Here is a 57,227-nt window from a genome sequence, read left to right as displayed (position 1 = left end):
TTGCATTAATCTTACTGCTTGCACTTGCTGCCTGCGGTGGGGCAAAAGAAGAAGAAAAGCCTGCAGACAACGCAACACCTGATGATAAACCTGCAGAAGAAAGCGCAGAAGTTACAATTACTCACGAACTTGGTGAAACGACTCTTGAAAAGAATCCTGAAAAGGTCGTAGTATTCGACTTTGGAACACTGGATACATTGGACGAACTCGGAATTGAAGTAGCAGGTCTTCCACAATCAAACGTACCTGGCTACCTTTCTAAATACGAAGATGATAAGTATGAAAACTTGGGCAGCTTGAAAGAGCCTGATTTTGAAGCAATCAACGCAATGAAGCCGGATGTAATCTTCATCTCCGCACGTCAATCAGACTTGTATGAACAGTTTTCTGAAATCGCACCAACAATCTTCACGGGTGTTGACACCTCAAATTACATGGAGTCTTTCAAAGAGAACATGGGTAAAATTGCTGAAATTTTCGATAAAGAAGATGAAATGAACACGGCGCTGGCAGAAGTTGATGCAAGCATTGAAGACATTAAATCAAAAACTTCTGAAGCAGACGGCAAAGCATTAATTATCCTTGCAACTGAAGGAAAAGTAAGTGCATACGGCCCGAGCTCACGTTTTGGATTAGTACACGATGTATTCGGTTTCCAACCGGCTGATGAAAAAATTGAAGTTTCTACACATGGACAAAACATTACATTTGAATACATCCTGGAAACAAATCCTGATATCCTATTCATCATCGACCGTGATGCAGCAATCGGCAACGGTGCAACGGCTAAAGATTCAGTGGAAAACGATCTTGTAAAGAAAACAAATGCATTCAAAAATGATAAAATGGTGTACCTAAACGGTGAATACTGGTACTTATCCGGCGGCGGACTTCAATCAATCAAAGAAATGATCAAAGAAGTAGAAGCTGGATTATAAGAATTACAGAAAATCCCGTCAGACTCCGGTCTGACGGGATTTTTTCACATTCTGCGGGGTTTGCACAGTATTTATGCATGCTTCCGGCTGCGAGCGCTCATACTTTCTTCACGAGCGCTCTATAATTTCACTAGCCGCTCATATGTATTGCTCAAGCGCTCATACCCGCTGTTCAAGTGATCAATCACCTTGCTCGAGCGCTCATACCCGCTCTCCATACGCTCATACGGGTTGCTCGCGCTCATACACAGTGTTCAAGCGATCAATCACCTCGCTCAAGCGCTCATACCCGCTGTTCAAGCGATCAATCACCTTGCGCAAGCGCTCATACATGCTGCTCAAGCGATCAATCACACCGCCCAACTGCTCATACACATATCCCGCCCAATCCTAAATTCCCGATCTCACAAACTAAATCCGCAGGAAAACAACACTAGTCAAACGCAAAACAAAAGTGGTATAATTACAGCTGTAAAGACACCTAAAGATTGCACAATGGAAAGGTAGAAGACTGGTGAAAAAGAAAGAACTATCACGCAATAAATTGCTTGGCATTGCAGGCACAGGCTGGATGTTCGACGCGATGGATGTTGGTATTCTGTCCTTTGTTATAGCCGCATTGGCAGTAGACTGGCAGCTGACTTCGTCTGAAATGGGCTGGATTGGCAGTATCAATTCAATCGGTATGGCGGTTGGGGCATTCGGTTTCGGGCTGCTTGCAGACCGCATCGGACGAAAGCAAGTATTTATGATCACATTAGTTTTATTTTCAGTCGCAAGCGGATTATCTGCTTTAACGACTTCATTATGGGCATTCCTGATACTCCGTTTTCTGGTAGGCGCAGGTTTAGGCGGAGAACTGCCTGTTGCATCCACACTGGTATCAGAAAGTGTATCCGCAAAAGAACGCGGACGTGTCGTAGTGCTGCTTGAAAGCTTCTGGGCTGCGGGCTGGCTGATTGCGGCATTGATTGCATACTTTGTGATCCCGAGTTTCGGCTGGCGGATTGCTTTGATTATTACTGCGCTTCCGGCGTTTTATGCCATTTATTTACGGCGTAATTTGCCGGATTCCAAGAAGTTTGAAGAACAGGGAAAAACAACACAGTCAACTGGCCAAAAGTTGAAGCAGTTATTGGCTCCAGCATTCAGAAAACGGACTATCATGCTGTGGATTGTATGGTTTGCGGTAGTCTTCTCGTATTACGGCATGTTCTTATGGCTGCCGAGTGTGATGGTGCTGAAAGGTTTCAGTCTGATCAAGAGCTTCGGCTATGTTTTGCTGATGACACTTGCACAGCTGCCGGGCTACTTCAGCGCGGCATGGCTCATTGAGAGAATGGGACGCAAATTCGTCCTCGCCACGTATTTGTTCGGAACGGCGCTCAGTGCGCTTGCTTTCGGAAATGCAGATTCCTTATTTACTTTAATGGTGGCGGGCGCACTGCTGTCATTCTTTAATCTAGGTGCATGGGGAGCGCTGTACGCGTATTCTCCTGAACAGTACCCTACTTCAATTCGTGCAACGGGCTCTGGCACTGCAGCGGCTGTAGGACGTGTAGGAGGCATCTTCGGACCGCTTCTTGTCGGTACGTTGCTAGCGGCAGGCCATGGATTCGGCATGATTTTCGCCATTTTCTGCGGGGCGATCCTAGTTGGCGTATTAGCCGTTATCTTCTTTGGAACCGAAACAAAACAGACTGAATTGACATAATATAAACTAAGCCGTTTCCATTTCATATAAATGGGAGCGGCTTTTTCAATGGCTAATATTTTTGATTCGCAGATGAAACCCTTATAATTATGAATAAGGAGCTGATACGATGTTTCGCATACCTGATGAATTGGCGCGTATTGCGCAAGAACGCAGCGAAGGATTTCCAGTGGAAGGCTTTGTGCGCGGAGAAGGTCCCGAATCACCATCGCTTTTATTGATCGGTGAAGCACCCGGAGAACACGAAGCGATACACGGCATCCCGTTTATAGGACGTGCGGGTGATGAGCTGATGAAATCACTGGCATCGATCGGTCTGACGCGGGAAGATGTGTATATGACGAGTTCATTCCGCAGCAGGCCTTATAAATGGGGGACGAAGAAAGAACGTGACGGCAGTTTGACTGAACGTAAATATAACCGGCCGCCTACTCAAAAAGAGCAGCTGGCTCATGCGCCGGTACTTGATTTTGAAGTGAAAAATCTGCGTCCGAAGCTCATCGTGACACTCGGTAATATCGGCCTTCAGCGATTGCTAGGAAAACACGCGAAAGTCACGGCGCTGCATGGACAAGTAATCACACAGCCCGTCCAATACTTAGCGGCACTGGAAGATACGCAGTACAGCTGGACAGATCATTCCTACACCATCGTGCCGACATTTCATCCGGCTTCCGTTTTTTACCGTCCATCTCTCCGTCCGGAACTGGAGAGCGACTGGCAGCGGATCGGTGAATATCTCCAAGGACTAACAGATAACTCATTTGAATAATATAGAAAAGAGGATACGTTATGAGTGCGCAAATAAAACCTGCAGGGTCTGTTAAAGAATTCATAGGCCTTGTTAAAACATTACACTGGCCTGTTGCAGTAACGGTCATTGCATTCGTGCTCTCCCTCGTTGAAACAGCGGCAGGACTTGCGGTGCCGCTGATCACCAAAGATTTAGTGGACTCTTTTACGAGTGAATTGATGAACTGGAAAACGGGTGTGTTTCTGCTCGTTTTATTCGTCGTGCAGGCAATTGCCGGTGGGTTTTCCTATTATATGCTGGCTTATATCGGTGAATCGGTAGTGGCTGATCTGCGAAATCAGCTATGGCAAAAGGTTCTGCGTTTACCGGTGCCATATTTCGACCAAAATGAAACAGGAGAAACGATGAGCAGGATTACGCAGGACACTACAGTGTTAAAATCGCTGGTCTCGGAGCATTTAGTTTCATTCATCTCCGGCTTGATATCAATTGTCGGGGCGGTCATCATTTTACTTGTGCTCGATTGGAAAATGACTATTATTATGCTGATTAGTGTGCCTGTCAGCATGGCAATTCTATATCCGCTGGGACGGCTGATGCATAAAGTGGCGAAAGCGACACAGGCTGAAATGGCGAAGTTTTCAGGACATCTTGGCCGGGTGCTCGGTGATATACGTTTAGTAAAAGCCTATCGTGCAGAGCCAGCAGAAGGTGAGAAAGGAAAGGCTGCGATCCGGTCATTGTTAGGATATGGCCTAAAAGAAGCGAAAATCCAGGCAGTCATCTCTCCAATCATGATGTTGACGATGATGGGCATCCTAGTAGTAATCCTCGGATACGGCGGCGCACAAGTGGCAAAAGGTGACTTGTCTGCCGGTACGCTCGTTGCGATTATTTTCTTGCTTTTTCAGATCATCATGCCATTTGCGCAGATGGCCCAATTTTTCACTTCATTCCAGAAGGCAGTGGGCGCGACGGAACGGATTCAGGGAATTTTGCACATGAATTCGGAACCCGCAGAAGGCAAGTCTGTTTCAAAAGCTAATGAAACCATCACGTTTTCAGATGTTCATTTTTCTTATGAAGAGGGAAAGGACGTAGTGAAGGGCATTTCTTTCGCCGCTGAAAAAGGCACTGTGACGGCATTTGTCGGACCGAGCGGAGGAGGAAAGACGACGATATTCTCATTGGTTGAACGGTTCTATCAGCCGACTTCAGGAGAAATACGGTTTGGGGATGCATCTATACAAACTATCCCATTATCCGACTGGCGCCGTCGAATCGGCTATGTGTCGCAGGAAAGCCCGTTATTAAGCGGGACGATTCTCGACAATATGGCGTATGGACTGGAGAAAAGACCGCCGCTTGACCAAGTGATCGAGGCGGCAAAAGCAGCCAATGCATATACGTTTATCGAGGAAATGCCTGATGGATTTGAAACGATGGTGGGAGAGCGCGGCATGAAACTGTCAGGAGGTCAGCGGCAGCGCATTGCCATTGCCCGGGCACTGCTGCATAACCCAGAAATTTTACTGCTGGACGAAGCGACGTCAAATCTGGACAGCGGCTCCGAAACACATGTACAAGAAGCACTTCGCCGATTGATGCATGGTCGGACGACACTCATCATTGCCCATCGGCTGGCAACTGTATTGCATGCAGATCAGCTGCTGTTTCTGGAAAACGGACAAATCACCGGAAGGGGCCGTCATGCCGAATTACTGGAAACGCATGAGCTCTATCGTGAGTTTGCGGCCGGACAGGGATTGGCATAAAAAGAGGAAGGAGAAGATAGTATGTATGAACCGATTGATTCATCATTCTTTACTGCTCCTGTAATTGAACTTGCCCGTAATTTAGTGGGGCAATATATCGTACACGAGCAGCCTGAAGGTTTATCAGTGGTCAGGATAGTGGAAACAGAAGCGTATCACGGGCCTGAAGACCGTGCAGCGCATAGTTTTGGAAATCGCAGAACGAAACGGACGGAGATTATGTTTGGAGAGGCGGGCTCGGTATATACATATCAGATGCATACTCATGTGCTGATGAATGTGGTGGGCGCACAGGAAGGGACGCCCCATGCAGTATTACTGCGGGCAGGTGAGCCGATAGAGGGATTGTCACTTATGCAAGCACGCCGGGGCGGACATATTAAGAAAGTGACGGATCTGACGAACGGGCCCGGAAAGCTTTCCAAAGCACTGAACGTAACGATGGCATACTACGGCCACCATTGGACTCAGCGGCCTCTCTACATAGCCGAGGGTTTTCCGCAATCAGAGATAGAAGCGGGACCGCGTGTAGGAATTGGCAATACTGGTGAGGCCGTACATTATCCATGGCGGTTTTATGAGAAAGATAATCCGTACGTCTCAAAGTACAGGAAATAAAATAAATACAGAATTTCTCAGAGAGTGTTGCTAAAGAGAAAAGTAGGGGAATATATGAAAGAAATATTGAAAATGAGCAGCGCCTTTATCGGAATTGTGGTAGGGGCAGGTTTTGCTTCCGGCAATGAAATTATGACGTATTTTACAAGTTTCGGCTACGCAGGAATGATGGGTGCTGTTATTTGTACGGCACTTTTCGCATATTTAGGAATGACATTGACACGCCTCGGCAGTCGTATGCAGACCATATCGCATAAAGATGTCATCTATAAAATAAGCGGACGTTATGCAGGTGTTGTAGTCGATGGAATTATTATCTTTACACTGTTTGGAGTCGGGGTCGTGATGCTTGCGGGTGCAGGCGCCAACTTACACCAGCAGTTCGGCCTGCCTTCTTATATAGGCAGTCTGCTGATGATTGTTCTGGTCTTCATGACAGTTCTGATGAACGTGGACAAAGTTGTCGCGATCATCGGCAGTGTAACACCGTTTTTAATTCTTACGGTAATTATCGTATCGGCTTATAGCATAGCTACGATGGATACGACCTTTGCTGTTCTTAATCCGGTAGCCAATGCTTTGCCAACTACCTTGCCTAACTGGTTAATATCTGCAGTCAATTATGTGTCATTTAACATTGCGCTCGGTGCTTCCATGTCGATTGTCATGGGCGGTGCAGAGAAGAACGAAAAAATTGCAGCATGGGGTGGGTTCATCGGGGGACTGGGGCTTGGTATTTTGATATTACTCAGTCATCTGGCAATTTTCTCACAAGTGGAATACGTATCTGAATCAGAGCTGCCGATGCTTGCGGTCATGAATAATATCTCACCGATTTTCGCGGTCTTTATGGCGGTCATTCTGTACGGCATGATTTTCAATACGGCTGTCAGCATGTTTTATGCATTCGGAGCACGATTTATTCAAAGCGGCACGATGAAGTTTAAACTGTTTGTAGCCTTCTCGTTACTGATTGGCTATGTATTGAGTTTCTTTGGCTTTACAAACTTAGTCAGGACGTTTTATCCGATAGTGGGCTATTTAGGCCTGTTTTTAGTAGCGGCGCTGATCCTTGCTTCATTCCGCATGCCAAAGAAAGTATAAGAACGCGTGGATGTCCGGGAAGCGGCAGTACTTCAAGGGGCATCTTTTTTTATTCATCAATTCTGGCAGAAGGCGGGAAATAAAGAAGAGCCGCCGCGAAAGTCATGACGACTTTTCGCGGCGGCTCTTTTCTTAGTAATTATACAGTTGCTAATTCAAGTGCTACAGCAGGACCGAAGAACTCGAAGTGAATTTTATCTTCCGGTACTCCAATTGCATGAAGCTGTTGAATAACGAACTCCATGAAGCCAGTCGGACCACATACATAGACATCGCTGCCTGCAATGACGTTCTTTTCAAGGAATTCACGTGTGAATACGCCGTCTCCCTCTTCAGAATAAAGAGCTTTGTAAGTAGAGTTTGGCATTTTTGCGTTCAATTGCTCTAATTTATTCGCAAATGCCTGTTGGCTGCGAGTGCGTGCAGAGTGCAGGAATGCCACTTCGCGGTCTGGAGACAAGTCAGCAATTGTTGAATACATAGCTTTCATTGGTGTAATACCAACGCCGCCGCTGATAAGTGTCACAGGACCAGTTCCAGTAGGCTCTAAGTAGAAATCACCTGCTGGTGCGCTGACTTCCAATGTGTCGCCCACTTTAGCCTCATTATGCAAGTAGCAAGACACTACGCCGTTTGGCGATAATGTATCTTCGCGCTTAACCGAAATACGGAATGTCTCGTCATTCGATTTTTGTGACAGACTGTACTGACGGTTTACGATGTTTTTCGCGCCCGGAATTTCCATACGGACAGTAATATATTGTCCAGGTAAGTAGTATGGTAATTTTTCTCCGTCCACCGGTTTTAGATAGAAGGAAGTGATGACATCACTTTCTTTTACTTTGTCTACGATCTCGAATTCTTTGAACAGCTCCCAGCCGCCTTCAGCTTTAGCTGTATTTTCATACATTTCTGCCTCTACTCCGATGAATGCATCTGCGATGACGCCGTAAGCTGCCGCCCATGCATCGATGATTTCAGGAGTCGCTGCATCGCCAAGCACTTCTTTGATTGCTTTTAGCAAGTGTTCACCAACGATTGGATAATGTTCCGGCAAGATTCCAAGTGATACGTGCTTATGTGCGATTTGTACAACAGCCGGAAGGATTGCTCCCAGGTTGTCAATATGCTGTGCTGCCGCATAGACAGTATTTGCTAATGCTGTCTGCTGACGTCCTTGTGATTGGTTCGCGTGATTGAATATATCTAGTAATTCCGGATGCGCTTTAAACATATTTTTGTAAAAAACAGATGTGATGGTTGTCCCGTGTTGCTCCAGTACTGGTACAGTGGATTTAATAATATCGATAGTTTTTTGATCTAACATTGATAGTGCACAACCTTTCCGTATTTGATATTTCTATCATAAATCATTTTCTGTTTAAAAGATACATTTTATATACATGTTTAAAAGAAATTCTGAAATCATGTCACACTTTATTCAAAAACAGTGGAGCAATACAGCTTTTACCTGTGAGGCTAATCAAGGAATTTTCACATGTAAATGCTATAATGAAGAGAGAGCAGAAGGGGTGATATTATGCGATTAACGATGTATACAGATTATTCGCTGCGTGTTCTGATTTATTTAGCTTCCAAGCAGCCTGATGAACTATCTACTATCCAAGAAATCTCGGATGCTTATCAAATCTCGAAAAATCACCTCACCAAAATTGTCCATGAACTGGGGAAACTGCAGCTGATCGAGACGATCCGGGGGCGCGGCGGCGGAATTCGTCTGTGCGTGAAACCCGACAGTATTAATGTAGGCGAACTTGTCCGTAAAACAGAAGATGATTTTCATTTGGTCGAATGCTTTGATCCGGATAAAAACATGTGTATACTATCAAGTGCCTGCCGGCTGAGAGGCGTATTATATGAAGCGCTTCAAGCATACTTTGCTGTGCTCGACCGCTATACGATTGCCGATTTCCTTCAAAATAAGGAAGAGATCCAATCTTTGTTATTTCCACTAGTCAAACCTGAATAGTGTGATAAAATACAGTTAGTAAACTTAGTGAAATAGGAGGAATTGAGAAAATGTCGAAAGTATTAGTTATCGGGCATAAAAATCCGGATACAGACTCCATCGCATCTGCAATTACGTATGCGTATCTCAAACAGCAGATCGGAGTTGACGCAGAAGCGGTGCGTTTAGGGAATATTTCAAAAGAAACGGCATATGCGCTCGAAACATTCGGTTTTGAAGCGCCGCGTCTGATCGAGAAAGCTGCACCGGAAACTTCCCAAGTTATTTTGGTCGACCACAATGAAAAACAGCAGAGTGTTGATGATCTGGAAGATGTACAGGTGCTGGAAGTAATTGATCACCACCGTATAGCGAATTTCCAAACGAATGATCCGCTGTACTATCGTGCGGAGCCTGTAGGCTGTACAGCAACTATCTTAAATAAATTGTTTAAAGAGCACGGAGTTGCAATTCCGAAGAATATTGCAGGATTAATGTTGTCTGCAATTGTATCGGATTCTTTATTATTCAAATCACCAACTTTCACTCCTCAAGACCAGGCTGCGGCTGAAGAACTAGCTGCAATTGCAGAAGTGGATGCAGCCGAGTACGGTCTCGCTATGCTGAAAGCAGGCGCGGATTTAAGTGCAACACCTGTAAAAGAGTTAGCCAGGCTTGACGCGAAAGAATTTGAATTTGGCGATGTGAAAATGGAAATCGCACAAGTGAACGCAGTGGACTTACAAGATATTCTTGGGCGTCAGGATGAGCTGGAAGCTGTATTACATGAAATCATCGAACAAAAAGGACTGGATCTTTTCCTGTTTGTCGTAACTGATATCATTAACAGTGATTCCGTCATCATTGCACTCGGTAAAGAAGCAGAGCGTGCAGGATCTGCATTTAACGTTTCATTCAATAATAACTCTGCGCTGTTAAAAGGCATCGTTTCCCGTAAGAAACAAATTGTGCCTGTACTGACTGAAGCACTTTCATAACGGCTAGACTGTCATAGAAATCGTTGCCGATTTCTGTGACAGTCTTTTTTATCCTAAATCCAGCGGCTGTGTGGCAGGTCCTTCGAGAACAGATCCGTCCGCACGAAAACGTGAGCCGTGGCAAGGGCAGTCCCACGTCTGGTCACCTTTATTCCAGCGGGTACGGCACCCCATATGCGTGCAAATAGGAGAATCGGTACGTGCAATGTGCCCGCCCGTAAACTCTTTTACAGTGCGTCCGGTCAGCAGCAGTGCGCGGCTGAACAATGAACCGAATTCTGTCCTGCCTGGCGAATATAGTTCGCTTGCGGGATTTTTTTTGCCTGTGATAGCATCTGAAATAATCTGTGCACTTGCCAGTGAGTTGGTTAATCCCCACTTCCTGTAGCCTGTACTAATATAAACGTCGGGTGAAGAGGTGGAAATGGCTCCGGCGTACGGCACTAAATCAGGAGTCGACGGATCTTGCGCAGACCATTTATACATGATTTCAGGATGTTCCAGCGTCGTCTTCAAATCATCCGTAATATTGTCGTAATGCACTTGTGTCTCTTTTTCTGCTCCTGCCGGATGGGACTCGGCACAGAGAAGTAAATAGGATTGGTCGTCTATTGTCGCGGTGCGAATGGAACGTTTCGGCTGATCTACCGCGATGTATTGATGATCAAACGGTGTGTCCGTTTTAGCGGCAGCGATATATGACCGTTCCACGTCTAATTTAAGGATTTGCATTCCTTCCAGTGCTTCAATCGGATAATGGGAGCAGATGACAAGCTGACGATAACTGACGGTCTTCGAAGAAGCCAGCTTGACAAAATGACGGTCTGTATCCAGCGCGGCTACTTGTGCATGTTCATACAAACGCGCGCCTTCTTCCGCGGCAAGCTGTGCCAAATGCTGACCGAAGCGAACGGGATGGATTTGTGCTTCATCTTCAATTAATAGCGTATGCGCCGTCTCAAACGGCAAATCTGCTGCACTTCCTGCCAATGAAAACGGAATACCGATTTCTTCATACGCCTTTTTCTCTGCCAGCAGCCTTTCTGTGCCTTCTGGCGTTTGCGAGTACAGTGCGGAATGTGCGGTTTGCAGCTGATCTGCTTTTGCGATGGAACGTGCAAACTGGACAGCCTGTTCGTTTACTTGAAAGTACCGTTTTGCACTCTCCACATCAAACTGCGCAATCAGATCGGCATAGACCAGATCATGCTGGGCAGTTAATTTACCTGTGGAATTCCCTGTTGCACCGTGCAGCAAACTATTCTTCTCGAGCAGCACAACGTCCTTTCCTTGTTTGGCTAAAAAGTAGGCATTGGTAATACCGCTGAGCCCTCCGCCGATAATCAGCACCTCACATGTCAAATCATCTTGCACTGTCGGATAGGCAGACTGCGGATAAGCAGTAGCCAGCCATAACGACTCATTCATTTCGACACCTCATTCTATATTTTCAAATAGGGCAAGCAGTTATATTGTTGCCAAGTTTTCATGATTCTAAAATAGAGAATAGGCAGGCGAGAGGGAAAAATGATAATTGAAGTACAGACGGACCCCATCTGTCCTTTTTGCTGTATTATCAAAAGGCTTTTTAAGCGGCCGGATTTTGGTAAGGAGAGCCATACATCACAGTGATGAAGGTTCCAGTAGCTATAAGTAAAGAGAGCTGCCGTAAACACCCGTCTGTTCGGGGGGTTACGGCAGCTCCAGATTATTTGTTTTATAGTGTGGAAACTTATTTTGGGCAGGCGTGCTGTTGTCTGTTCAATTCTTTTATGTACTTCTAATTTCTGCAGACAGCAACCTTCATAGTAATGTCGATTACATCACCCACCATAACGCCGCCAGCTTCGATTGCGCGGTTCCACAGTAAGCCGAAGTCTTTGCGTTTTATTTCTCCATCAACCAGAAACGTGGCGCCAAACACCGTAACTTCTTGCGGTGTAACGCAGAACAAAGCTCTTTTTGACGTGCCTTTAATCGTCAGGCTGCCCGTCATTCGGTAGCTGCCATCTGGATCGGCATAAATGGAACGGGAAGAAAAAGTCATTTGCGGAAAGGTCTGTGCATCAAAAAAGTCTTCCGAGCATAGATGTAGATCACGGTCTCTGTTCTTGGTCTGAATAGAAGATACGCACACTTGAAATTCAATGCTGCATTTCGTCAGATCTGTAATATTGCCCTGCAACTCTCCCGAAAACTTTTCGAATGTGCCTGAAACCGTGGATACCATCATATGGGGAACTGAAAAGCCGACAGTGGATGCTGCGGAATCTACTTTCCATTTATTCACTTTCCCGCCTCCTTGTGGGCATTTAGTTAGATAAACATTAATTGAAAATCCCTCAAAAGTCAAAATGAAAAACCTTGTCAAAAAGGCAGATTGCAAGCATACTATTAAAGGATAAGATTGTTTCCGTTATATTGGAGACGCGTATAGTGAAAGGACTTGATGTGCATGTCAAAGCATCGCTGGTTTGAAGATCTTCAAGAGAAAATAGAAAACGGCTGGTTGTTGCTTGATGAACCGCTGAACAAATATACGAAAACACGTCTGGGCGGAAAAGCGGATGTGGTCGCAGCCCCCGGCACAATAGAAGAAGTGCAGGCAGTTGTCAGTTATGCCTATGAACAGAAAATACCCATCTTGTTACTGGGGAATGGTTCGAATATGGTCGTACGTGACGGCGGAGTCCGTGGAATTGTTTTGTATATGGCGAATTTTAATCATATTACCATTGAAGGAAATAAAATGACTGCGGAAGCAGGGGCCAATATTATCGATGCATCCATTGAGGCGGCGAAGGCTTGTCTGACAGGGCTGGAGTTTGCCTGCGGCATTCCCGGTTCCATCGGCGGCGCCATGGCTATGAACGCAGGTGCTTACGGCGGAGAGATCAAAGATATTATTCAGCAGGCGACTGTCATGGATCATACAGGGAAGATTTTCGTGCTGTCTAAAGATGAATTGGAGCTTGGCTACCGTAAGAGTATTATCACGGCAAAGGGCTATTTTGTTTTGTCTGCAGAATTCCTGCTCGCTCCGGGTGAGCAGTGGGACATTGATGCGAAAGTGGCTGACCTGACTTTTCAGCGTGAATCGAAGCAGCCGCTTGAATTTCCTTCGGCGGGAAGTGTTTTCAAACGCCCCCCGGGATACTTTGCAGGTAAGCTGATTCAAGACAGCGGCTTACAGGGAAAAGGGTTTGGAGGCGCAGAAGTATCCACTAAGCATGCAGGATTCATCGTCAATAAAAATGGCGCTACGGCAGCAGATTATATTCAGACGATTGAAATGGTCAAAGCAGAAGTGAAGAAGAACTTCGGAATTGATCTCGAAATGGAAGTAAAGATTGTCGGAGAAGAACTGCCTGAATGAAGAAAGACAAAGGAGCGGTCCAAGAAGTTTTGACTTCTGGTGACGGCTCTTTTTTGATAGGAAAAACGGCGGCGGGAAATAGGTGTCAGTGCATATAAATCTGAATCCTCGTGTGCAAAAAAAGAATGTCCCCGAAGTACTGTGACTTCCGGAACATTCTTTTATGTGTCAGTCGTGAACCTTGCATTGAATTTTGCTTGTCTCCAGCACCTGGTCATCTTCTATCTGAACCTGACATATTTTATTGTTCTGCATGAATTTGAAAATCCCATTGTTGAAATCGGTTCCGATCTCTTTAAAGAAGATCCCTTCATATTGTGCCTGTTTGGTTAACGTGAAATTTATTCGGAAACTGTCACCGTCCGGAACCAGATAAGCCCGGACTCCTTTTTCAAATGACCCCTCTGTTTCACTTTTAATCGCCCGGTCTACAGAAACTACATGGAAATCTACAAAAGGAATTTCCCTCAGCAGGACGTTCATGAATGACCCTTTTGTGATTTCTTCCCAGCGGCTCTGCGCGGTTTGGCCGATGACGATTTGTGTAATGCCATACTTATGGGCTACTTCTTTAATTACCTTTGCAGCCGGCCGCTTTTCGTCATCGCGGATAATGAATGCCTCTACATCGAGCTCTTCCGCAAGTTCTTGCCAACGATCCACATATCCCGATTTTTCTGCATCAAAATCATCCAGCGGAGCAGGATCAACTGTCAGAATATAGAGAGGACAGTCCATGATTTCTGCTATTTTGGATCCTCTTTTAATGAGACGTTCACCATTTGGACCGTAATACACACAAACGAGAATGCTCTCGTCCATACGGCTTTTCATTTTGCCCATAATGACTCTTCACCTCTTTGAATTATATATGCTGATGGTGTTTGGTTCACATTTCAGGGGAGCGTCTTCCTTACAATTCCACAAGAGAACCAAATCCAGAACGTGTTTCATGAAACAAGTCTTACAGTATGCCGACCGCGCTTTCTATGCGGTTTACGTTAAAATAGTGTATACTTTCGAGTAGAGATTGCACTCTCTGCTTAGAGTCCCATTATGCATAACGTACAGTGTTCAGTCAAGGGTCTTTGAGCATTCTATTGATACTATAAATCGATTCATTCCGGGAGGTGTCAGGTTGATAACCGTCTTACTCGCCATTTTCATTCCATTTATCGCAGCATGTCTGGTGCCGTTTATCCATAAACTTTTGACTGGAAGGCGGATTGGGTGGTTTGTCATCACCGTTCCGTTGTTCTTGTTTATCATACTGCTCCGTCTTGTGCCTTCGCTTTCAGACGGTGCATCTTATTTGTATACGTTTCCTTGGATACCTTCTGCGGGTGTCTATTTTTCCACGCATTTAGACGGATTAAGTATGATCTTTGCGCTGCTGATTACAGGCATCGGCAGTCTGGTTGTATTGTATTCGATCTACTATCTTTCTGAGCGGGAAGCGATTGGACGCTTTTATACATATTTACTGTTGTTCATGGGAGCTATGCTCGGTGTCGTGTTATCCGATAACCTGATCGTTCTCTATGTGTTCTGGGAGTTAACCAGTATATCTTCTTTCCTGCTCATCGCTTTCTGGTATCACCGTAAACAATCAAGATACGGTGCGAAGAAATCCATGCTGATTACGGTGACCGGCGGCGTGCTCATGCTGGCAGGAATTTTAATGTTATATACCATAACAGGGACGTTCAGCTTGCAGGAATTAATCGCCATGCGGGATATGATCGCAGCGGATTCCTTATTTATCCCGGCCATGCTGCTTGTTCTACTGGGCGCATTTACTAAGTCCGCTCAGTTTCCCTTCCACATTTGGCTGCCTGATGCAATGGAAGCACCAACGCCGGTCAGCGCTTACTTACACTCAGCAACGATGGTGAAAGCAGGTATTTATTTAGTGGCACGTTTTACACCGGTGTTCGCGGGACATGTAACGTGGTTCTATATTGTTTCGTGTGTAGGACTGCTGACGATGCTATGGGGGTCGGTCAATGCAGTTAAACAGACCGATTTGAAAGCGCTGCTCGCATTCTCGACAGTGAGTCAGCTCGGTATGATTATGAGTTTGCTGGGTGTCGGATCACTGGCCTTCTCCTCTGCTGAAAGTGCACAAATTACGTTATTTACTGCAGCTTCGTTCGCCGCGTTATTCCATTTAATTAATCATTCCACGTTTAAAGGGTCATTGTTCATGGTAGTTGGAATTTTAGACCATGAGCTCGGGACACGAAATATTCGAAGGCTGGGCGGTTTGGCCGCCATTATGCCCATTACATTTACAATTGCACTAATCGGCAGTTTTTCGATGGCAGGTCTGCCTCCGTTTAACGGCTTCTTGAGTAAGGAGCTCTTCTTTGAGGCCATGCTGTCGCTAAAAGATGCCAATGTGCTGACAGCGGATACGCTTGTGCTGCTGTTTCCGATTGTGGCATGGATCGGCAGTATTTTTACTTTTATTTATTGCATGATTATTGTTTTCCAGACCTTTTTCGGCGAAGTGCCGCCTCCTATGCCTGGTCAGCGGCCTGCTCGTGAAGCGCCGATTCAGATGCTTATTTCACCGATTGTACTCGGCAGTTTGGTCGTATTGATTTTCATCTTCCCGAATCTGCTGGGCACCTATATTTTAGGGCCTGCGATGAATGCGGTGTATCCGCAATTTGAAGGGATGGCCGGACTGGTTCCTAAAATCCAAATATGGCATGGATGGGGTCTGCCGATTATCATGACAATTGGCGTGATTGCAGCAGGCGCTCTGCTGTACTGCTTCTTGCGTTACTGGAAAGGAATCTATCGTCTGGGTATTTTACAATGGACACTGGACCGCTTTTATAATTCATTGTTAATGAAGATGGAACGGGCAGCGTCTGTTGTGACGAGAACCTATATGACGGGGTCCGTGCGTGATTATGTAGCGTATATTATGCTGTTCTTCATCATGTCCGTAGGGATTGGCCTGTTCGGATTCCAGCAATTTACCTTTGACTTTTCCAATGACGCAGCTGTAGAAATCAATGAGAGTATTATTGTTTTTGTGATGATGTGTTCAAGTATCGCTATATTATTTGCGAAATCCCGGATCACAGCCATTATTCTGAATGGAGTACTGGGTTATTCCATCGCTATTTTATTTGTTGTCTTCCGTGCACCGGATCTGGCGTTAACACAAATTATCGTTGAGACGGTTACGACAGTATTATTTTTATTGTGCTTCTACTATTTGCCGGAATGGAGAACGGAGCACAAGTCATTGTCCATAAGGGTCCGCAACGGGCTGATCGCAGCAGCGTCCGGCACTGCCGTAACGGTCGTGGCATTACTCGTGCAGGGGCACTCGCTGCATCCGACAATTTCAATCTATTATGAAACCGCATCACGTCTTGCCGGCGGATTGAATGTCGTCAATACGATTCTTGGAGATTTCCGTGCGTTTGATACGATGCTTGAGGTCCTGGTGCTGTTTATCGCAGGTCTAGGCGTATATTCGATGGTCAAGCTGCGGCGCAAGAAGGGAGTGGATCACTCTGAAGAAAAATGATGTGATCTTGCAGACGGTGACGAAGATTGTATTCTTCATCATTTTGACGTTTGGGGTGGAGCTGTTTCTATCGGGCCATAATAATCCCGGCGGGGGCTTCATCGGAGGTTTGGTGCTCTCTTCTGCGTTTGTATTGCTGTATTTGGTCTATGACATAGAGACAGTCCATCGCGGGACTCCATTTGATTTTAAGAGGGTTGCTGCGTTAGGGGTTTTGCTGGCAGTCAGTACGGGTGTTTTGTCCGTGCTGTTCGGTGAACCCTTTCTTTCGCAGACCACGTGGCTTGTAGAGTTGCCGGTTTTCGGCGAGACAGAGCTTGGGACGATGACGATTTTTGAAGCAGGTGTTGCGCTGACCGTACTGGGGGTCGTCGTGACAATTATTTTGGGAATCAGTGAGGATGTGGAGTAATGGAAACATTAATTACCCTTCTGGTTGGTGTGCTGGTGGCGGTGGGCGTCTATTTGCTCCTGTCCAAAGAGATGCTGCGTATTATTTTAGGGACAGCGATTTTGTCGCATGCCATCCATCTGCTATTGCTGACGATGGGCGGTTTAAAAAAAGGTGATGTGCCTTTGCTGACAGAGACGGCTGCGGAATATACAGATGCCCTGCCTCAGGCGCTGATTTTGACGGCGATTGTTATCAGTTTTGCAGTGACTGCGTTTTTGCTTGTATTATCTTACCGAGTATATCAAGAGTCTGGCCGGGGACTCGGATTGCGGGGGCAGCAGGATGAATAATTTATTAGTTTTGCCGATGCTCCTGCCTATATTGATGGGTGTAATCTTAGTGTTTTTCCGCCCGTACATCCGGCTTCAGCGAGTGCTCAGTGCATTGACGATGCTTGCTTCTGCCGGTGCAGCTGCGTATTGCTTGCAGCACATCCATTTGCATGGCATCATGCGTCTGGACTTCGGAGACTGGCTGCCGCCGCACGGCATTTTGTTTGTCGGTGATTCATTTGCGATGCTGCTCGTGACTGCCGCATGCGCAGTATCCGCCATTATTTTACTGTATGCATTTGCATCAACGGGAATTGAGACAGAAGCTATGTTCTTTTATCCGTTTTTCTTATTTTTGGTGGCGGGTGTCAATGGTTCATTTCTGACGGGTGATTTATTTAATCTATTCGTTTGTTTTGAAGTGATGCTGCTGGCTTCCTATGTTTTACTGGTGCTTGGAGGACGCAAGACACAGTTGAAGGAAGGGATCACGTACGTATTGATTAATGTGCTGGCTTCCTGGTTCTTCCTGCTTGGAATTGCATATCTGTATGGTGCAATCGGGACGTTGAACATGGCGCACATTGCTGTACGGGTAGCGGAAACAGGCCAAGGTCCATTGCTGACACTGATTGCGGTTATATTCCTGATCGTATTCAGTTTGAAAGCAGGATTATTGCTGTATTTTTGGCTCCCTGGCTCCTATTCGGCACCGCCAGCTGCTGTTGCGGCACTCTTTGGCGCATTGCTGACAAAGGTGGGGATTTACGCTCTGTACCGGATGTTCACGTTAATTTTCACTCATGATCCGCTGCTTTATAAAGCAGTCGGCGTACTTGCCGTTATCACGATGACGGCCGGATGTCTGGGCGCAATTGCGTATTCTGACATACGTCAAATCGTTTCATATAATGTTATTATTTCCGTAGGTTTTGTCCTGACGGGGCTGGCGATTGCAACAAATACTGCGTTCCAGGGGGCCAGTTACTACTTGATTCATGATATGGCCAGTAAAGCACTGCTGTTTTTATTGGCAGGCACCGTGGTGTATTTGACGGGCCGTACAAATTTTCACGAAATCAGCGGTCTGATCCGAAACTATCCGTTAGTCGGCTGGTTGTTTTTCCTGACGATGCTTGCGATTGCTGGCATCCCTCCGCTCAGCGGATTTATTGGAAAAGTATATATTGGATTAGGCGCGATTGAAACGGGTTCTTATATACTGCTGGCCGTGGCTTTTTTATCAAGCATCGGCGTACTATATTCCCTGCTTCGTATATTTCTGAATAGTTTCTGGGGAGAAACGATAATCAGTGAAGATGACCAGCAGCCTTTTCAAAAGGCGCTTGGTTTGCCGCTTGTGTTGCTTGCGGTACTAGTAGTTGGTTTAGGTATAGGTGCAGAACTGCTGTCGCCTTATATCCAGGATGCAGCCGATACATTAGCAGATCCTGAACAGTATATACGCGCCGTGATGGGTGACGATGTAGAGTAGGAGGGGAGACGCCGTGCCGATACAGCTTCTGTTAAATTTATTCATCGCATTCTTATGGATGCTGCTGATGGATGAAGATGAACTGATATTTACAACATTTTTTATGGGATTCTTGGTCGGATTGGGAATCATCTTCTTCATGAGCCGTTTTTTCGGCACCCATTTCTATTTGCGCAGAGTATACGCCGCCTGTAAGCTTCTGCTGATTTTCATTCGGGAACTGATACAGTCGAGTTTTGTAGTCATCTCTCAAATCGTCCGGCCTACGCTGCGCATCAAGCCTGGGATCTTCAAGTATCAGACAATCTTGACGAGTGACGTGGAAGTAACCATGCTGTCCATGCTGCTGACGCTGACACCGGGATCTGTCGTCATGGAAGTATCGCATGAAGGCAATGAATTATATATTCATGCGATGGACGTGGAAGAATCGCGCGCCGGTTTAATCAAGCAGCTGAAAAACTTCGAGAAAGCGATTATGGAGGTGACGCGATGATTGCGGGAATGCTGACCATATCGGTCATACTTTTTGCGCTGACTATTTTAGTGGCGGTGATCCGGATCATTCTTGGGCCGTCTTCGCCTGATCGTGTCGTGGCTCTTGACGTCATCGGAGTGAATCTGATTGCTACGATTGCAGTCGTGTCGGTGATCTTAAATACAAAAGCTTTCTTGGAAGCAATTTTAATACTTGGTATTCTTTCTTTCATAGGGACAATTGCATTTTCTAAATTTATCGAGAGGGGGAAGATCGTTGAGCGTAAGCGGGATCGGTGAATTTATAGGTGCGTTATTGATATTGACGGGAGCCATTGCCAGTATACTGAGCGTCTTTGGGTTGATCAGGCTGCCAGATGTTTATACGCGCTCACATGCTGCGACAAAAAGCTCTACACTGGCGGTGCTGCTGACACTGACCGGTGCGTTCGTGTACTTTCTATCCTCCGAAAACTTTATCAGTGTACGTCTGCTTCTTGGAATTGGTTTTGTCTTTTTAACAGCACCGGTTGCCGGGCATGTGATTATCCGGGCGGCTTACCGTTCGAAAGTCAAACTGGCAGATATCTCCACAGAGGACGTATTATACGATAAGATTCATGGGGAAAATGCGGATAAGACGCAGTGAGAGAATAATCAAACGGCCTTTTGAATGAATTGATTTTTCAAATTATGTTCTATATAATTACCGTAATATACGGCCTATTGAATGGGGTGAAAAAATGGGAAATCAAGATGCTTGTGATATAACGATCGTGCATGAAGATGTAGTCCATAAAATCCGCAAAGAACTTCCGGATGTAACGGAGATGGTACAAATCTTCAAAGCCTTGGCTGATGAAACGCGTTTGCGAATTGCTTATTCACTGACATTGGAGCCGGAAATGTGCGTATGTGATGTGGCTGCGGTCATTCAGTCTTCATCCGCCACTGCCTCCCATCACTTGCGCTATTTGCGTGAACATTCATTAGCCAAATCGGAAAGACGGGGAAAGATGGTATATTATTCATTAGCAGATAAACACGTTGCAGATCTTGTGAAAATTGCATATGAACATGCAATAGAAGCTAGACAAAACACGTCTTGGCACTGAAGTGAGGTGCTTGTATACAGACAGGCACGATGGAGGAATTTTAATGCGTTTACAGGAATGGACGATAGAAGAACAGGATTTACTCATTCAGTTTATGACGACGAACTCGTGGCCTTATCATGATATTAGTCAGCCCGGCCGTGAACTGCTGGAAAAGTCGATTGAAGAGGGAGGTTACGCTTCTGATGACGTAAAGACGTTCTGGATAGAAAACAATGAAAATGAAAAAGTCGGTATTGTAAAAGTATACGATTTGCAGGAGGACGTTCCGCTCTTTGACCTTCGGATTGCTGATCAGTACAGAGGCTACGGATATGGTTCGCGGGCACTGAAGAAGCTTACACAGTATGTATTTGAATTGCCCGAACGAAAAATCCGGATTCAGGGGCATACACGCCACGATAATGCGGCAATGCGCAAAGCGTTTGAACGGGCGGGCTTCGTTAAAGAAGCACATTTGCGTCAGGCCTGGTTTTTCCCGAAAGAAAATACGTATTACGACGCTGTCACATATGGCATGACAAGAGAAGACTATTTAGCAGGAACGACCACCCCTGTGCGCTGGGAAGACCGCGGACAGTATGGAAAAAATATACCCGATTTTAATGAACAGCTGCAAACAGAGCGTTTATTTATTCGTGCACCTGAATTGAAAGATGCCATGGATGTATGGGGAGGGGTATCCCGTTCAACACGGGAATTGCGGCGCTATACGGAATGGGCGCAGAGAGAACTGTCAATTGAAACGACAGAAGAGTATGTGCGGGAATCCGTTGCAGAATTTATCAGCAGAAAAACCTTGAATTTTCATTTGTTTTTAAAAGAATCAGGTGAATTTATAGGCTGTGCCGGTTTCATTGCAATTGACTGGAATATCCGCAAGTTTGAATTGAAATATTGGCTGGACACAACGTTTGAAGGGCAAGGCTATATGACGGAAGCTGTAAAGCAATTATTGGATTTTGCTTTCTCAGAGCTGAAAGCCGAACGAGTGGAGTTCCTCTGTGATGAAAATCACAGCAAAGGTCGCGCGGTTGCAAAGCGGGCCGGTCTTGAACTGGAAGGAATTCTGCGTAAAAATGCTCCTTCTGCAAACCGGAGAAGTCTGCGCAATACATGTGTATACGCAAAAATCACCTGAGTACAAAAGGAGCAGTGTCTGATGTAATCGTTATACCGATCGTCTGCCTGTTATTAATTGAATAACAAAGATAATGCCGGCAATTACTAAAAGGGTATGGATTAATCCGCCGCCGATATTTGCTACTAAACCGATTACCCATAATGCTATTAAAACTAAAATGATTAGCCATAATATACGACCCATAGTAGATCACTCCTTTTCTCTGGTATGTAAGTGTTTTACCCGCGCTTTTAAAACTTAAACTTTTTGTATGTTGCTTTATTTATAGACAGTCAAATAAGGAGGCGATAGTTTGGCTACACCGGGTATGGAAGACTATATTGAACAAATCTATTTACAGTTGGAAGCAAGAGGAGAAGCGCGTGTGTCAGATGTGGCAGAGGCGCTTTCTGTTCTCCCTTCCTCTGTAACTAAAATGGCGCAGCGGCTGGACAAAGAAGGGTATGTTCACTATGAGCGTTACCGGGGGCTTGCGTTAACAGACCGCGGCTTGCGTTTTGGTAAAAAACTGGTCCATCGCCATGAATTACTGGAGCAATTCCTGCGTATAATCGGCGTGGAAGAAGAAAATATCTATGGTGACGTAGAAGGAATTGAACACCACCTCAGCTGGAACGCGATGGATCGTATTACCGATCTCGTGGAGACGTTGGAATCAGATCCCGAATTTGTAAAGAAACTAAAAAACAGAGCACTCTAGAGAGGACTGTCCTATATGACACTATTAAAGCCAGGAACACTTGCAAAACTCGAAATTCTCCGGAAAGAAGGGTCCCGCTTTGTATTAGATGCGGCTGGTGAAGAAATTTATATGAATGAATCCGAAGCACCGGATGCACTGGAACAAGACATGATTGAAGTATTTCTTTACATCAACAGACGGGGCGAATTGACGGCCACTGCACAATTGCCGACTGTCACCGTCGACTCATTCGGATGGGCCAAAGTGATACGTCTGGAACAAAGTGAAGGGGCGTATGTGGATATTGGCGCCTCATTTGAAGTACTGGTCAACCGGGCGGATTTTCCGCAGATTAAGACACTTTGGCCTCAGCCGGGTGATCAATTGTATATGACGCTGCGCACAGACCCGGGGGGCAATTTGTTTGGACGTTTAGTAACGGAAGAACGAATCCAGGAACATTACACGATGGCGGAAGCGGACATGTACAACCAAAATGTCAAAGCGAGAGCATATCGTCTATTGCCTGTCGGCTCATTCCTTTTGACGGAAGACATCCAGCGCATATTCGTTCATGAAACCGAGCGCAGACAGGAACCAAGACTGGGTGAAGAAGTGGACGTACGTATTATTGCAGTTCATGACGATGGAACGATGAATGGTTCTCTGTTGCCAAGAAAGCAGGAGCGTCTGCAGACTGATGGCGAGCAAATCTTGGCATACTTGCAGGAATGCGGCGGTAAAATGCCATTTACGGATAAGTCTTCACCAGAAGAGATCGACGAGATGTTCCAGATGAGCAAAGGGGCCTTTAAACGGGCACTTGGCACGCTGATGAAAGAAAGAAAAATCACACAGGCAGACGGCTGGACGACACTTACCTGATAAAATGTGCGCAACTTTTTGATATACCCCATCGTATCTATATGGAGAACATAGAGGAGGGACTGTATGAAAAAAGGGTTATCGTTCATATTGGCATTCATGCTGCTGGCGGCAGCTGCCGCACCGGCTGCGGTTTCTGCAGATGAAGTAATTAATGAAAAACTAGGGGTGCCAATTGTTGTCTACGGTGCAAACCTGTCCGACAGTGAAAAAGAAAGTGTTAAAGATAGTCTGAAAGTTGCTGCGGAGGCTGAGGTAGAAGAATTATCAGTAGACGGCAATGATTTGATTAAATATATTCCAGGCGGTGACCGGAATGCGCGAATGTACTCTTCTGCTAAAATCACAAGGCAGGAGGAGGGTGAAGGACTGATCATTAATATCGTCACACCTGACAATATCACACAAGTCACATCCGATATGTATGCAACAGCCATGCTGACGGCGGGGATTGAGGACGCTGTCGTGGAAGTGGCGGCTCCCAAAAAGGTAACCGGTCATTCTGCGCTGGTCGGTATCTATAAAGCGTATGAAGTATCGGGGGAAGTTCTGGATACGGAACGCACAGATACAGCTAATGATGAGTTGAGTCTCGCGACGAAGCTGTCAGAAAAAGCAGGGGTAGACAAAGATGAAGTAGCCAAATTGCTGACAGAAATAAAAAAGCAGATTGCTGAACAAAAGCCTGCAACGAAAGAAGACGTGGAACAGATTGTCAGCGATCAGCTGCAAAAATTTAATATCCAGTTAAGCGAGGCGGACCGTCAGTTATTGATTGATTTGATGGATCAAATTTCCAAACTTGATATTGATTTTACTAAACTGAATGAACAACTTACCGATATGGCATCAAAAATTAAAGACAAACTGGGTGATATTGATCCAAGTTTTTGGGATAAGGTGAAAGAATTTTTCAGAAACATGGCAGATTCGATTAAATCTTTGTTTAGCTGAGGGACAATCGTGGTACATTACATGATAGAAGAATGAACTACAAGGGAGAGATATGCATGAGAGAAAACAATGAATTGGATTTGGAACTGGCGGAATTAGGCGGTACGAAATACGCGTATCAGCACAAAGCTGACGGGAAAGTAATTGCTGAAATCGAGTGGTCTGAAGAAAATGGCATTATGACTATGACGCATACCTATGTAGATGATTCGCTCCGCGGTCAGGGCGTAGCTAAAAAACTTCTTGATCAGGCGGCTGAAAATGCACGCGAAAAAGGTTTAAAGATGAAAGCGGTCTGTTCGTATGTAGTAAATGCATTTGACCGAAGTGATGATTACAACGACGTGAAAGCATAAGACCAGGAGAAATTTTCCGGGCATTTCAAGTTTCACATCACTTTTTTGAAACTTTTCTCGTTGCCTGGCGTATAGGTAAAGAGAGATTAATTAGCAGAAGAGGATGATGTGAAATGATTAAACGTACAGCAGAGCGGGTTCTCGCAATTATAGCTATGATTTTCATAGCAATCAGTTTGGCCGGAACCGCCGTAATAGGATTCTTTTGGAACATGGCGAGTACAGATCCGGCCTTTATGGAAGAGTTCCGTGCTGCGATGGTGGATGAAGGTGTATTGAACATGGATGAAGTGGATATGTTCATGTCATTCATGGATTCATTCTCTATCGTCTTCTGGCTGGCTGTTATTGCATTATTTATCGGCCTGGTATTGAGCATCATCGGTCTGGTAAAGATATGGAACAATGCCAATCCAAAGGCAGCAGGTATTCTGTTTATCATTGCGGGCCTGTTTGGCGGAATTCTGTCCTTGCCGTCGATCTTACTGTATATTGCCGGGATTCTTTGTTTTACAAGGAAACCCCCAATGGCACCAGGGTCTTCATCGGATGAGTATGCAAGTACCGAATCAAACTGGATGAACTGACAAGTGCGGACAGGAAAGCTGAAAGACATAAAAAAACTGAAGACTGTCTCCAGTTTGGAGGAGTCTTCAGTTACCGCCCTTTTCTTTATGAAAAGGGTTTTTTTACATATGTGCAGGCTGTGTAATAGGCAAGGCATAGTGAAGGGTTTTTACTGGAATTCCTTCGAATGTCTCTGCAATAGTTTCTACAAGTCCGAATCCTTTTTTCACATAGAATTCTTGAAGTGCCGTTTCATGCTCGTCTACATAAGCATCTACATTTACCGCTTCCTGTAACGTGCTCAGCGCTTCTTCTAACAGTGCTTCTTCATATCCTTTATTCACGTGTGAAGGAAGTATGTGAAGAGCTGTCAATTCACTCTCACCGTCTTCGTCAATCGGCGTGTAGCTTATATAACCTATCGAATCGCCTTGCTCATCGACAGCAAGCAGGACCATTGATCTCTCTAATTGTTTCTTCAGCATTAAATCGGAGTATGTCCGATCGATAAATTCTTTGATCACTTCTTCAGGGATACGCTCTTGAAATGTATGCAGCCAGGAAGTAAGGGCAATTTGCTGAAACTCATAAATATCTTTTTCTGTCATTTTTCGAATCATAGTGATCTCACCTCCAGCTTTCTTTCTACATAGTATAACAAATCGCGTTCTCAAAAACTACTTTGCCATATTAAATGAAATCACTATATATGCATGTACTAAAAAGGCAGATGATAGAGTAACTGATGCTGATGAACGAAAGTAACATACGGTTCAGCAGAAGAGGTGCCAAACAGCAAACTCTGCAGCTGACGTTTGAAAATACTGCGCTTGGGTATAGTAAGCAGTAAGCAGAAGCTCACTACAATTTAATTACGACGGAGGATGGTAAATATGGCTAAAAAATCAAACGGTTTATTAATGGCAACACTGGCAGCAGGTGCTTACGCATATTTCAGTAAAAAAGAAAATCGTGATAAAGCGATGGAAACAATGGGTATGCTGAAAGAAAAAGTCGATACTTTCATGAACAACAATAAGCTAGTTGATCAATCAGCAGAGAAAGTCGGTCACTCTGACCCGACGGATTTTGATGATAATAATATGGTATCTGAAGGGGCGCAGACAAGTGTCCATTATTATAATCAGGAAGTGCAGGATCCTGATAAAAAGTCTTCGGAAAAAGATGGCCTATACAAGAAGAACAAAGACAAATCAGATAACGAGCCGCTTTATAATAAAGACGAATCAACAAAAGAGGCGGAAAAAAATAACAATTCTAACCAATCATAATAATACTAAAAGCGCCTCATATCATGAGGCGCTTTGTTGTATATATATCAGTAAATGGAGTAAAGGTAGATAATCTCGGAAAATAAGGTAAAATAGTATACATAAAGTAATAAGATGTCAGTGGTCATATATACATAGAATGGGTGGGGTGATACTCGTGACTGGCGATAGGACAGAAGCTTCCGCGCGGGATGTAATCAACGGGATTGAAGACGTTGGAGGAACACAGGCGGCTGCCGGTTTTTTTAAGCTGGAAAAAGAGTTGTTGGATCAAATCTTTGATTTGAAGAAAGACGAAGCCTGTCATACACTTTGCTGCATTCACGACATATTGCATATCCATACACCGGGGTTTACATTACAGGTTATTAAATACTACCTAATAGTACTATCTTCTTTTGTCAGCAGAAGGTTGAGAGAAGAGTCTGTGCTGACTGATAAAGATGCCTTTACATTTAATGCTGCTTGTATTGAACTGATTGAGGAGTACTTGCATTCGGATAATATAAAAGAAATCGGCGGTGAACTGATTGGTTTCTATTACTATATCCTTAAAGGCAAAATAAAACCTTCCCTGCCGCATGAGACAGTCAATGATGTGATTTTTTATATCAATGAAAATGTTGAGAGCCAACTGATTGTAGATGAAATTGCCAAGCATTTCAATGTGAGTACAAGTCATCTCTCACGCATATTCCGAGAATGTACGGGTATTACATTAGTCGAATATATTACTATGCGAAAAATTGAGGAAGTGCAGTACCATTTACGTTTTACAGATCAGAAAATCGCAGATATTGCTAAGAGGTTCCATTTTTGCAATCAAAGCTATTTTACACGTGTCTTTAAAAAGTATACAGGGGTGACACCGCGGCGCTTCCGTATGGACATGGACGGAAATTACTTTCATTTTACACTAGAAAAAGATGATTCACTGTAAATTTTCCGCTGTTTGCTGTATAATTTTCTTTAGTTTGAGATAGCGTAGGTGAAATCATTGAAGAAAAGAATAGGGCTCGTTAGTTTATTGGCAATTACTGCTATATTTTTGAGTGGTTGTTCGGCAGTGGAAAATAAAACCGGATTTTTCTACAGTACATTTGTCAGACCGATGGAATGGCTTCTCCACTACCTTGGTGATGCATTCAATGGAAATTACGGTTTTGCGATTATCCTGATTACTGTGGCGATTCGATTGATATTGATGCCATTAATGTTAAAGAACTATAAAGCTCAACAAGAGATGAAAGTGAAAATGGACGCCCTTCGCCCGGAAATGGAAGATATCCAAAAACGGATGAAAGTATCAAAAGATGCTGGAGATAAAGAAGAGCAAATGAAGCTTCAGCAGGAAATGATGGGACTGTATTCCAAGCATGGCGTGAATCCGCTGAACATGGGTTGTCTGCCGCTGGTAATTCAAATGCCAATCATTATGGGTCTGTACTTCGCTATTCTCCATGCGCCGCCCGAAGTCAAAAACCACGAATTCCTATGGTTTAAATTGGGCGAGCCGGATATCATTATGATGTTCGTTGCCGGAGCGGTATACTTCGTCCAGGCCCGCGTTTCACTCTGGACAATGCCGGAACAGCAACAAAAGCAAATGAAGATGTTTATCTACATGTCCCCAATTATGATTATGTTCATTTCCTACACGGTAATGGCAGCACTTCCTTTGTATTGGGCAGTCGGCGGATTGCTGTTAATCTTCCAGACGTATCTTGGACGTAAGTTTTATTTTAAACACGTCGATCCACCAGCCGCAGAAGAAAAGTGAGGAATATGAAAAGCTGGTGCAAACCAGCTTTTTTTTGTTTCCGTCAATGAGGAGGAAAAGCGCATGAAATTGAAATGGATCATGGGGCTGGCAATAGCTGCTTCAGCTGCTGCAGCGCTGTACTTTATCATCCAATTAAACTTGGAATTCGCTATTCTGTCCATGCTGATCATGTTCACATTCACGAATACTGCCCGGACTTTTATGTATAGAAATCAAGGCCTGATGCGAGAAGCAAAATGGATGCTTTGGATGGCGTTATTCTTTGCTGCAGGTTCTCTTGGTACTTTGCTGTACATCATAATGTTTTGATTAAAAGGAAAGACCGTCATGATTCAGCGGTCTTTCCTTTTATTTGTTCCATTGTCTCGTCTTAACATTATAATAAAGCGCAGATCAGTTAAATCCGAGAAGAGACAGACGAAAAAGAAAAATAATGATACACTAGAAAACAGAGTTTGTAATAAACGGCTGAATTGTAAAAAGGAGAACGACAACGTGGTAAGTGATACAGAAAGAAAGCAGGGTATATCATGAGAAGCAAGAAAGAAAAATTGGCTGACAGGAAGCGCAAAAGGAAATATAAATGGATAGATGGAATAGTTGTACTGATTTTTATCCTGCTTGCAGGAATCATAATTTGGCTCGGTACAAATGGCTGGAGTATGAGCAAGGCTATTAACAGTTTGCAAAACGGGCAGGAGCCCCCTGTGGAATTTCAAGAAATCGAATCCGCCTCAGAACGGGGACGCGAAGACGAAGTGGATGATCCGGAAGGCGTATCAGAAGAAGGGGAAAAACCTGAAGAAATACCGCTTCGAAAGATAGAGGATGCACCGATCATCGAGAAATCACAGGAAAAAGCAGAGGAAGCCGCACCAGAGAAGCCATCCAGCGCTATCGATTATATAAAGGGACAGCAATTGCCTAAAGAGCCGAAGTACGTGGACGGTGTATTGCTTGCGAACAAACAATATCCTTTGCCGAGAGACTATGCTCCCGGTGAAAGCGAGGAAGCAAGAGAAGCGTATAATGAAATGGAAGCGGCTGCCGTGACATCTGGCATTAATCTGCATGCGTTCAGTACGTACCGTTCTTATGAGTATCAAGTGACGCTGTACAATCGATACGTAGAAAGAGACGGACAGGAAGCAGCCGACCGTTACAGTGCGCGTCCGGGCTATTCAGAGCATCAGACAGGACTGGCTTTTGATATCGGTGAAGTCAATCATGAAAGGCACTGGGCATCCAATTCATTCGGAGATACTGAAGCCGCTAAATGGCTGGCAGCAAATGCGCATAAGTACGGTTTTATTCTTCGCTATCCTGAAGGCAAGGAAGAGGTTACCGGATATATGCATGAATCTTGGCATTACCGGTATGTCGGCAAAAAAAGGGCCGCACAAATATTCAAACACAATATTACGTTGGAAGAGTACCTCGGTGTACAATAAAAACAGCCGGCAGAGAACATTTGATATGTCCTCTGCCGGCTGTTTTCTTTTACAGAATAGGGGATAGTAACCGGGAAATCGATTCTTTTATTTTAATCAGCCGCTCACGTTCCAAATAATCATTCAATGTCAATTCAGTTGAATTTTGAATATCTTCCTCGAATATCTCTGCCAGTTCATGTGATTTATCACGATCGTAGATAAAGGCATTCACTTCGAAATTCAGGCGGAAACTGCGGACGTCTATATTCGCCGTTCCGACAGATGCCACGCGATCATCTACAACAATTTGCTTGGAGTGAATAAACCCGTTTTCATAAATATATACACGTGCTCCGGCTTTCAATAATAGACCGATGTTGGAATAAGTCGCCCAGTAGACGAACATGTGGTCCGGTTTATTCGGAATCATAATGCTGACATCCACTCCGGATAAACAGGCAATACGCAAAGCGTCAAGCATGCTCGTATCCGGTATAAAATAAGGGGTTTGAATGTAAATATACTCTTTCGCCAGGAAAATCATTTTCAAATAACCGTCTTTAATATCTTCCCACTCAGAATCCGGTCCGCTGGAAACAATCTGCATACCGACATCCCCTTTACGCGGAATCGCGGGGAAGAACCGTTCGTTATACTGGATATTCGTTTTGGGAGATGCCTGATTCCAATCCAAGATGAACCGTGTCTGCAAAGGGTGCACGGCACTTCCTTCTATCCGCAGATGAGTATCGCGCCAATAGCCGAATTTTTTACTGAGACCTAAATATTCATCACCGACGTTAAAGCCCCCGATATAACCGATTCGGCCATCGACAATAACGATCTTCCGGTGATTCCGGTAATTCAGCCGGGGATTGATAAGGGGCAAGACGGCGGGAAAGAATGCCGCCACTTCACCGCCGCTCTCTGTCAGCTCACGGAAATGTTTTATGCGCAAGCCGCGGGAGCCAATATCGTCAAACAACATACGCACCTTTACTCCGGCTTTTGCTTTACGGATCAAAATTTCTTCGATTTGCTTACCTATCCCGTCCAGCCGGAAAATATAATATTGAATATGGATATGATCCCTTGCTTGTTCCAAGTCCTCAAGCAGCGAATCGAACTTTTCCCGTCCGTCTGTATACACTTGCACGTCATTATCCTGCGTCAAGACAGAGTGATTATTGCGCAAATGCAAATAAATCATATCGTAATATTCTTCTGTATCCGTCTTCAAAAACTCGAACGTCTCGTTCTCTATTGCCTCCAGCTGATAATGAATCAGCTTTTCAATACCGATTTTATTCCTGCCTTCCCAGCGGAATAAATGTTTTTGCCGCAGTTGCCGGCCCAGCAACAAATACACAATGAAGCCGAATATTGGAACAAAAAACAATACAAGTAGCCACGCCCACGTACTGGTGGGATCACGGCGTTCCAAAAAAATCAAGGCTATCGCCAAAAATATGTTAATAATTAACGTACTGGTGATGATTAAGCTGATCACTTGCGTCATATGCTGCCTCCCGTACAATATACTATTCCTCTAGTATAGCGGAGTTGCGGAAAAATAACAGATTCAACCAGGCGAACTGAATACCGTGCATCAGTATTAAGCGGCGGAATCAGCAGCAGTTCTTAATGAACGTGTGGAATTACGGAAAATAAATACAAGTGCGATAGACAAAATCGCTAATACGGCGGAGATATAATACATATTGCCTGCCTGCATGGTGAAGATCCAGGTAAACAGCAAAGGCCCGATAATCCGCCCCATATTATCCATGGAATAAGACAGACCGGCTGCGGTACCGTACATTCCGCCCGCTTCTTTCGTCGTAAGTGAAACCAAAACCGTCCGGACAAGCGCATTTCCTGCAGTAAAGACGCTCATCGCAAAACCGGCCCACAATAGATTCATGGAAAAGGGGATCAGTACAAGTCCGATTGCCGTTACGATTTGTGCAGCAATAATCCAAGAAGTTTCGGTGCCGTTTTTTACACGCCGCACCACACCGCCTTGAATAGCGGCATCGACCAGTCCGCTCGCCATGAACAAATAGCCGAGCTGCAAAGGCGTGATATGGATTTTATCAATTTGAAACAACTGGAAAGTAGACTCCACACCCGCCAGCAGAAATGTAATCATAAATGACGTGATGAATAAATAACGGATTCGATACGTCCATAGCACAGATGCACCTTTAGGGATGATGGCGCGCTTATTCGCTTCACTGTGCCGGCTGGGTTCCTTCAAAATGATCAGCGCATAGACTGTCAATAATAACGTCAATGTGCCCGAAGCGATAAATGGCACCTGTAAATGGATGTCTCCGAGTACGCCGCCTATTGCAGGTCCGAAAATAAAGCCGAGACCGATTGACATCCCGAGGAGCCCCATATATTTATTGCGGTTTTCTTCAGTTGTTAAATCCGCAACAAAACCCGTCACTGCTGTATACAGGGCGCCCGAGAAAATTCCGCCTACGATGCGTGATACATACAAAAGCACCAGATGATGCATGAACGCGGCGAAGAGGAAGAAGCTGACACTGAAACCGAGCAAGCCGATCATAATCAGCTTTTTTCTGCCAGTGCGGTCAGACAGCGCGCCCCATAAAGGTGCAGTGAAGAAAGAAGACAGCGCATAAATCGTCAGTAAGCCGCCGACATGCACTTCTGAATAGCCCTCTGCCAAAATGACTTCAGGCAAAATAGGAATGATGATGCCAAATCCTAAATAAACAAAAAATTGAACTGACATCAGTAGTAAGATTGTTTTCTTCATATGTAACCTGCTTTCTGAATGAATAGTTTCATTCATATCGTACGATGAATAGATAATGCATTCAAGTGTCTGTAAAGCAAAAGCCCGCATCCGCGGGCGGAAGCGAGCTTTCCATAATTAATGCAGTTTCACGCGCTGTAAACGTAAAGCGTTCAGGACGACAGAAACCGAGCTGAATGCCATAGCAGCACCTGCTAACCATGGTGCCAGTAAACCTGCGGCTGCGATGGGAATACCGATCGAATTATAGGCCAGTGCCCAGAATAAGTTTTGTTTAATATTCCGGACGGTCAATTCACTCATTTTCACTGTATCAACCACACGCAGCAGGTCACCATGCATCAGTGTCACGTCTGCTGCCTCCATTGCGACGGCCGTACCCGTTCCCATCGCCATTCCGATATCTGCAACAGCAAGGGCAGGTGCATCGTTAATTCCGTCACCAACCATGGCGACGCGTTTTCCTTCGTCTTGCAGTGAGCGGATTACTTCTGCTTTACGATCCGGCAGCACGCCTGCGATCACATGGTCGATGCCGGCAGTATCGGCGATGGCTTGTGCCGTCATTTGCTGGTCACCTGTCAGCATGATCGCGTCCAGGTTCATAGCGCGCAATTCGGAAATCGCCTGTTTGGACGTGTCTTTAATAGTATCTGCGACCGCAATAACTGCCTCATGCACACCATCAACTGCCATAAACATTACCGTTTTCCCTTGTCCTTCCATTTGGTCAACAGAAGCAATCTGCGGGTCAAACGTGACGTCGTACTGAGAAAGCAGTTTCTTCGTTCCGAGTAAAATTACTTTTCCTTCAACTTCTGTTTTAATTCCATAACCGGGAATTGCCTCGAATGCATCGACAGCCGGCAATGAAGAAAGCTGATCGACCCCGTACGCTGTGATGGCTTTTGCGACAGGGTGCTCTGAGTCACTTTCTGACGCGGCGGCAAGTGCCAGCAATGAATCACGGGAATCTTTCGTGCGTACATGGAAATCTGTTAATTCCGGAAGCCCTTTCGTGATGGTGCCGGTTTTATCAAAAACGATTGTATTGATAGAACGCGTCTGCTCCATCGCTTCAGCCGTTTTGAATAATACGCCTTCTTCTGCAGCACGTCCTGACCCAGCCATGATGGAAGTAGGGGTGGCAAGACCGAGTGCGCATGGACAGGCAATAACCAATACCGCAATCATACTGGTGAGAGCTGCGGCAAAATCACCTGGTGAAACTGCGAAATACCATACAAGGAATGTGAGGACTGAAATCCCTACCACGATTGGCACGAATACACCGGAAATTTGGTCAGCCAGCCGTTGAATCGGCGCTTTTGATCCCTGTGCTTCTTCCACAACGCGAATGATAGTAGATAACATCGTATCTTTTCCTACATTCGACGCTTCCACCCGCAATGAACCGTTGGCATTTACAGTAGCAGCAAATACTTCATCTCCGCCTTGTTTGTCGACAGGCAGACTTTCACCGGTCAGCATCGACTCATCCACGGCGGAAGATCCAGACAGAACGATTCCGTCGACAGGGATGGAAGAGCCCGGACGAATGACTAGAATATCCCCATGCACTACTTCGTGAATCGGAATTTCGGCTATTTCTCCCCCGCGTTCCACAACCGCTGTTTGCGGCTGCAGTCTCATCAGTTTTTGAATAGCTTCTGAAGAACGCCCTTTGGCACGCGCTTCAAATAATTTTCCTAATAAAATTAAAGTGATCAAGACCGCGCTTGTTTCAAAATACAGTCCGTGCACTGAACCGATCAGAACCAGATAGACCGAATAGAAATAGGCAGCAGACGTCCCAAGCGCAACGAGCACATCCATATTGGCGCTGCCATTGCGCAATGCGGAGTACGCGCCTTTATAAAACGTTGCCCCAATCCAGAATTGCACGGGTGTTGCCAATACCCATTGGAAATAGGGATTCATAAAGATATTCGGCACATACATCCAGGAAGTGAATGAGAAGTGCGCGAACATCGTCCACAGCAGCGGAAGGGAAAGGATGGCGGAAATGATCAGCTTACGCGTCTTTTCCTGAATTTCTTTTTGGCGGTGGTCGGTCTGATCCGCCGACTCTTCGGTACGGGGAACAGCTTCATAGCCAACCTTTTTGATTTTCTGCAAAATATCTGCCAGCTCTAAGGCGGCGGGATCGTAAACGACATGACCTGTCTCCAGCGCCAAGTTGATTGTGGCGGAATGAATGCCAGGCATGCGCGACAACACCTTTTCAATCCGCGCGGAACAGGCTGCGCATGTCATGCCGCTGATATTCAGGTTCACTTCTTCCATCAATACATCATATCCGAGTTTGCGGATTCGATCTTCTACTTCTGTCAAACCGATTTGGCTCGTATCGAATGTAACTGACGCTTTCTCTGTAGCAAAATTGACATGTGCTGCTGTTACACCTTCAGTTCGCTGAAGGCCTTTTTCAATCCGGTTAGCGCAGGCAGCACACGTCATGCCTGTTATCGTAATATCTCTTTTTTGTTCATTCATGGTGCAAAACACCCCTTTGTTCAGGCTTCGACATCATACCCCTGATCTTCAACAGCTTTTGTCATCTGAGCCACTGTTACAGCAGCATCATCGTACTGTACGGCAACTGTATTTGCTTTTAAATCAACCAATGCACGTTCTACTCCCGGTAATTCAGTCAAAGCTCCTTCGACTGCCTGTACACAGTGATTGCATGTCATGCCTGTAACCTTTAATGTAGTTTCTTTCATTTGTAATTCCTCCTATTTTCTAATTAATTTTGATATGGTTTTGACCAGTTCATCCAGTACTTCTTCATCGCCTTCAGCCAGTCTGTTTTTGACACAGCCTTTTAAATGCCCGTCCAATAAAACATTCGCCACGCTGTTTAATGCGGATTGAGCAGCGGAAAGCTGGGTAATAATATCATCACAGTACACATCCCGTTCTACCATGCTTTTAATGCCGCGGATCTGACCTTCCACGCGGTTCAGCCGATGAATCAAATTCTTTTTGACATCTTCGGGGTGATGACTTTTACGGCAGGAGACTTCCATCTCCTCAATAGAGGGATCGTCAGGAAGTAACGTCAACGGTTTCCACCACCTTTCCTGTAATTTCACTGTAATATACGTATGGGGGGTATGTCAAAGCTTTAGCATTATGTCTAAGAGGTAAAAAACTTGCAAAAAAGGTACAAATGTAACACAAATGAAAGATTAAAAATGCTATCAGAGTGGTATAATAGGGATAACAAGAAATTTTTTGAAAAAACAAGAACTTCATGAGCTATACAAACGTCTATATAACTAAGAAGGTTGAGGTGGAAGAAGTGGCTAAAGAAATGGACTTCAAGAAGATTATTTCCAATTTGGCGAAGCTTGGTGTTTCCGCAAAACTCACAAAATCCAGAAGTGACATGTTGCAGGCACTGACGCCCGCCGTGCAAGCACCGCCAGTACAACCGAATTGAATGTAGTATCATAACGAAAAGCTCACGCCTGAATGAATTCGGGGGTGAGCTTTTTGCTGGTTCAGATTTAGATTTTCTTAACAAACTCCGATTTCAGCTGCATAGCACCAAAACCATCAATTTTACAATCGATATTATGGTCACCGTCGACTAAACGGATACCTTTCACTTTCGTGCCCATTTTTAAAGCGTTTGAGCTTCCTTTAACTTTTAAATCCTTAATCACCGTTACGGAATCGCCGTCCTGCAAAATGTTTCCGTTTACGTCTCTGACCTCAGGCACTCCGGACTGCTCGGATTCCTCCATTGATTCAGCTGTCCACTCATATGCACATTCCGGACAAACGAGAAGGTTTCCATCTTCGTATGTATATTCGGATTGGCATTTTGGACAATTAGGCAAAGTTGACATAAAAAAACCCCCTTTCCTATATAGTCTACACAATTTGTGACTGCGCGGAAAGGGGAAGCGGCGCGCATTTACAGTAAGTCATCATCATCTGCATCGAACAGATACGTTCGCTGATGGAACTTCATACTGAAAATTAGGCCAATCGCCAGCATATTACTGAACAAAGAGCTGCCCCCGTAACTGATGAACGGAAGAGGAATCCCTGTAATTGGCAGCAGCTGGATATTCATGCCGATGTTCTCAAACACATGAAACGTAATCATCGCGATAACGCCTGTACAGACATAGACACTGAACGTGTCATGCAGGGAAAGCGCGACTTTCGTTAAGTGATAAATCAAAATGAAATACAATGTAATGACCACGCAGGCGCCGATAAAGCCGTATTCTTCACCGATGACACTAAAAATAAAATCTGTATGATTTTCTGGAATATAGACAACGCGTTCCATAAACCCTTTGCCTGTCAGTTCCCCCGAACCGATGGCGGTCATTGCTGTAATCAGGTTATACCCTTCATCGGTAGGGTACGAATACGGATCAAGCCAGGAATAAACTCGCTTGAACTGATAAGGTGAAAAACCGAATTTGTCGAGCAGATCCTGTGCGTAGATGGACATCCACAGCAACCCCGCAGCTGAAACTGCCCCCAAAGAAAAGATTGGCACGAGGAGCTTCCATGAAATGCCTGACACGATGACAACGGCAGCAGTAATTGAAATAAATACGAGTGATGTCCCAAGGTCAGGCTGATTCATGATAAAGAATAACGGCACAATCAGCATCAAAGCAATTTTGCCCAGCAGAAGTAAATCCGTTGCGTATGTGCGGTGGAGCGAACGTTCATTATGCGTGCTGACCATTTTGGCCAGACCAAGAATAAAGAAAGTTTTGATGAACTCAGCAGGCTGAATGGTGCCGATCACCGGCAAATGCAGCCAGCGCTTGGCATTATACCGCATTTCTGCAATCTGGCCCGGTCCGCCGGGTGCAAGCATTAAGAATATCAATAGAAGAATGCCGAAACCATAGAAATACCATGCGAACTTTTTATACTGATCAGGTTCAAAATACATGACCATCGCAACGATAAAGGACCCGAGTACATACCATCTGACTTGTTTTAAGACGAAGTTTTGCGTATATTGCTCAGACGTTTGAGCAGATCCAATGACAAAAAAACTAATAATCGCAAAAAGTAAAATGATAAAGGCGAGTGTCCAATCGAATCGTTCACTAAGCCTGTTTGTTTGTTTCAATAGATAACTCACCTTTTCTGGAGCTAGTAATCTCCCACTATAATCACCTATTATATCGCAAAACTTTTTAAGAAGTACACCCATTACTGGACGAGTTTTGAAACAATTGGTTTCTGCCGTAAGTAAAAAGAATGGAGAACGTTGGTTTTTCATTCATGAAATGGCTTCGTTCATGGTAAACTGTATGAATGAAAACTACGGAATGCGAGGAGATTACATGAAAAAACGGTTAGGATTAGTATATGGCGGGAAATCCGCGGAGCATGAAGTATCGCTGTCAACCGCGCGTGCAGTCACACAAGCGCTTGATTTAGATAAATATGAAGTGTTGCCGATCTACATTACGATGCAGGGCGAATGGCTAAAAGGCGAGCCGTTAACCGGACCTGTTGCAGAAATAGAAACATTGCGTCTGAAAAATGAACAGCCGCAGCCGGATCATATCGAAAGCTTTTTACAAGGGGATATGCCTGACGTGATTCTCCCCCTTCTGCATGGAACAAACGGCGAAGACGGAACTGTACAAGGGCTGTTTGAAGTGTTAAATATTCCGTATGCGGGCAATGGCGTCCTTGCTTCATCGGCAGGCATGGACAAAGTAGTGATGAAACAATTATTCGCGCAGGCAGGTTTAGCGCAAGTGGCGTATGTGCACTTCATCCGCAGCGCGTGGAAAGACCATGCAGAGCAGCTGCTGGATCAGGCCGAACAGAAATTATCTTATCCAATGTTCGTCAAACCGGCTAATCTGGGATCGAGCGTCGGTATCAGTAAAGCAGAAGACCGCGCATCTCTTCGGAAGGCTGTCGATTTGGCGTTAAAATTCGACCGCAAAATCATTATCGAACAGGGAATTACTGCCCGTGAAATTGAGATGGCAGTCCTTGGAAATGATCACCCCAAAGTATCAGTTGCAGGTGAAATCCGCCCGGTTGCCGACTTTTATGACTATGAAGCTAAATATCAAGATCAAAGTACAGAGTTATCGATACCTGCAGAAATCCCGGACGCTGTCACAGAGCATATGAAAGATATGGCGATCCGTGCATTTAAAGTGCTCGATTGTGCAGGACTTGTGCGTGCCGACTTTTTCGTCACGGCGGATGACGAGGTATTGATTAATGAAGTAAACACATTGCCTGGCTTTACACCGACGAGTATGTTTCCATTGCTTTGGCAGAAATCCGGTCTGACATATCCCGAACTGATCGATCAGCTGATTGAGCTGGCAGTGGAACGTCACACGGAAAAACAGCAATTACAATATACAATGGACTGAGCGGAGGAAGTAACGTGAAACGAAATCTATCAACGATCCAGCAATGGCTGGAGTCGGAAGGACAGCATATCGCACAGCAGCAAGTGACAGGGGTCTGCATCGATTCCCGGAATGTACAGACAGGAGATCTGTTCATTCCATTTAGAGGAGAACATGTAAATGGCCACCGATTCGTACCAGGCGCAATCGAGCAAGGCGCAGTCGCAGCTCTTTGGCTGAAAGACGAACCAAACCCGCCAGCGGATATTCCTCTGATATTTGTAGACGATGCAGAGCAGGCATTACAGCAAATGGCGCGCAGCTACCGCGCTGAATTGACATGTACGGTCATCGGGGTAACGGGCTCCAACGGCAAAACGTCCACAAAAGATCTTTTGGCAGGCGTCCTGTCACCTTACCGCAATGTGAAGAAAACAGAAGGCAACTTCAACAATGAACTCGGTTTGCCGCTGACCTTGCTGGCGGTCGAAGATGACACGGAAGTAGCGATACTTGAAATGGGAATGAGCGGATTCGGTGAGATCTCTTTCTTGTCTAAGCTTGCTGCACCCCGATTCGCGGTCATTACAAATATTGGGGAAGCCCATATGCAAGATCTGGGTTCCCGTGAAGGGATTGCAAAAGCTAAATTTGAAATTATTGACGGTTTGGCAGATGACGGCATGCTGCTGTATGACGGTGATGAGCCGCTGCTGCAGGAATTGGTGGCGGATCAGCAGCCGCTGCGCAGTGCCTCGTTTGGCTATACACAAGCGGATTTGACAGTACAGCAGATCGAGTCGACAGACAAAGGCAGTGTGTTTACTGTGTCCGGCCGGCTGGAAGGCCAGTATACAATCCCGGTCTACGGTGCCCATCAAGTGAAAAATGCCCTGGCTGCAATCTTAATTGCAAAAGAACTAGGGTTGACGGAACAGCAGATTGAAAAATCACTGGCACAGACGACTTTGACAGATATGCGGATGCAGCCGGTGGAAGGGATCAACGGTTCATTGCTGATTAATGACGCGTATAACGCCGCACCTACTTCCATGCGCGCAGCTTTCCGTTTTATGAAGGACACTTCTGTGAAAGAAAATAAATGGCTCGTCCTTGGCGATATGCTGGAACTTGGTCCGGACGAACAGCGTTATCACGAAGAACTTGCGGAAGACTTGCGGGAAATGGATCTGCAGGGGCTCGCGCTCTTTGGACCCCGGATGAAATGGCTGGCTGACCAGCTGACAGATTATCCCGGAGACGTCATGTGGACTTCGAATGACACGGAATTGCTGGCAGATGCAATAAAACCAAAGTTATCAGAGCAGACAGCGGTGCTATTCAAAGGCTCCAGAGGAATGAAATTGGAACGGATTATTGAAAAGCTCCGCGTGAAGACATCGTGACTACAGGTGTCCTGATTGTTCACGGATTCACGGGCGGACCTTTTGAAGTTGCGCCGCTCAGACTGTTCTTGCGCGAAAACACCAATTGGAAAGTTGTTGTGCCTGTCCTGCCCGGGCACGAACTCGGGCGGGGTATGCAGAAAGGATCGGCGAAATCCTGGATGATGGCGGCGGAACTGGAATTGCAGCGTCTGCGGAAAGAAGTCGACGACGTGATTGTCATCGGTTTTTCAATGGGCGGTCTGATTGCTATGTATTTGTCGCTGCGCTATCCAATCAAAAAGCTTGTTCTGCTGAGTGCAGCGGCGAAGTATATCAGCCCGAGGATTTTATTGGAAGACGTTGGTGTCATGATAAAGTCATCGAGGCGCAAAAATTATCCGCCTGATTCGTTTTACCATTTATACAGCTATAAACTCGCGAATACGCCGGTTCGGGCGGCAGGTGAGTTTTTGCGCATCGTCCGTATGGTGCGCCCTTATCACCGCAAAGTCACAACGCCAGTCTGCATCGTACAGGGAAAGCAGGACGGAATTGTCCCGGCCGTTACGGCGGACACACTGTATGAACAAATTGGCTCACAAGAAAAGCATCTGATTTATTCTGAACACGGCAAACACCATATTTGCTACAGTGACGACCGCCATGTATGGTTTTCGGAAGTCCTGCAGTTTCTGACTGAAGACTGATTAATGGAACTTAAGCGGATTCGTTGCAGTCTTTCGTAAGCCGTGGTAGAATGATGAAAGGAATTGGATACATTTACACGGCACTCTTCCGTTATATTTTACGGAGAGTACTTTTTTTTGAATAAAACGGTGATAATTAGGCAAACTAGCAATGATTTGCTCTTTTCACCGCTCGGCAAGGACCGGGCTTTCCTTGTATGTCACAGGTTTTACATTGTGCTGCATAAAAATCTGGACGCAATTACGATAGGTGTAATTGATATGACCCCTCTGCACCCACAGGAATCCTTCTAGAAGATTCTTTTTTCAGCCCAGAGATGGATATATCGGAAACGCTCCCAACTTTCAAAGTACATGGCTCGAATTTGCCGCGCTTTCATTTGCAGATGTAACCAATTGTCAAATGAAGAAATAAAGGAGAATGGATATTTTGACGAAGTTTTCAGAATTAAATATTAGTGAAACAACACAAAAGGCATTATTGCGTATGGGGTTTGAAGAGGCAACTCCAATCCAAGAGGGAACAATCACTTTTGGTATGGAAGGCCGCGACGTAATCGGGCAAGCGCAGACAGGTACTGGTAAAACGGCAGCATTCGGTATTCCAATCATAGAAAAATTGGATCCAAAGAGTACTGCGGTTCAAGCATTGGTCATCGCACCAACTCGTGAATTAGCAATCCAGGTATCAGAAGAAATTTATAAAGTAGGCTACGGCAGCCGCGCGAAAGTTCTTTCCGTTTATGGCGGACAGGAAATCGGGCGTCAAATCCGTGCACTGCGCAATAATCCAAACATCGTTGTCGGTACGCCAGGACGTATTTTAGACCATATTAACCGTAAAACATTGAAGCTTGATAACGTTCAGACACTTGTATTGGACGAAGCGGATGAAATGTTGAACATGGGATTCATTGAAGATATCAACACGATTCTTGCAAGTGTGCCGGCTGAGCGCCAGACGTTGCTGTTCTCAGCAACAATGCCTGCTCCAATCCGCAAAATTGCAGAAACATTCATGAAAAACCCTGAAATTGTTAAAATCAAATCAAAAGAAATGACTGTTGAAAACATTGAACAGTTCTTCGTGAAATCTCACGAACGTGAAAAGTTTGATGTGTTATCAAGATTATTGAACGTTCAGCAGCCGGAACTTGCCATCGTGTTCGGACGCACTAAGCGCCGTGTCGATGAGCTTGCACATGCACTAAGTATCCGCGGCTATATTGCTGAAGGAATCCACGGTGACTTAACACAAGCGAAGCGTATGTCTGTATTGCGTCAGTTCAAAGACAATAAAATCGATGTATTGGTAGCAACAGACGTAGCTGCACGCGGATTGGATATTTCAGGTGTCACACACGTTTATAACTTTGATATTCCGCAAGATCCTGAAAGTTACGTTCACCGGATTGGCCGTACAGGCCGTGCAGGCAAAAGCGGAATCGCTGTTACATTCGTAACACCGCGTGAAATGGGTTACCTTCGTATTGTGGAGGAAACAACCAAGAAGCGTATGACTCCGTTAAAGCCGCCAACTTCTGATGAAGCTTTGCTTGAACAGAAGAAAATTGCGGTAGAAACTCTTGGCGAAGCAATTGAGCAGAAAAACTCAGAAGATTATGCTGGTTTTGCAGCACAATTGCTTGAGAAATATGATGCGAAAGAAATCGTGGCAGCAGCTCTAAAATCATTGACTAAAGACGTTGATGAGACACCTGTAAGTATTACAGAAGAGCGCCCGCTTCCTTCACGCAGACCATCTTCACGCTCGGGCGGCTATAAAGGCGGCAACCGCAGCGGCGGACGTTCACAAGGCGGACGCGGAAGAAGCTTCAGCGGCGGTTCAGGCGGATCGAGACGCAGCAGCGGACCGCGCGATGGCGGCAGAAGAGACAGCGGATCTTCAAGACGCAGCAGTAATCGTTCAGAGCGATAAAATAGAAACTACAAAATCCGGATCTGCTTTTTAGCAGCCCGGATTTTTTTGCTTTTAATATGATATGATCGACTAGAATGAAACGAGATGTCAGTTGTTCCAAATATACTGACAGGAACTCAGAAAGAGGTGGATCCAGTGAGACAGCAACCTGCAAACCAGATTTCCAGAAAAGGATTAACCGTGTGGAGATTATATGGGATTATACAAAGTTTGATCATTCTGGCCGTGGCAGCCGGTCTGGGCTTTCTCTCATACTTATTTGAATGGCCGGTCTGGATCATGATTGCCGTTGTAATTGTTGTACTTTTCTTTTTCTTTTTTTCTATTTATTTATTCCCGAAAATTCGTTGGGAGCGCTGGCGTTATGAAGTGCGCGAAGCGGAGATTGAGTTGCAGCACGGATTATTCATCGTGAATCGCACGCTTATTCCAATGGTGCGTGTCCAGCATGTCGATACGGCGGAAGGCCCTATCCTGCGTAAATATGGTTTGGCATCTATCACCATTTCCACCGCCGCGACCAATCATTTGATTCCTGCATTGGTGACGGAAGAAGCAGATGAACTGCGCAATCGCATTTCCACGTTTGCAAGGGTGGCGAAAGATGATGTCTGAACAACGGTATAAACTTCATTGGATATCGGCCGTCGTGGAAACAGCGAAAGCGCTGAAAGAGATGATCGGCCCATTTGTCATTTTAGTCGTGGTAAACGGATTTAAAGGGGAAGGCACGGCGCCTTGGTATGCCGAGTACTGGTCATTACTCTTATTCGGTGTGCTGATTTTGTCCATCTTGATTTCAGGCGTAGTAAAGTGGCGCCGCTTCGATTATTGGTTTGAAGATCAGGAGCTGCGCATAGTATCGGGATTGTTTGTGCGGAAAAAGCGTTATATTCCCTTCGACCGTATTCAAAGCCTTGACTATACGGAAGGAATCTTTCACCGTCCGTTTCAGTTGGTGAAAGTGAAAATCGAAACAGCAGGTTCGTCTTCAGGCAAAGATGCGGAAGCAGAATTGACCGCGATTACGAAAGAGGCAGCGCAGCAGATTGAACAGGAAATTCAGAAGGCAAAGAAAATACGAATGATTGGACCGATGCCTGTAAGGTCTGATCAGAATGATTGGCAGCTGATCAGAGATACGGAGGAACTGCCTGCTGGTACGCAGCCGGCACCCGTCATTTTTTCTATGACGACAGGCGACTTGCTGATGCTTGCGACCACTTCAGGCGGAATTGGCGTTATTTTATCAGGAGCGTTTGTATTTTTGTCTCAAATTGAAGAACTTATTCCATTTGAATGGCTGTTTGGAGAATTGGAATCGTTTATCCGTTTTGGCGTCCTCGTCATAACGATTATGGTATTACTGGGATTCGCGGTTGTCTGGCTGCTTTCAGTTGTCATGACGTTCCTTGCAAATTATGATTTTAAAGTGATGCGCGAGAAAGATGATTTGGTCATTACACGCGGATTGCTTGAGAGGAAAAGGGTTACCGTTCCATTAAAACGTGTGCAAAATATTACGATTGCCGAAAATCCGCTCCGGCAGCTCTTCGGATACGGCGCTGTCGTTATAAACAGTGCCGGCGGAGTGGGGGAAGGTTCCCGCATTAAACTGTTCCCATTGGCGAAGCGAAACAGAATCATTGAACCGCTGCAGGAGCTGTTTCCAACTATCGATTTCAGTGAGCCGGCAGAGAGCATTGGCCGGCGAGGAAAACATTTTTATTACCGCTTTAAACTGTTTCTGACATTGATTCCGATAGCGATTGTTTCGTACCACTTTTTCCCGTACGGCCTGCTCGCTTTGTTGCTGCTTCCGTTAGTCTGGCTGCACGGCGTCTGGCAGTATAAAACCGCTGCGTATACGATCTTGCCGAAGCAGCTGACTATGCGCTTCCGCATAATCAGCCGGCAGACTGTATTTACCGAAAAGACCCGAATACAATCGATGGAGATGGACCAAAACTATTTCCACCGAAGAAAACATGTTGCGACGATCACGGCGAATGTCAAATCGGGTATGACTGTCGATGCGCCGGCAATTCGGCATATGCCGCAGGAAGAAGCAGAGAAGTTCCTGGCCTGGTATGAGTACCACCCGGAAAATGCAGAATTCCAAACGGAGCCGGACAGCTGATCTTGTCCGGCTCTTGATGATTAAATATTGCAGATGAGAAAGCGGCTGGATTGGCTCTGGGAGCTGCGTCCGAATCTTTCACCAGTCTTCGTTTCTGCTGGCCATAAGGTAATAACAAAAAACCAGACAAGTGTACCTTGTCTGGTGGTGGATGGCGCTATCTTTTTCGCCAGCTCACAATACGCTTGGGATTGAAGAAGCTGAGCCCGATTAAAAAGCCGGTGATCAGTCCTGCGATATGTGCCGTCACGTTGATATTGGTGCCGACGAACGTCATCACGATGCTGATGACGATGATTGGCAGAATCACCTGTCTCAGCTGCGGGAACGCATGCTTCGTATAATAGACCAATGCGCCGAACGCACCAAACACGCCGAAAATTGCACCGCTTGCTCCAACATGCGCGTAAGCTGGAGGCTGCAGGAAGTACGTTGCAATATCGCCGAATAATCCGGCTAACATGTAAATCGTAATAAAGCGTGCTTTTCCTGCGATTTTTTCCAGTTCAGGACCGAAAACAAACAGTGAGAACATATTGAACAGTAAATGCATAAAACCGCCGTGTAAAAACATCGGAGTGACTAAACGCCAATACTCACCGTTCGCAATGAGGAAGTTATCACCTAAACCGAATAAAAAGAGCCGATCGCCAATACCCGGAATCAATGTATAGATGAAGATTCCAATATTTAGTGCCAGTAAAAATGTTACAACAGGGTAAGCGCGGACATACTGTGAAAAATTTTCTGTTCGTATAAACATGGTTTCACCTCAATCTTCTGTACTGATTATACATAGTATTCAACTTGAATGGAAAGGAGATGTTCATTGTGATTCAAGGAATTGGCTTAGACATCGTAGAATTAGATCGTATAGCCCGTCTGGACGGCCGCAATGCGAAATTTCGTGAGCGGATTTTATCTGAGCGGGAGCTGCAAACCTATGAAACATTAAGCGGTCACCGAAAAACGGAGTATCTGGCAGGCCGCTTTGCAGCGAAAGAGGCATTTTCCAAAGCGCGGGGAACCGGTATTGGCGCCGATTGCAGTTTCCTTGATATAGAAGTCATCCCTGAAACGGGCGGCCGCCCGGTATTATACTTCCGCAAGCAGCTTGTACGAGGCTTTATCAGCATCACGCACACGCAAACTGCCGCCGCGGCACAGGTGGTTTTGATGGAATCCTGACAGTGCCTGAACTGAATTTAAAACAAGCTAGCATATTCGATTCATCCCTTTCATAAGATAAGCTACCCGAATTGATTGGAGAAAGGATGAATAGAATGCGGAAGAAAATGATGTTGTTGGCAATCGTAGCAGTCATGCTGGTACTGGGAGGATGCGGTAAGCCTTCTAAGGAAGATGTAATAAAAAAACTCAGCAGCAAGTGGAACGAAACGAAAGGCTATGAACTAAATGCCTCAATGGAAATCAAAACAGGTTCAGAGCCCCGGGTGTACGGCGTGGAAGTATGGCACACAAAACCGGAGTTTTACAAAGTAAATGTCACACAATCGGGCAGTGATGAGTCACAGATGATCGTCCGTAACGAGGAGGGCGTGTTTGTTATTACGCCGTCATTAGGCAAAACGTATAAATTCCAAAGTGACTGGCCGGCACAAAACAGCCAGGGGTATCTGATCGGGACGCTGGCGGATGATATAAAGGCTGATAAGAATGCAACAATGGAAGAGAAGGAAAAGGAATATGTGTTTGAAACTGCAACGCGCAATAATCATAAATCTCTATTGCCATCGCAGAAGATTCATATTGATAAAAAGACCTTGCTGCCAAGTAAGGTGACAATTCATGATGAAACAGGGGAAGAAAAGATCGCCATCAAATTCGACAAAATTGCTTTAGGTGTGGAACATAAAGTCGCTGAATACAAAGTGGAAATGGAAAAGCCAAAAGCAGAGGGTGATCAGGCAGAATCTGATGACAATGAATCAACGAAAGACGATGGGGAAGAGAAAGCGAAAGCAAATCAGCAAACCTATTATCCTTCCGCTAATTTAGAAGGCACAACGCTGTCAGATGAAAAGAGTGTAGAGATTGAGAGCGGCCAGCGCATTATCATGACGTTCAGCGGAGAGAAGGAATATGTGGTGATCCAGGAGCCTGCTGAAAAACCGTTGAATCAGCTGCCTGTATCCATTGAAGGAGATCCGGTCGATTTAGGATTCGCTGTGGCGGCATTAACGGAACAGTCGATTCATTGGGAAGCGAACGGCATGGCATTCTTCGTTGCGTCGGATATGTTAAGTAAGGAAGAATTGATCACCGTCGCCAATTCGATGACTGCAACAGAGTCGAAATAAGGGGAACTGAATCAATTGACTTGAATAGGCTGTTGGATGGATAATTAATTCATTCAGCAGTCTATCCTGTAATGAGGTGGAACGAAATGTTCAACGAAACAGAATATCGTGCAACCAGAGCAATTATAGATACAGCTGCCATTAAGCGTAACGCTGAACGGGTCATTTCTTTTCTGCCTGAAAACACGAAACTAATCGCTGTCGTCAAATCAGACGGTTATGGACACGGAGCTGCACGGGCCGCTGCCGCTGCAGTAGAGGCGGGAGCGGAAATGCTGGCCGTGGCTACACCGGATGAAGCGATGACGCTAAGAAGAATAATTCGGACAGTGGACATTCTCGTACTGGGCTGTTCGCCTGTTTCGTTCGCAGGTGTGGCGGCTGAGCATGATATTATTCTGACGGTAACAAGCGTAAATTGGGTAAAACAGCTCATCGGACAGAAAATAGCTGATAAAAAATGCAGAGTTCATGTAAAAATCGACAGCGGAATGGGTAGAATCGGAGTACGGACTGAGGAAGAGCTGATGCAGCTGATTGCTTGCATCAATGAAACCCCTCTGTCCATTGACGGGATATTTACACACTTCTCACGTGCGGATGAAAAAGACCGGGAGCCTACCCGGCGGCAATTTGAGCGATTTATGCGTCTGGTGAACTGCCTGCCTGAAAAACCGCGTCTTGTGCATGCGTCCAACAGTGCAGCTGCATTAGTATTTCCAGAATATGCACTGGATGCAGTCCGTTACGGCATCAGTCTTTATGGCATCGCGCCATCAGACGAAGTGGCGAAATGTTTGCCGTTCCCGCTTGAAAAAGCCATGACGATTGAAACGGAATTAGTGTATGCGAAAAGAACAGCGGCTGGTGAAAAAATCAGCTACGGCGGAAAGTACGAAGCAGCTGAAGGGGAATGGATCGGTACACTGCCGATCGGTTATGCAGACGGATTAAAACGTTCGCTGACAGGGCAGGAAGTGTTAATCGACGGCAAACGGGTTCCAATTGTCGGCACGATCTGCATGGATCAATGCATGATCCGTCTACCCTGTGAATACCCTGAAGGTGAAAAAGTCGTACTGATAGGCAGTCAAGGCAGTGAAGAGATCACCATGGAAGAATGGGCGGCCCGGTTACACACCATCCCGTATGAGATCGCTGTAACATTTTCAACGCGGATACCCAGAGTTCACATGTAAAAGGATTGAAACTATCCGGCGAAATATATGACGCAGTGACTATTCATTTCGACAAACTAACGACTAAACTTGTATTTCTTGTCATAAGACTTCAAACCTTGTCTTTTCATACTACAATATAAATGGTAAGATAGATTTGATATAGAAATAAAGGGATGGGTTTGTCGGAGGTGCTCGATTTGCGTACGGATAAAAACGAAAAAAGAATAATTAGTATAGCCTCAACCAGATTGCAACAGCAAAATGAAGACGCAATCTTTCAATGGGAGCAAGTGCAAGAAGATTTCGTTTATATGACAGGTGAGAAACATATCAAGAATGGTGAAGCTTCCATAATACGCGAAGCCATGATCAGAGGTTATGTGGAAATGTCGCAAATCAACCTCAACATAGCGGCAGAATGTTTATATGCGGAATTCGAAGCTCAGCATACCGTGGAACGTTGCGTCAGCGGAGGATGAAAAGTTGGCAATTAAACGCGGAGACGTCTTTTTTGCAGATTTGTCGCCTGTAGTCGGTTCTGAACAGGGAGGGACCAGACCGGTGCTGATCATTCAAAATGACATTGGCAACCGGTTCAGTCCCACAGTGATTGTGGCAGCCATTACTGCGCAAATACAAAAAGCAAAGTTGCCGACACATGTCGAAATTACAGCGGCGCGGCATGGATTCGAGCGGGATTCAGTGATCCTGCTCGAGCAAGTCCGCACGATCGACAAGTCGAGGCTCACAGACAAAATAACACACTTAGACGATGCGTTAATGAAAAAAGTCGACGAAGCATTGCAGGTAAGCTTCGGGCTTATTAAATTTTAGCATACATATTCCAATCATCATTTATAGCAGAATGATACCAGCGCCGAATGGCTGCTCAAAAAAACACTATAGCCAACCGGTTATAGTGTTTTTCTATAGTTTTTTAATAAATACAAGTTAAAACATGTAGTTTTTGCAGATTTTCGATACAATAGTGATAACTGAAGTCTAGGGAGGAATCAATACCGATGAATGAAGTCATGAAGAAAGGTATATCCGAAAATATAGATACAATCACCACTCGGTGGATAGAGTCTATGAAAGGAAGCACCGATGAACGTTTTCTGGAGTTAATGCCGTCAGCTGTGGTAGCGACAACGAGCAGAGAGTTCACGGAACTGATGACATCGAATCTGTCGAATCGCGAGCAAGTGGACAAGGAACGATTGGACGAGTTCACAGAGAAAATTATTCATTTTGGCTGGTCTATTAAATTTATCAACCGTGCAATTGATACATTTTCGTCTGTAGTATATGAATTGTTTTTCGAGAAAGGTATCTTGGACGAATCTAATTTGCGTCAAGGAATCGGTATATTTTCCAACTGGATCAACCCCTTGCGTGAAAGTATTATAGAAGAGTATGCGACAAAGTGGGAGCGGACGGACAGCTTGCAGAAAATTGCTTTACAAGAGCTTTCGGCATCACTTATTCCTGTATTTGATAAAATATCTGTTATGCCGCTGGTCGGTACAATCGATACGGAACGTGCGAAATTGATTATGGAAAATTTGCTTGAAGGTGTGGTCAAGCAGCGTGCTGAAGTGGTTCTGCTGGACATCACCGGTGTTCCTGTTGTAGATACGATGGTGGCGCACCATATTATCCAGGCTGCAGATGCCGTTCGCTTAGTTGGAGCGAAATGTATGCTGGTTGGTATCCGGCCTGAAATTGCACAGACGATTGTTACACTGGGCATTAACCTGACTGACTTTTCGACGACAAGCACATTGCGAAGAGGTATGCAAAAAGCGCTTGAAATGACAGGACGTACAATTGTGGAGGAGGAAGAGTAGGATGAAGATGCGAATCCCGATTCTAAAACTTAAAGACACATTGATTGTATCGATACAAGTAGAATTAGATGACCAGACTGCTTTGCAATTCCAGGAAGATTTATTGAATCAGCTGCATAAGACCTCTGCGCGCGGTGTAGTGATCGATCTGACTCCTATTGATTTCATTGATTCATTCATCGCCAAAGTTTTGGGAGATGTGATTCATATGACGGGTCTCATGGGCGCGAAGGTTGTTATTACTGGAATTCAGCCGTCTGTAGCCATTACACTAATTGAATTAGGCATCCGTTTGGAGAATGTAACCACTGCATTAGATTTGGAGAACGGGTTAGAGAAATTGACTAGAGAATTGGAGGCCTGACCATGGAACACAGGTCTTCTATAGAGATCAAAACGGAATGGGATATTGTTGCTGCCAGACAGTTAGGGCGAAATGAAGCCAAAAGTACAGGGTTTGGCACGGTAGACCAAGCCCGAATCACGACTGCCATCAGTGAGCTGGCAAGAAATATTTACTTATACGCGGGAAAAGGCCGGATTGAAATTGAATCTGTCAAGGTCGGTCAACGGGCAGGGCTGATCATCAAAGCGTCTGACGAAGGTCCGGGGATTTCAGACTTGCAAAAAGTGATGGAAGACGGATATACCACTTCGGGAGGTCTGGGCGCAGGAATGCCTGGTGTTAAACGATTAATGGATGATTTTACTATAGAAACAGAAGTGGGTGTCGGTACCACTATTACAGCGACGAAATGGTTGCACTAGGAGTGAGGAGTATTGCCACAGGAAGCCGGTAAGCAGTATAAGCAAATGCTGGAGAATTATCTGCGCTCCCAGGGTGAAGAAGACCTTTATTTGGGTCAGCAATTCAGCCGAAGCTTTATTGAAAAGAATATTGCGCCGGAAGATGTCATCAGTATTCATAAGACATCTATTGAAGAGCTGATCGACGATTTGCCGGCAGATGTAGGCGTGTCTTTCGATTTCTTAATTGAAATGATGATTCATTATGGACTGGCACTAAAAGAACATCAAAGTTTAATCCGCAAGCAGGAAGCCATTCAAACAGAGATGGACATTGCAGTTCGTGTGCAAAACACGTTATTACAAACAGCCGCTCCTGTAGTGGAGGGGCTGGAAATCGGCTGGGTTTCCAGACCGGCGAAGCAAATGAACGGCGATTACGTCTATTTCCTGAATGATACAACACATGAGGTGTGCCTCGCGGTTGCGGATATTATCGGCAAAGGAATTTCGGCAGCGATGCATATGTCCATGGTGAAGTTCGGCATGGACAGTATGCGATACGAAAAAAGAAGTCCTTCTGAAGTTCTGCGCATCATCAATAAGATGGTAGAAAAAAGCGTTGCCGATTCGATGTTCATTTCCATGTTCTATGGAAAGTACGATACAGATAATGAAATATTCCGCTACTCTTCAGCTGGCCACGAACCGGCAATTTTTTATCGCGCAGCAGCGGATGAATTCAGCTTGCTTGAAAGCAAAGGGTTATTGCTGGGTGTTCAGGAAGAAGCAGAGTATGAAGAGCGGACAGTCCATCTGAATAATGGCGATTTTATTGCGATTATGACAGACGGCGTGACCGAAACAAGAACGGAAAAAGGCTTTATTGAATTGGACGTCATTGAGAAATTGCTTCGCGATGTGCGCTCGGAAAGTGCACAGGCGATGGTCGACTATTTATTTAATGAACTTTCCAAAATGCAAAACTACCAGCTGCATGATGACTTCACACTGGTTATTTTGAAAAAAACAAAATAAAGGTTTAATAATTTTGGAAGTGGGTATAAAACAAGGAGTGCACAGCGGGCAAGGCAGCTGTGGACACTTAAAAATAGAGAAACCGATCGGGGTGGCGAAATGAATTTACAAGTAGAGCAAGTAGATAAAGATTTAGTTCATAATTTCAAGATTATCGGAGAAATTGATATATATACAGCGCCAAAGCTAAAAGAGCATCTGGCAAATTTAGAACAGGCTGCAGGAATGGAAGTTGAACTGGATCTGTCTGAAGTAAACTATATGGATAGTACTGGTTTAGGTGTATTCGTAGGTTTTTACAAAGAAGTGAAAGCGAATAATGGAAGTTTAGTGATTAAAGGATTGAATCAGCGCCTTTACCGTTTGTTCGAGATTACAGGCCTCAGCGATATTATGGAGATAGAACAATCAAAAGGTGGCGAAGATAATGCAGGCGTTTGATTACATCGAGATTAAAGTACCAGCTAAAGCCCAATACGTTGGCGTGGCCCGATTAGCGATCTCAGGTCTTGCCAGCCGTGTAGGTTTTACATACGATGAAATTGAAGATTTGAAGATTGCGGCGAGTGAAGCTGTGACGAATGCGGTGCAGCACGCATACGCTGATGAAAAAAAAGGTGAAGTGATTTTAGGCTGTGCAATTTACGAAGATCGTCTTGAAATCGTCGTAACAGATCACGGCCAAAGCTTTAATTTCGAAGAAACTAAGAAGAAGGTCGGTCCCTACCAAGACTGGAATGAAGACTCTCCCCTGCGAGAAGGCGGGTTAGGGCTTTACTTAATGGAAACTTTAATGGATGAAGTAAAAGTTGACCAGGGAGAGGGTGTCATTGTTTTCATGACCAAGTATTTGGGCAGAGAGCGGGGGGAGGACCATGTCAAATCAACAGTCTTCTCGTGATAATGAAACAAAAGCACAAGTTATTCAATGGATACATGATTATCAGGAGAATAATGACGAACATGCACAAACGCAGCTGGTCCTTCATTATGAACGACTGGTTCATTCCATTGCGCGCAAATATTCACGGGGCCAATCCCATCATGAGGATATCGTGCAGGCCGGGATGCTCGGCCTGTTAGGTGCAATCCGCCGCTATGACCCGGAACAGGGCCGGAACTTTGAAGCGTTTGCTGTCCCTACAATTATTGGAGAAATTAAACGTTTTCTTCGGGATAAGACGTGGGCCGTTCATGTGCCCCGCCGAATCAAGGAACTTGGACCAAAAATTAAAGCGGCGGTTGAAGCGCTGACAATAGAATTCCAGCGTTCGCCGATGGTGTATGAAATTGCAGAGTATCTCGGCACTGACGAAGAATTAGTGCTCGAAGCAATGGAGATGGGCAGAAGCTATCAGGCACTCTCTATCGATCATACATTGGATGCAGACTCAGAAGGCGGAACGATTACACTGCTCGATATTATAGGGGAAACCGATGATGGTTTTGAGAAAACAGACCAGCGCATGCTTGTATTGGAAGCACTGAACGTTTTGAGCGAGCGGGAACGACAGATCATCCAGTATACATATATCGATCAGATGAGTCAGAAAGAAGCTGGTGAATTGCTGGATATCTCACAAATGCATGTATCCCGGCTGCAGCGAAAAGCGATTAAAAAACTACAGGAAGCAATTCTTACGAGTGGTGGTGCGAATTAGTGGAAACTTTCGAGAATGACTATGTAGAGGCATATATATATCAACAGTCTAAAAAAGGCAATAGAGATTCTGGAGATGCGTACTACATTCATTCAGAAGAAGATTATTTCATTTGCGCAATTGCAGACGGACTGGGAAGCGGTACCGAGGCGAAAGAATCTGCTGAAGTGATTCCGAAAGTCCTGGCAGCCTACCACCATGAATCGCCTGATGATTTATTGCTTCGCTGCAATAAACAAATGCTTCGCAAGCGCGGTGCGGCAGTGGGGATTGTAAAAGTATACTTTGCACAGCAAACGTTGGAGTATAGCTGTGTCGGCAATATCCGCCTCTATATTTTGCAATCAAACGGTCAAATGATTTATCCGCTGCCTGTCATGGGCTATTTATCGGGACGGCCGCAAACACCCCGTGCGCAGCGGTACCCGTATAATCGTAACGACCGGTTCTTCCTTCATTCAGACGGTGTGAATTTACGCAGCCCTAAAAAGTATTTACAGGAAAACTCCACTCCGTATCAGTTGTACAAGAAGATTGAAGATACTATCGGAGATCAGGATGATGCAACATTCATCGCTGCCAACCTGCTTCATTAATTTGAAGCGGTTTTTTTGTGCCTGAAAATAAATGGCTGCCGCAGGAAACTAGTTTCAATACATGCTATTATATGGAATGAAGAAAGGGTGGTTGAATTGTCAAGAGATCTTATGGAAGCAACTGCAAGCCGTGCAGGAATTGATAAACGCCAAACGGCAAGTGTCATCGCACTGTTAGAAGAAGGCAACACAGTACCTTTTATTGCACGTTACCGTAAAGAAGCAACAGGTTCACTCGATGAAGTCCAGATAAAAGACATTGAAGACGCTTATCATTATGTGAAATCCCTTGAGCAGCGTAAAGAGGAAGTCCTTCGTTTAATAGAAGAACAAGGAAAGCTGGATGATGCGTTAAAAGCAGAAATTGAACGTGCGACGGTATTGCAGCGAATCGAAGACTTATATCGCCCTTATAAACAAAAACGCCGCACAAAAGCAATGATCGCTATCGAAAATGGCCTGGAGCCTTTGGCGGATCAACTGATGCAGCAGTCATCTGAAAATATTGAAACTGCAGCACAATCGTATATCAATCCTGAAAAAGAAATCCATACTGCAGAAGACGCGTTGGAAGGCGCAAAGTTCATTATTGCGGAAAGAGTATCAGAAGACGCAGCGATGAGAGAAAAAATCAGAAAAACCACATGGGCGTCAGGCAAACTGGCGGCCGGGCTGAAAAAAGGTGCAGAAGACGAGCGGAAAGTCTTTGAAAATTATTATGAATACGAAGAGCCGCTGAATAAAATCGTTCCTCACCGGGTGCTGGCCATTAATCGCGGAGAGAAAGAAGACGTATTGCGTGTCAGTGTAAGTTTTCCGGCTGAACGAATTGTCGGCGATCTTGAGCGCATGTACCTCAAACGCAACCCATCCTCTTCAGCACCATATATAAAAGAGGCATTGGAAGATTCATTCAAACGGTTAATTGCTCCTTCTATTGAAAGGGAAGTGCGGACTGCGCTGACAGAAACTGCTGAAACACAAGCCATCCATGTGTTTTCAGAAAACCTGCGCAGCCTATTATTACAGCCGCCGTTAAAAGGGAGAACCGTGCTCGGCGTGGACCCTGCATTCAGAACAGGATGCAAATTGGCGGTGGTAGATGAAACAGGAAAACTTCACGATATCTCCGTCATCTATCCGCACCCGCCAAAACCTCAAAAAGAAGCATCGAAAAAGGTCATTATGGATTTATTGAAGAAATACCCGATATCCATCATCGCCATCGGTAACGGTACAGCATCACGAGAAACAGAGAAATTCATCGTTGATTTGATTAAAGAAGCGGACAAGCCGGTTTCCTACGTAATCGTCAATGAAGCTGGCGCCAGTGTTTATTCTGCATCTGCGAAAGCGAGAGAAGAATTTCCAGACCTTCAAGTCGAACAGAGAAGTGCTGTATCTATTGCGCGCCGTCTGCAGGATCCATTATCGGAACTCGTGAAAATCGATCCCGGTTCCATTGGCGTCGGGCAATACCAGCATGACGTCGCGAAAAAGAATCTAACGGACTCCCTTTCATTTGTTGTAGAAACAGCGGTGAACAGAGTGGGGGTCAACGTCAATACCGCCTCATCCTCACTGTTGCAGTATGTCTCAGGGTTATCAAAAACTGTGGCGGAGAATATTGTCAAGGCGAGGGAAGAAGCAGGCAAGTTCACAAAACGCACGGATTTAAAGAAAGTTCCGAGACTTGGCGCCAAAACTTATGAACAGGCAATCGGTTTTCTGCGTATACCGGAATCGGCAGAACGTTTTGATTCAACGGGTATTCACCCGGAAAGCTACAAAGTGGCAGAAGCAGTATTAAAAGAACTGAACTTGGATAAAACGCAGCTTGGCACTGAAGAGGCAGCAGCTGCACTGGGACAGGTAGATGTTCCAAAACTCGCTGAACAGCTGGATGTAGGGGAAATTACGCTTCGGGACATCATAGAGACGCTGCGGCGTCCGAATCGCGACCCGCGTGATGATTATCCTCAGCCTTTATTAAAAGCAGACGTTCTGGATATTAAAGATGTGCACGAAGGGATGGAGCTGCAGGGAACGGTCCGTAATGTGGTGGATTTCGGCGCGTTTGTTGACATTGGTGTTTCCGAAGACGGACTGGTTCATATCTCCAAAATGAAGAAGGGATATGTCAAACATCCGCTGGACGTCGTTGCATCGGGTGATATTGTTACGGTATGGATAGACTCTGTCGACCGTCAAAAAGGACGTATTGCATTGTCCATGCTTCCTCTTAAGAAATAAAGGAGAGAATCAGCATGTCAGAAGAACAACTACAGCAGCTGGTTGAACGTATTTCAATTGATGTTTTCCATAAACCATTTCTTCATCAGGCAGTTTTTAATAGCAGACTGCGGACAACTGGCGGCCGCTATAAGCTGGCCGATCACTTTATAGAGATTAACCCGCTCGTCATTGAACTCCATGATGAGGAAGAGCTGATCGGAATTATCAAACACGAACTCTGTCATTATCATCTTCATTTAGAAGGCAAGGGGTATAAGCACGGTGATCAGGATTTCAAACAGCTTCTAAAACAAACAAATTCGCCGCGTCATTGTAAGCCGCTTGTAAAGCGCCCGGCAAAAAGAGCACTGCTGCACATGTACCGCTGTACAGCCTGCGGGTTAGATTACCCAAGACGAAGAAGAATGGATTGCACGAAATACCGCTGTGGTAAGTGTGCCGGAAAGATTATGAAGGTCGAATAACGTAAGAAGGCATTCGGTCATCTGAACCGGATGCCTTTT

At 45.2% G+C, this 57,227-nt stretch carries 65 protein-coding genes (1 of these 65 cut by a window edge); 50 read left to right on the top strand and 15 right to left on the bottom strand.

Features of this window, described 5'->3' with window-relative positions:
* A protein-coding gene (locus SporoP37_RS07800; RefSeq protein WP_085430677.1) for a siderophore ABC transporter substrate-binding protein crosses the window boundary here: on the top strand, positions 1–938 show its 3' portion. Its footprint begins 25 nt before the window's first position; only the last 938 of its 963 coding nucleotides appear in the window; the start codon falls outside the window, past its left edge; the stop codon is at positions 936–938.
* 222 nt (positions 939–1,160) lie between these two features.
* Here the strand turns inward: SporoP37_RS07800 and SporoP37_RS17280 are convergent, their stop codons facing one another.
* Positions 1,161–1,313, bottom strand: coding sequence for a hypothetical protein (locus SporoP37_RS17280; RefSeq protein ID WP_158233549.1), 153 nt, complete (start codon positions 1,311–1,313; stop codon positions 1,161–1,163).
* Positions 1,314–1,509: 196 nt separating this feature from the next.
* Between SporoP37_RS17280 and SporoP37_RS07790 the strand changes: the two genes are divergently transcribed.
* From SporoP37_RS07790 to SporoP37_RS07770, 5 genes are all read left to right on the top strand, one after another.
* Entirely contained in the window at positions 1,510–2,652 is a 1,143-nt protein-coding gene (locus SporoP37_RS07790; protein ID WP_369922218.1) for an MFS transporter, read from the top strand.
* A gap of 109 nt (positions 2,653–2,761) precedes the next feature.
* On the top strand, positions 2,762–3,424 hold the full coding sequence (locus tag SporoP37_RS07785; RefSeq protein ID WP_081243123.1) for a uracil-DNA glycosylase: 663 nt from the start codon (positions 2,762–2,764) through the stop codon (positions 3,422–3,424).
* A gap of 20 nt (positions 3,425–3,444) precedes the next feature.
* A complete protein-coding gene (locus SporoP37_RS07780) occupies positions 3,445–5,181 on the top strand; it encodes an ABC transporter ATP-binding protein (RefSeq protein ID WP_085430674.1) in 1,737 nt (578 codons plus the stop codon).
* 21 nt (positions 5,182–5,202) lie between these two features.
* Positions 5,203–5,799, top strand: coding sequence for a DNA-3-methyladenine glycosylase (locus SporoP37_RS07775; protein WP_081243121.1), 597 nt, complete (start codon positions 5,203–5,205; stop codon positions 5,797–5,799).
* A 54-nt stretch (positions 5,800–5,853) separates the two neighbouring features.
* The gene (locus SporoP37_RS07770) at positions 5,854–6,903 is read left to right on the top strand and encodes a YkvI family membrane protein (protein WP_085430673.1); all 1,050 of its coding nucleotides are present in this window, start codon (positions 5,854–5,856) and stop codon (positions 6,901–6,903) included.
* Positions 6,904–7,042: 139 nt separating this feature from the next.
* On the opposite strand, the gene hmpA is transcribed toward SporoP37_RS07770, so the two are convergent.
* Positions 7,043–8,230, bottom strand: a complete 1,188-nt coding sequence (gene hmpA / locus SporoP37_RS07765) for an NO-inducible flavohemoprotein (RefSeq protein WP_081243119.1) — start codon at positions 8,228–8,230, stop codon at positions 7,043–7,045.
* Positions 8,231–8,443: 213 nt separating this feature from the next.
* Between hmpA and SporoP37_RS07760 the strand changes: the two genes are divergently transcribed.
* Positions 8,444–8,893, top strand: coding sequence for an RrF2 family transcriptional regulator (locus SporoP37_RS07760; RefSeq protein ID WP_085430672.1), 450 nt, complete (start codon positions 8,444–8,446; stop codon positions 8,891–8,893).
* Between the two features lie 50 nt (positions 8,894–8,943).
* Positions 8,944–9,870: a manganese-dependent inorganic pyrophosphatase gene (locus SporoP37_RS07755; protein ID WP_081243117.1), complete on the top strand. Its 927-nt coding sequence runs from the start codon at positions 8,944–8,946 to the stop codon at positions 9,868–9,870.
* Positions 9,871–9,918: 48 nt separating this feature from the next.
* On the opposite strand, the gene SporoP37_RS07750 is transcribed toward SporoP37_RS07755, so the two are convergent.
* Together SporoP37_RS07750 and SporoP37_RS07745 are read right to left on the bottom strand one after the other, a co-directional pair.
* The gene (locus SporoP37_RS07750) at positions 9,919–11,298 is read right to left on the bottom strand and encodes an FAD-dependent oxidoreductase (protein ID WP_085430671.1); all 1,380 of its coding nucleotides are present in this window, start codon (positions 11,296–11,298) and stop codon (positions 9,919–9,921) included.
* Between the two features lie 352 nt (positions 11,299–11,650).
* Positions 11,651–12,160 (bottom strand): YceI family protein, encoded by a 510-nt coding sequence (locus tag SporoP37_RS07745; RefSeq protein WP_081243115.1) that lies wholly within the window; start codon positions 12,158–12,160, stop codon positions 11,651–11,653.
* Positions 12,161–12,325: 165 nt separating this feature from the next.
* Between SporoP37_RS07745 and murB the strand changes: the two genes are divergently transcribed.
* On the top strand, positions 12,326–13,246 hold the full coding sequence (gene murB / locus SporoP37_RS07740; RefSeq protein ID WP_085430670.1) for a UDP-N-acetylmuramate dehydrogenase: 921 nt from the start codon (positions 12,326–12,328) through the stop codon (positions 13,244–13,246).
* Between the two features lie 168 nt (positions 13,247–13,414).
* Here the strand turns inward: murB and SporoP37_RS07735 are convergent, their stop codons facing one another.
* Positions 13,415–14,089, bottom strand: a complete 675-nt coding sequence (locus SporoP37_RS07735; protein ID WP_081243113.1) for a universal stress protein — start codon at positions 14,087–14,089, stop codon at positions 13,415–13,417.
* Between the two features lie 295 nt (positions 14,090–14,384).
* On the opposite strand from SporoP37_RS07735, the gene SporoP37_RS07730 reads away from it, so the two are divergent.
* The 9 genes from SporoP37_RS07730 to SporoP37_RS07690 all read left to right on the top strand — a co-directional run bounded on the left by SporoP37_RS07730 (position 14,385) and on the right by SporoP37_RS07690 (position 21,753).
* Positions 14,385–16,799 carry a Na+/H+ antiporter subunit A gene (locus tag SporoP37_RS07730; RefSeq protein WP_198160061.1) on the top strand — a complete coding sequence of 805 codons (2,415 nt, stop codon included), beginning with the start codon at positions 14,385–14,387 and terminating at the stop codon, positions 16,797–16,799.
* Complete coding sequence (locus SporoP37_RS07725; RefSeq protein ID WP_081243112.1) at positions 16,786–17,211, top strand: Na(+)/H(+) antiporter subunit B; 426 nt, start codon at positions 16,786–16,788, stop codon at positions 17,209–17,211. The genes SporoP37_RS07730 and SporoP37_RS07725 overlap by 14 nt, the downstream gene beginning before the upstream one ends.
* A complete protein-coding gene (locus tag SporoP37_RS07720) occupies positions 17,211–17,543 on the top strand; it encodes a Na(+)/H(+) antiporter subunit C (RefSeq protein WP_081243111.1) in 333 nt (110 codons plus the stop codon). The genes SporoP37_RS07725 and SporoP37_RS07720 overlap by 1 nt, the downstream gene beginning before the upstream one ends.
* Positions 17,536–19,020: a Na+/H+ antiporter subunit D gene (locus tag SporoP37_RS07715; RefSeq protein WP_085430669.1), complete on the top strand. Its 1,485-nt coding sequence runs from the start codon at positions 17,536–17,538 to the stop codon at positions 19,018–19,020. The genes SporoP37_RS07720 and SporoP37_RS07715 overlap by 8 nt, the downstream gene beginning before the upstream one ends.
* 13 nt (positions 19,021–19,033) lie before the next feature.
* The gene (locus tag SporoP37_RS07710; RefSeq protein WP_085430668.1) at positions 19,034–19,516 is read left to right on the top strand and encodes a Na+/H+ antiporter subunit E; all 483 of its coding nucleotides are present in this window, start codon (positions 19,034–19,036) and stop codon (positions 19,514–19,516) included.
* Positions 19,513–19,797 (top strand): Na(+)/H(+) antiporter subunit F1, encoded by a 285-nt coding sequence (locus tag SporoP37_RS07705; protein WP_085430667.1) that lies wholly within the window; start codon positions 19,513–19,515, stop codon positions 19,795–19,797. The genes SporoP37_RS07710 and SporoP37_RS07705 overlap by 4 nt, the downstream gene beginning before the upstream one ends.
* Positions 19,775–20,146: a monovalent cation/H(+) antiporter subunit G gene (mnhG, locus tag SporoP37_RS07700; protein WP_081243107.1), complete on the top strand. Its 372-nt coding sequence runs from the start codon at positions 19,775–19,777 to the stop codon at positions 20,144–20,146. The genes SporoP37_RS07705 and mnhG overlap by 23 nt, the downstream gene beginning before the upstream one ends.
* Before the next feature lie 94 nt (positions 20,147–20,240).
* Entirely contained in the window at positions 20,241–20,612 is a 372-nt protein-coding gene (locus SporoP37_RS07695) for an ArsR/SmtB family transcription factor (protein ID WP_081243106.1), read from the top strand.
* A gap of 43 nt (positions 20,613–20,655) precedes the next feature.
* Positions 20,656–21,753 carry a GNAT family N-acetyltransferase gene (locus SporoP37_RS07690; RefSeq protein ID WP_085430666.1) on the top strand — a complete coding sequence of 366 codons (1,098 nt, stop codon included), beginning with the start codon at positions 20,656–20,658 and terminating at the stop codon, positions 21,751–21,753.
* A gap of 30 nt (positions 21,754–21,783) precedes the next feature.
* Here the strand turns inward: SporoP37_RS07690 and SporoP37_RS16920 are convergent, their stop codons facing one another.
* Entirely contained in the window at positions 21,784–21,939 is a 156-nt protein-coding gene (locus tag SporoP37_RS16920; RefSeq protein ID WP_143565440.1) for a lmo0937 family membrane protein, read from the bottom strand.
* 109 nt (positions 21,940–22,048) lie between these two features.
* Here SporoP37_RS16920 and mntR point away from each other — a divergent pair, with 109 nt between their 5' ends.
* The 5 genes from mntR (at position 22,049) to SporoP37_RS07665 (ending at position 25,220) form a co-directional block, all read left to right on the top strand.
* Complete coding sequence (mntR, locus tag SporoP37_RS07685) at positions 22,049–22,456, top strand: transcriptional regulator MntR (RefSeq protein ID WP_081243104.1); 408 nt, start codon at positions 22,049–22,051, stop codon at positions 22,454–22,456.
* Between the two features lie 15 nt (positions 22,457–22,471).
* Positions 22,472–23,323: a CvfB family protein gene (locus SporoP37_RS07680; protein ID WP_081243103.1), complete on the top strand. Its 852-nt coding sequence runs from the start codon at positions 22,472–22,474 to the stop codon at positions 23,321–23,323.
* 66 nt (positions 23,324–23,389) lie between these two features.
* Positions 23,390–24,277, top strand: coding sequence for a DUF1002 domain-containing protein (locus SporoP37_RS07675; RefSeq protein WP_085430665.1), 888 nt, complete (start codon positions 23,390–23,392; stop codon positions 24,275–24,277).
* Between the two features lie 56 nt (positions 24,278–24,333).
* A complete protein-coding gene (locus SporoP37_RS07670) occupies positions 24,334–24,633 on the top strand; it encodes a GNAT family N-acetyltransferase (RefSeq protein WP_231293319.1) in 300 nt (99 codons plus the stop codon).
* A 113-nt stretch (positions 24,634–24,746) separates the two neighbouring features.
* Positions 24,747–25,220, top strand: a complete 474-nt coding sequence (locus tag SporoP37_RS07665; RefSeq protein ID WP_085430664.1) for a DUF4064 domain-containing protein — start codon at positions 24,747–24,749, stop codon at positions 25,218–25,220.
* A 102-nt stretch (positions 25,221–25,322) separates the two neighbouring features.
* Here the strand turns inward: SporoP37_RS07665 and SporoP37_RS07660 are convergent, their stop codons facing one another.
* Positions 25,323–25,808 carry a GNAT family N-acetyltransferase gene (locus SporoP37_RS07660; protein ID WP_198160060.1) on the bottom strand — a complete coding sequence of 162 codons (486 nt, stop codon included), beginning with the start codon at positions 25,806–25,808 and terminating at the stop codon, positions 25,323–25,325.
* Between the two features lie 285 nt (positions 25,809–26,093).
* Here SporoP37_RS07660 and SporoP37_RS07655 point away from each other — a divergent pair, with 285 nt between their 5' ends.
* From SporoP37_RS07655 to SporoP37_RS07630, 5 genes are all read left to right on the top strand, one after another.
* Positions 26,094–26,492: a hypothetical protein gene (locus tag SporoP37_RS07655; RefSeq protein WP_232329829.1), complete on the top strand. Its 399-nt coding sequence runs from the start codon at positions 26,094–26,096 to the stop codon at positions 26,490–26,492.
* Positions 26,493–26,649: 157 nt separating this feature from the next.
* Complete coding sequence (locus SporoP37_RS07650; RefSeq protein WP_158233548.1) at positions 26,650–27,432, top strand: helix-turn-helix domain-containing protein; 783 nt, start codon at positions 26,650–26,652, stop codon at positions 27,430–27,432.
* A 57-nt stretch (positions 27,433–27,489) separates the two neighbouring features.
* Positions 27,490–28,272, top strand: coding sequence for a membrane protein insertase YidC (yidC, locus tag SporoP37_RS07645; RefSeq protein ID WP_085430661.1), 783 nt, complete (start codon positions 27,490–27,492; stop codon positions 28,270–28,272).
* A gap of 63 nt (positions 28,273–28,335) precedes the next feature.
* Entirely contained in the window at positions 28,336–28,584 is a 249-nt protein-coding gene (locus SporoP37_RS07640; RefSeq protein WP_085430660.1) for a hypothetical protein, read from the top strand.
* A gap of 221 nt (positions 28,585–28,805) precedes the next feature.
* Positions 28,806–29,726, top strand: coding sequence for a M15 family metallopeptidase (locus SporoP37_RS07630; protein WP_085430658.1), 921 nt, complete (start codon positions 28,806–28,808; stop codon positions 29,724–29,726).
* Positions 29,727–29,775: 49 nt separating this feature from the next.
* Here SporoP37_RS07630 and cls read toward each other — a convergent pair whose 3' ends face one another.
* The 5 genes from cls to SporoP37_RS07605 all read right to left on the bottom strand — a co-directional run bounded on the left by cls (position 29,776) and on the right by SporoP37_RS07605 (position 35,552).
* Positions 29,776–31,227, bottom strand: coding sequence for a cardiolipin synthase (cls, locus tag SporoP37_RS07625; protein ID WP_081243094.1), 1,452 nt, complete (start codon positions 31,225–31,227; stop codon positions 29,776–29,778).
* Between the two features lie 96 nt (positions 31,228–31,323).
* Complete coding sequence (locus SporoP37_RS07620; RefSeq protein ID WP_085430657.1) at positions 31,324–32,499, bottom strand: MFS transporter; 1,176 nt, start codon at positions 32,497–32,499, stop codon at positions 31,324–31,326.
* A gap of 117 nt (positions 32,500–32,616) precedes the next feature.
* On the bottom strand, positions 32,617–35,016 hold the full coding sequence (locus SporoP37_RS07615; protein ID WP_085430656.1) for a heavy metal translocating P-type ATPase: 2,400 nt from the start codon (positions 35,014–35,016) through the stop codon (positions 32,617–32,619).
* A gap of 20 nt (positions 35,017–35,036) precedes the next feature.
* The gene (gene copZ, locus SporoP37_RS07610) at positions 35,037–35,246 is read right to left on the bottom strand and encodes a copper chaperone CopZ (protein ID WP_085430655.1); all 210 of its coding nucleotides are present in this window, start codon (positions 35,244–35,246) and stop codon (positions 35,037–35,039) included.
* A gap of 12 nt (positions 35,247–35,258) precedes the next feature.
* The gene (locus SporoP37_RS07605) at positions 35,259–35,552 is read right to left on the bottom strand and encodes a metal-sensing transcriptional repressor (protein WP_081244791.1); all 294 of its coding nucleotides are present in this window, start codon (positions 35,550–35,552) and stop codon (positions 35,259–35,261) included.
* Between the two features lie 227 nt (positions 35,553–35,779).
* Between SporoP37_RS07605 and SporoP37_RS16915 the strand changes: the two genes are divergently transcribed.
* Positions 35,780–35,968, top strand: coding sequence for an Lmo0850 family protein (locus SporoP37_RS16915; protein ID WP_157118624.1), 189 nt, complete (start codon positions 35,780–35,782; stop codon positions 35,966–35,968).
* Between the two features lie 67 nt (positions 35,969–36,035).
* On the opposite strand, the gene SporoP37_RS07600 is transcribed toward SporoP37_RS16915, so the two are convergent.
* Together SporoP37_RS07600 and SporoP37_RS07595 are read right to left on the bottom strand one after the other, a co-directional pair.
* Positions 36,036–36,380 carry a zinc ribbon domain-containing protein YjdM gene (locus SporoP37_RS07600; RefSeq protein WP_081243090.1) on the bottom strand — a complete coding sequence of 115 codons (345 nt, stop codon included), beginning with the start codon at positions 36,378–36,380 and terminating at the stop codon, positions 36,036–36,038.
* 68 nt (positions 36,381–36,448) lie between these two features.
* A complete protein-coding gene (locus SporoP37_RS07595; protein WP_231293317.1) occupies positions 36,449–37,639 on the bottom strand; it encodes an FtsW/RodA/SpoVE family cell cycle protein in 1,191 nt (396 codons plus the stop codon).
* Between the two features lie 217 nt (positions 37,640–37,856).
* Here SporoP37_RS07595 and SporoP37_RS07590 point away from each other — a divergent pair, with 217 nt between their 5' ends.
* From SporoP37_RS07590 to SporoP37_RS07565, 6 genes are all read left to right on the top strand, one after another.
* On the top strand, positions 37,857–38,918 hold the full coding sequence (locus tag SporoP37_RS07590) for a D-alanine--D-alanine ligase (RefSeq protein ID WP_085430654.1): 1,062 nt from the start codon (positions 37,857–37,859) through the stop codon (positions 38,916–38,918).
* A gap of 14 nt (positions 38,919–38,932) precedes the next feature.
* On the top strand, positions 38,933–40,303 hold the full coding sequence (locus SporoP37_RS07585; RefSeq protein ID WP_085430653.1) for a UDP-N-acetylmuramoyl-tripeptide--D-alanyl-D-alanine ligase: 1,371 nt from the start codon (positions 38,933–38,935) through the stop codon (positions 40,301–40,303).
* Complete coding sequence (locus SporoP37_RS07580; protein ID WP_085430652.1) at positions 40,300–40,992, top strand: alpha/beta hydrolase; 693 nt, start codon at positions 40,300–40,302, stop codon at positions 40,990–40,992. The genes SporoP37_RS07585 and SporoP37_RS07580 overlap by 4 nt, the downstream gene beginning before the upstream one ends.
* A gap of 430 nt (positions 40,993–41,422) precedes the next feature.
* Entirely contained in the window at positions 41,423–42,931 is a 1,509-nt protein-coding gene (locus SporoP37_RS07575; RefSeq protein WP_085430651.1) for a degradosome RNA helicase CshA, read from the top strand.
* A gap of 138 nt (positions 42,932–43,069) precedes the next feature.
* Positions 43,070–43,549: a PH domain-containing protein gene (locus SporoP37_RS07570; RefSeq protein WP_099662691.1), complete on the top strand. Its 480-nt coding sequence runs from the start codon at positions 43,070–43,072 to the stop codon at positions 43,547–43,549.
* On the top strand, positions 43,542–45,074 hold the full coding sequence (locus tag SporoP37_RS07565) for a PH domain-containing protein (protein WP_158233547.1): 1,533 nt from the start codon (positions 43,542–43,544) through the stop codon (positions 45,072–45,074). Before SporoP37_RS07570 ends, SporoP37_RS07565 begins: the two co-directional genes overlap by 8 nt.
* Before the next feature lie 157 nt (positions 45,075–45,231).
* Here the strand turns inward: SporoP37_RS07565 and SporoP37_RS07560 are convergent, their stop codons facing one another.
* Positions 45,232–45,837, bottom strand: coding sequence for a rhomboid family intramembrane serine protease (locus tag SporoP37_RS07560; RefSeq protein WP_081243084.1), 606 nt, complete (start codon positions 45,835–45,837; stop codon positions 45,232–45,234).
* 68 nt (positions 45,838–45,905) lie between these two features.
* Here SporoP37_RS07560 and acpS point away from each other — a divergent pair, with 68 nt between their 5' ends.
* The 15 genes from acpS (at position 45,906) to SporoP37_RS07485 (ending at position 57,188) form a co-directional block, all read left to right on the top strand.
* Positions 45,906–46,262: a holo-ACP synthase gene (acpS, locus tag SporoP37_RS07555; RefSeq protein WP_085430648.1), complete on the top strand. Its 357-nt coding sequence runs from the start codon at positions 45,906–45,908 to the stop codon at positions 46,260–46,262.
* Positions 46,263–46,357: 95 nt separating this feature from the next.
* Positions 46,358–47,395 (top strand): LolA family protein, encoded by a 1,038-nt coding sequence (locus SporoP37_RS07550; protein WP_085430647.1) that lies wholly within the window; start codon positions 46,358–46,360, stop codon positions 47,393–47,395.
* Positions 47,396–47,481: 86 nt separating this feature from the next.
* Positions 47,482–48,594, top strand: coding sequence for an alanine racemase (alr, locus tag SporoP37_RS07545; protein ID WP_085430646.1), 1,113 nt, complete (start codon positions 47,482–47,484; stop codon positions 48,592–48,594).
* A 155-nt stretch (positions 48,595–48,749) separates the two neighbouring features.
* Positions 48,750–49,055 carry a transcriptional regulator gene (locus SporoP37_RS17655; protein WP_099662689.1) on the top strand — a complete coding sequence of 102 codons (306 nt, stop codon included), beginning with the start codon at positions 48,750–48,752 and terminating at the stop codon, positions 49,053–49,055.
* A 4-nt stretch (positions 49,056–49,059) separates the two neighbouring features.
* Positions 49,060–49,410, top strand: a complete 351-nt coding sequence (locus SporoP37_RS07535) for a type II toxin-antitoxin system PemK/MazF family toxin (RefSeq protein WP_081243080.1) — start codon at positions 49,060–49,062, stop codon at positions 49,408–49,410.
* Positions 49,411–49,598: 188 nt separating this feature from the next.
* A complete protein-coding gene (locus SporoP37_RS07530; protein WP_081243079.1) occupies positions 49,599–50,426 on the top strand; it encodes an RsbT co-antagonist protein RsbRA in 828 nt (275 codons plus the stop codon).
* A gap of 1 nt (position 50,427) precedes the next feature.
* Positions 50,428–50,790: an STAS domain-containing protein gene (locus SporoP37_RS07525; RefSeq protein WP_081243078.1), complete on the top strand. Its 363-nt coding sequence runs from the start codon at positions 50,428–50,430 to the stop codon at positions 50,788–50,790.
* Positions 50,791–50,792: 2 nt separating this feature from the next.
* Positions 50,793–51,194: an anti-sigma regulatory factor gene (locus tag SporoP37_RS07520; protein ID WP_081243077.1), complete on the top strand. Its 402-nt coding sequence runs from the start codon at positions 50,793–50,795 to the stop codon at positions 51,192–51,194.
* A gap of 12 nt (positions 51,195–51,206) precedes the next feature.
* A complete protein-coding gene (locus SporoP37_RS07515; protein ID WP_198160059.1) occupies positions 51,207–52,211 on the top strand; it encodes a PP2C family protein-serine/threonine phosphatase in 1,005 nt (334 codons plus the stop codon).
* Between the two features lie 99 nt (positions 52,212–52,310).
* Positions 52,311–52,652, top strand: coding sequence for an STAS domain-containing protein (locus SporoP37_RS07510; protein WP_081243076.1), 342 nt, complete (start codon positions 52,311–52,313; stop codon positions 52,650–52,652).
* Positions 52,639–53,112 (top strand): anti-sigma B factor RsbW, encoded by a 474-nt coding sequence (rsbW, locus tag SporoP37_RS07505; RefSeq protein WP_081243075.1) that lies wholly within the window; start codon positions 52,639–52,641, stop codon positions 53,110–53,112. The genes SporoP37_RS07510 and rsbW overlap by 14 nt, the downstream gene beginning before the upstream one ends.
* The gene (gene sigB / locus SporoP37_RS07500) at positions 53,087–53,872 is read left to right on the top strand and encodes an RNA polymerase sigma factor SigB (RefSeq protein ID WP_081243074.1); all 786 of its coding nucleotides are present in this window, start codon (positions 53,087–53,089) and stop codon (positions 53,870–53,872) included. Before rsbW ends, sigB begins: the two co-directional genes overlap by 26 nt.
* Positions 53,872–54,468, top strand: a complete 597-nt coding sequence (locus SporoP37_RS07495; RefSeq protein ID WP_085430645.1) for a PP2C family serine/threonine-protein phosphatase — start codon at positions 53,872–53,874, stop codon at positions 54,466–54,468. Before sigB ends, SporoP37_RS07495 begins: the two co-directional genes overlap by 1 nt.
* Positions 54,469–54,579: 111 nt before the next feature.
* A complete protein-coding gene (locus SporoP37_RS07490; RefSeq protein ID WP_081243072.1) occupies positions 54,580–56,721 on the top strand; it encodes a Tex family protein in 2,142 nt (713 codons plus the stop codon).
* 14 nt (positions 56,722–56,735) lie between these two features.
* Entirely contained in the window at positions 56,736–57,188 is a 453-nt protein-coding gene (locus tag SporoP37_RS07485) for a SprT family protein (protein ID WP_085430644.1), read from the top strand.
* Positions 57,189–57,227 lie beyond the last annotated feature (39 nt).

Origin of the sequence: Sporosarcina sp. P37 (genome assembly GCF_002109365.1) — a bacterium.
Classification (GTDB): Bacteria; Bacillota; Bacilli; order Bacillales_A; family Planococcaceae; genus Sporosarcina.
Note: the sequence above shows the minus strand (reverse complement) of the source record. Positions and strands in the feature narration are given on the sequence as shown.

Bases quoted from the DNA above. Each gene is read 5' to 3' on its own strand.
- SporoP37_RS07705 (WP_085430667.1), top strand. From the start codon at position 19,513: ATGATTGCGGGAATGCTGACCATATCGGTCATACTTTTTGCGCTGACT.
- SporoP37_RS07560 (WP_081243084.1), bottom strand. From the start codon at position 45,837: ATGTTTATACGAACAGAAAATTTTTCACAGTATGTCCGCGCTTACCCT.
- SporoP37_RS07510 (WP_081243076.1), top strand. From the start codon at position 52,311: ATGAATTTACAAGTAGAGCAAGTAGATAAAGATTTAGTTCATAATTTC.
- SporoP37_RS16920 (WP_143565440.1), bottom strand. From the start codon at position 21,939: ATGGGTCGTATATTATGGCTAATCATTTTAGTTTTAATAGCATTATGG.
- SporoP37_RS07690 (WP_085430666.1), top strand. From the start codon at position 20,656: ATGCGTTTACAGGAATGGACGATAGAAGAACAGGATTTACTCATTCAG.
- hmpA (WP_081243119.1), bottom strand. From the start codon at position 8,230: ATGTTAGATCAAAAAACTATCGATATTATTAAATCCACTGTACCAGTA.
- SporoP37_RS07715 (WP_085430669.1), top strand. From the start codon at position 17,536: ATGAATAATTTATTAGTTTTGCCGATGCTCCTGCCTATATTGATGGGT.
- cls (WP_081243094.1), bottom strand. From the start codon at position 31,227: ATGACGCAAGTGATCAGCTTAATCATCACCAGTACGTTAATTATTAAC.
- murB (WP_085430670.1), top strand. From the start codon at position 12,326: ATGTCAAAGCATCGCTGGTTTGAAGATCTTCAAGAGAAAATAGAAAAC.
- rsbW (WP_081243075.1), top strand. From the start codon at position 52,639: ATGCAGGCGTTTGATTACATCGAGATTAAAGTACCAGCTAAAGCCCAA.
- SporoP37_RS07780 (WP_085430674.1), top strand. From the start codon at position 3,445: ATGAGTGCGCAAATAAAACCTGCAGGGTCTGTTAAAGAATTCATAGGC.
- SporoP37_RS07630 (WP_085430658.1), top strand. From the start codon at position 28,806: ATGAGAAGCAAGAAAGAAAAATTGGCTGACAGGAAGCGCAAAAGGAAA.
- SporoP37_RS07600 (WP_081243090.1), bottom strand. From the start codon at position 36,380: ATGTCAACTTTGCCTAATTGTCCAAAATGCCAATCCGAATATACATAC.
- SporoP37_RS07550 (WP_085430647.1), top strand. From the start codon at position 46,358: ATGCGGAAGAAAATGATGTTGTTGGCAATCGTAGCAGTCATGCTGGTA.
- SporoP37_RS07670 (WP_231293319.1), top strand. From the start codon at position 24,334: ATGAGAGAAAACAATGAATTGGATTTGGAACTGGCGGAATTAGGCGGT.
- SporoP37_RS07735 (WP_081243113.1), bottom strand. From the start codon at position 14,089: ATGGGCAAAATGAAAAGCCGTATGGACGAGAGCATTCTCGTTTGTGTG.
- SporoP37_RS07665 (WP_085430664.1), top strand. From the start codon at position 24,747: ATGATTAAACGTACAGCAGAGCGGGTTCTCGCAATTATAGCTATGATT.
- SporoP37_RS07620 (WP_085430657.1), bottom strand. From the start codon at position 32,499: ATGAAGAAAACAATCTTACTACTGATGTCAGTTCAATTTTTTGTTTAT.
- SporoP37_RS07720 (WP_081243111.1), top strand. From the start codon at position 17,211: ATGGAAACATTAATTACCCTTCTGGTTGGTGTGCTGGTGGCGGTGGGC.
- SporoP37_RS07485 (WP_085430644.1), top strand. From the start codon at position 56,736: ATGTCAGAAGAACAACTACAGCAGCTGGTTGAACGTATTTCAATTGAT.
- SporoP37_RS07660 (WP_198160060.1), bottom strand. From the start codon at position 25,808: ATGACAGAAAAAGATATTTATGAGTTTCAGCAAATTGCCCTTACTTCC.
- SporoP37_RS16915 (WP_157118624.1), top strand. From the start codon at position 35,780: ATGAGCTATACAAACGTCTATATAACTAAGAAGGTTGAGGTGGAAGAA.
- SporoP37_RS07615 (WP_085430656.1), bottom strand. From the start codon at position 35,016: ATGAATGAACAAAAAAGAGATATTACGATAACAGGCATGACGTGTGCT.
- SporoP37_RS07775 (WP_081243121.1), top strand. From the start codon at position 5,203: ATGTATGAACCGATTGATTCATCATTCTTTACTGCTCCTGTAATTGAA.
- SporoP37_RS07755 (WP_081243117.1), top strand. From the start codon at position 8,944: ATGTCGAAAGTATTAGTTATCGGGCATAAAAATCCGGATACAGACTCC.
- SporoP37_RS07525 (WP_081243078.1), top strand. From the start codon at position 50,428: ATGAAGATGCGAATCCCGATTCTAAAACTTAAAGACACATTGATTGTA.
- SporoP37_RS07680 (WP_081243103.1), top strand. From the start codon at position 22,472: ATGACACTATTAAAGCCAGGAACACTTGCAAAACTCGAAATTCTCCGG.
- SporoP37_RS07760 (WP_085430672.1), top strand. From the start codon at position 8,444: ATGCGATTAACGATGTATACAGATTATTCGCTGCGTGTTCTGATTTAT.
- sigB (WP_081243074.1), top strand. From the start codon at position 53,087: ATGTCAAATCAACAGTCTTCTCGTGATAATGAAACAAAAGCACAAGTT.
- copZ (WP_085430655.1), bottom strand. From the start codon at position 35,246: ATGAAAGAAACTACATTAAAGGTTACAGGCATGACATGCAATCACTGT.
- SporoP37_RS07695 (WP_081243106.1), top strand. From the start codon at position 20,241: ATGGGAAATCAAGATGCTTGTGATATAACGATCGTGCATGAAGATGTA.
- SporoP37_RS07565 (WP_158233547.1), top strand. From the start codon at position 43,542: ATGTCTGAACAACGGTATAAACTTCATTGGATATCGGCCGTCGTGGAA.
- SporoP37_RS07490 (WP_081243072.1), top strand. From the start codon at position 54,580: ATGGAAGCAACTGCAAGCCGTGCAGGAATTGATAAACGCCAAACGGCA.
- SporoP37_RS07655 (WP_232329829.1), top strand. From the start codon at position 26,094: ATGGCTAAAAAATCAAACGGTTTATTAATGGCAACACTGGCAGCAGGT.
- SporoP37_RS07675 (WP_085430665.1), top strand. From the start codon at position 23,390: ATGAAAAAAGGGTTATCGTTCATATTGGCATTCATGCTGCTGGCGGCA.
- SporoP37_RS07530 (WP_081243079.1), top strand. From the start codon at position 49,599: ATGAATGAAGTCATGAAGAAAGGTATATCCGAAAATATAGATACAATC.
- SporoP37_RS07520 (WP_081243077.1), top strand. From the start codon at position 50,793: ATGGAACACAGGTCTTCTATAGAGATCAAAACGGAATGGGATATTGTT.
- SporoP37_RS07750 (WP_085430671.1), bottom strand. From the start codon at position 11,298: ATGAATGAGTCGTTATGGCTGGCTACTGCTTATCCGCAGTCTGCCTAT.
- SporoP37_RS07640 (WP_085430660.1), top strand. From the start codon at position 28,336: ATGAAATTGAAATGGATCATGGGGCTGGCAATAGCTGCTTCAGCTGCT.
- SporoP37_RS07770 (WP_085430673.1), top strand. From the start codon at position 5,854: ATGAAAGAAATATTGAAAATGAGCAGCGCCTTTATCGGAATTGTGGTA.
- SporoP37_RS17655 (WP_099662689.1), top strand. From the start codon at position 48,750: ATGGGTTTGTCGGAGGTGCTCGATTTGCGTACGGATAAAAACGAAAAA.
- alr (WP_085430646.1), top strand. From the start codon at position 47,482: ATGTTCAACGAAACAGAATATCGTGCAACCAGAGCAATTATAGATACA.
- SporoP37_RS07790 (WP_369922218.1), top strand. From the start codon at position 1,510: ATGTTCGACGCGATGGATGTTGGTATTCTGTCCTTTGTTATAGCCGCA.
- SporoP37_RS07590 (WP_085430654.1), top strand. From the start codon at position 37,857: ATGAAAAAACGGTTAGGATTAGTATATGGCGGGAAATCCGCGGAGCAT.
- SporoP37_RS07605 (WP_081244791.1), bottom strand. From the start codon at position 35,552: ATGGAAGTCTCCTGCCGTAAAAGTCATCACCCCGAAGATGTCAAAAAG.
- SporoP37_RS07785 (WP_081243123.1), top strand. From the start codon at position 2,762: ATGTTTCGCATACCTGATGAATTGGCGCGTATTGCGCAAGAACGCAGC.